Source organism: Azospirillum sp. BE72, assembly GCF_031455875.1.
Taxonomy (GTDB): Bacteria; Pseudomonadota; Alphaproteobacteria; order Azospirillales; family Azospirillaceae; genus Azospirillum.
Window position 1 is genome coordinate 57,672 of record NZ_JAVDTO010000008.1, and the last position, 56,319, is coordinate 113,990.

General features: G+C 66.1%; 54 protein-coding genes and 1 pseudogene (2 of these 55 running past the window's edge). 25 read left to right on the plus strand and 30 right to left on the minus strand.

Annotated features, from left to right (window positions below; genetic code table 11):
• The 7 genes from J2Y49_RS19635 to J2Y49_RS19665 form a co-directional block, all read right to left on the minus strand.
• Positions 1–1,242: the 5' end (the start) of a chemotaxis protein CheB gene (locus J2Y49_RS19635; RefSeq protein WP_310116577.1), read on the minus strand. It extends 3,333 nt beyond the left edge of the window; 1,242 of the gene's 4,575 nt are visible here — the first part of the coding sequence; it begins with the start codon at positions 1,240–1,242; the stop codon falls past the left edge of the window.
• A 453-nt stretch (positions 1,243–1,695) separates the two neighbouring features.
• A complete protein-coding gene (locus tag J2Y49_RS19640) occupies positions 1,696–2,040 on the minus strand; it encodes a hypothetical protein (RefSeq protein ID WP_310116578.1) in 345 nt (114 codons plus the stop codon).
• A gap of 4 nt (positions 2,041–2,044) precedes the next feature.
• Entirely contained in the window at positions 2,045–2,287 is a 243-nt protein-coding gene (locus tag J2Y49_RS19645; protein WP_310116580.1) for a hypothetical protein, read from the minus strand.
• Positions 2,284–2,649, minus strand: coding sequence for a hypothetical protein (locus J2Y49_RS19650; protein WP_310116581.1), 366 nt, complete (start codon positions 2,647–2,649; stop codon positions 2,284–2,286). Before J2Y49_RS19650 ends, J2Y49_RS19645 begins: the two co-directional genes overlap by 4 nt.
• A gap of 366 nt (positions 2,650–3,015) precedes the next feature.
• Complete coding sequence (locus J2Y49_RS19655; protein ID WP_310116582.1) at positions 3,016–3,747, minus strand: YsnF/AvaK domain-containing protein; 732 nt, start codon at positions 3,745–3,747, stop codon at positions 3,016–3,018.
• A 56-nt stretch (positions 3,748–3,803) separates the two neighbouring features.
• Positions 3,804–4,202, minus strand: a complete 399-nt coding sequence (locus J2Y49_RS19660) for a YsnF/AvaK domain-containing protein (protein WP_310116583.1) — start codon at positions 4,200–4,202, stop codon at positions 3,804–3,806.
• Between the two features lie 63 nt (positions 4,203–4,265).
• Positions 4,266–4,805: a hypothetical protein gene (locus J2Y49_RS19665; protein WP_310116584.1), complete on the minus strand. Its 540-nt coding sequence runs from the start codon at positions 4,803–4,805 to the stop codon at positions 4,266–4,268.
• 345 nt (positions 4,806–5,150) lie between these two features.
• Here J2Y49_RS19665 and J2Y49_RS19670 point away from each other — a divergent pair, with 345 nt between their 5' ends.
• From J2Y49_RS19670 to J2Y49_RS19705, 8 genes are all read left to right on the plus strand, one after another.
• A complete protein-coding gene (locus J2Y49_RS19670; protein WP_310116585.1) occupies positions 5,151–6,344 on the plus strand; it encodes a histidine kinase dimerization/phosphoacceptor domain -containing protein in 1,194 nt (397 codons plus the stop codon).
• Between the two features lie 44 nt (positions 6,345–6,388).
• The gene (locus J2Y49_RS19675) at positions 6,389–6,988 is read left to right on the plus strand and encodes an exopolysaccharide biosynthesis protein (RefSeq protein ID WP_310116586.1); all 600 of its coding nucleotides are present in this window, start codon (positions 6,389–6,391) and stop codon (positions 6,986–6,988) included.
• 202 nt (positions 6,989–7,190) lie between these two features.
• Positions 7,191–7,346 carry a hypothetical protein gene (locus J2Y49_RS19680; protein WP_310116587.1) on the plus strand — a complete coding sequence of 52 codons (156 nt, stop codon included), beginning with the start codon at positions 7,191–7,193 and terminating at the stop codon, positions 7,344–7,346.
• 70 nt (positions 7,347–7,416) lie between these two features.
• Complete coding sequence (locus J2Y49_RS19685; protein ID WP_310116588.1) at positions 7,417–7,695, plus strand: hypothetical protein; 279 nt, start codon at positions 7,417–7,419, stop codon at positions 7,693–7,695.
• Between the two features lie 107 nt (positions 7,696–7,802).
• A complete protein-coding gene (locus J2Y49_RS19690) occupies positions 7,803–8,000 on the plus strand; it encodes a hypothetical protein (protein WP_310116590.1) in 198 nt (65 codons plus the stop codon).
• Between the two features lie 185 nt (positions 8,001–8,185).
• Positions 8,186–11,341, plus strand: coding sequence for a chemotaxis protein CheB (locus J2Y49_RS19695; RefSeq protein WP_310116591.1), 3,156 nt, complete (start codon positions 8,186–8,188; stop codon positions 11,339–11,341).
• Entirely contained in the window at positions 11,338–11,748 is a 411-nt protein-coding gene (locus J2Y49_RS19700) for a response regulator (RefSeq protein ID WP_310116593.1), read from the plus strand. Before J2Y49_RS19695 ends, J2Y49_RS19700 begins: the two co-directional genes overlap by 4 nt.
• 128 nt (positions 11,749–11,876) lie before the next feature.
• A complete protein-coding gene (locus tag J2Y49_RS19705; protein ID WP_310116594.1) occupies positions 11,877–12,452 on the plus strand; it encodes a chemotaxis protein CheB in 576 nt (191 codons plus the stop codon).
• Between the two features lie 78 nt (positions 12,453–12,530).
• Here the strand turns inward: J2Y49_RS19705 and J2Y49_RS19710 are convergent, their stop codons facing one another.
• Positions 12,531–12,896, minus strand: coding sequence for a response regulator (locus tag J2Y49_RS19710; protein ID WP_310116595.1), 366 nt, complete (start codon positions 12,894–12,896; stop codon positions 12,531–12,533).
• A 287-nt stretch (positions 12,897–13,183) separates the two neighbouring features.
• Between J2Y49_RS19710 and J2Y49_RS19715 the strand changes: the two genes are divergently transcribed.
• Positions 13,184–14,485: a solute carrier family 23 protein gene (locus J2Y49_RS19715; protein WP_310116596.1), complete on the plus strand. Its 1,302-nt coding sequence runs from the start codon at positions 13,184–13,186 to the stop codon at positions 14,483–14,485.
• A 111-nt stretch (positions 14,486–14,596) separates the two neighbouring features.
• Here J2Y49_RS19715 and J2Y49_RS19720 read toward each other — a convergent pair whose 3' ends face one another.
• From J2Y49_RS19720 to J2Y49_RS19735, 4 genes are all read right to left on the minus strand, one after another.
• Positions 14,597–15,802, minus strand: coding sequence for an ABC transporter substrate-binding protein (locus J2Y49_RS19720; RefSeq protein WP_310116597.1), 1,206 nt, complete (start codon positions 15,800–15,802; stop codon positions 14,597–14,599).
• 83 nt (positions 15,803–15,885) lie between these two features.
• Entirely contained in the window at positions 15,886–16,665 is a 780-nt protein-coding gene (locus J2Y49_RS19725) for a 3-hydroxybutyrate dehydrogenase (RefSeq protein WP_310116598.1), read from the minus strand.
• 31 nt (positions 16,666–16,696) lie between these two features.
• Positions 16,697–17,635 (minus strand): 3-keto-5-aminohexanoate cleavage protein, encoded by a 939-nt coding sequence (locus J2Y49_RS19730; protein WP_310116599.1) that lies wholly within the window; start codon positions 17,633–17,635, stop codon positions 16,697–16,699.
• Between the two features lie 81 nt (positions 17,636–17,716).
• Entirely contained in the window at positions 17,717–18,628 is a 912-nt protein-coding gene (locus J2Y49_RS19735; RefSeq protein WP_310116600.1) for a 3-hydroxyacyl-CoA dehydrogenase NAD-binding domain-containing protein, read from the minus strand.
• Between the two features lie 318 nt (positions 18,629–18,946).
• Here J2Y49_RS19735 and J2Y49_RS19740 point away from each other — a divergent pair, with 318 nt between their 5' ends.
• The 4 genes from J2Y49_RS19740 to J2Y49_RS19755 all read left to right on the plus strand — a co-directional run bounded on the left by J2Y49_RS19740 (position 18,947) and on the right by J2Y49_RS19755 (position 24,327).
• Entirely contained in the window at positions 18,947–20,374 is a 1,428-nt protein-coding gene (locus J2Y49_RS19740) for a sigma 54-interacting transcriptional regulator (RefSeq protein ID WP_310116601.1), read from the plus strand.
• A gap of 103 nt (positions 20,375–20,477) precedes the next feature.
• Positions 20,478–20,999, plus strand: a complete 522-nt coding sequence (locus J2Y49_RS19745; RefSeq protein ID WP_310116602.1) for a 2Fe-2S iron-sulfur cluster-binding protein — start codon at positions 20,478–20,480, stop codon at positions 20,997–20,999.
• A complete protein-coding gene (locus J2Y49_RS19750; protein WP_310116603.1) occupies positions 20,996–22,003 on the plus strand; it encodes a xanthine dehydrogenase family protein subunit M in 1,008 nt (335 codons plus the stop codon). Before J2Y49_RS19745 ends, J2Y49_RS19750 begins: the two co-directional genes overlap by 4 nt.
• Positions 22,000–24,327: a xanthine dehydrogenase family protein molybdopterin-binding subunit gene (locus J2Y49_RS19755; RefSeq protein WP_310116604.1), complete on the plus strand. Its 2,328-nt coding sequence runs from the start codon at positions 22,000–22,002 to the stop codon at positions 24,325–24,327. The genes J2Y49_RS19750 and J2Y49_RS19755 overlap by 4 nt, the downstream gene beginning before the upstream one ends.
• On the opposite strand, the gene J2Y49_RS19760 is transcribed toward J2Y49_RS19755, so the two are convergent.
• The 4 genes from J2Y49_RS19760 to J2Y49_RS19770 are packed head-to-tail and all read right to left on the minus strand — an operon-like array spanning position 24,328 to position 25,700.
• Positions 24,328–24,606, minus strand: coding sequence for a (2Fe-2S)-binding protein (locus J2Y49_RS19760; protein WP_310116605.1), 279 nt, complete (start codon positions 24,604–24,606; stop codon positions 24,328–24,330). It lies immediately after the preceding gene.
• On the minus strand, positions 24,501–24,803 hold the full coding sequence (locus J2Y49_RS32435) for an NAD(P)-binding protein (protein WP_409017876.1): 303 nt from the start codon (positions 24,801–24,803) through the stop codon (positions 24,501–24,503). Before J2Y49_RS32435 ends, J2Y49_RS19760 begins: the two co-directional genes overlap by 106 nt.
• The gene (locus J2Y49_RS19765; RefSeq protein WP_310116606.1) at positions 24,800–25,066 is read right to left on the minus strand and encodes a (2Fe-2S)-binding protein; all 267 of its coding nucleotides are present in this window, start codon (positions 25,064–25,066) and stop codon (positions 24,800–24,802) included. Before J2Y49_RS19765 ends, J2Y49_RS32435 begins: the two co-directional genes overlap by 4 nt.
• A gap of 31 nt (positions 25,067–25,097) precedes the next feature.
• Positions 25,098–25,700 (minus strand): hydantoinase/oxoprolinase family protein, encoded by a 603-nt coding sequence (locus tag J2Y49_RS19770; protein ID WP_310116608.1) that lies wholly within the window; start codon positions 25,698–25,700, stop codon positions 25,098–25,100.
• Positions 25,701–25,768: 68 nt separating this feature from the next.
• Between J2Y49_RS19770 and J2Y49_RS19775 the strand changes: the two genes are divergently transcribed.
• On the plus strand, positions 25,769–25,987 hold the full coding sequence (locus J2Y49_RS19775; RefSeq protein ID WP_310116609.1) for a hypothetical protein: 219 nt from the start codon (positions 25,769–25,771) through the stop codon (positions 25,985–25,987).
• Positions 25,988–26,020: 33 nt separating this feature from the next.
• On the opposite strand, the pseudogene J2Y49_RS19780 reads toward J2Y49_RS19775, so the two are convergent.
• Positions 26,021–26,161: pseudogene (locus tag J2Y49_RS19780) on the minus strand (LysR family transcriptional regulator); the annotation flags it as partial.
• 278 nt (positions 26,162–26,439) lie between these two features.
• Here J2Y49_RS19780 and J2Y49_RS19785 point away from each other — a divergent pair.
• From J2Y49_RS19785 to J2Y49_RS19795, 3 genes are read left to right on the plus strand one after another with little or no spacing between them, the layout of a single operon-like run.
• Positions 26,440–26,796, plus strand: a complete 357-nt coding sequence (locus J2Y49_RS19785; RefSeq protein WP_310116611.1) for a HigA family addiction module antitoxin — start codon at positions 26,440–26,442, stop codon at positions 26,794–26,796.
• On the plus strand, positions 26,780–28,279 hold the full coding sequence (locus J2Y49_RS19790) for an ATPase domain-containing protein (protein WP_310116613.1): 1,500 nt from the start codon (positions 26,780–26,782) through the stop codon (positions 28,277–28,279). The genes J2Y49_RS19785 and J2Y49_RS19790 overlap by 17 nt, the downstream gene beginning before the upstream one ends.
• On the plus strand, positions 28,276–30,396 hold the full coding sequence (locus J2Y49_RS19795) for an ATP-binding protein (RefSeq protein WP_310116615.1): 2,121 nt from the start codon (positions 28,276–28,278) through the stop codon (positions 30,394–30,396). The genes J2Y49_RS19790 and J2Y49_RS19795 overlap by 4 nt, the downstream gene beginning before the upstream one ends.
• 65 nt (positions 30,397–30,461) lie before the next feature.
• On the opposite strand, the gene J2Y49_RS19800 is transcribed toward J2Y49_RS19795, so the two are convergent.
• A complete protein-coding gene (locus J2Y49_RS19800) occupies positions 30,462–31,352 on the minus strand; it encodes an IclR family transcriptional regulator C-terminal domain-containing protein (protein WP_310116616.1) in 891 nt (296 codons plus the stop codon).
• A gap of 203 nt (positions 31,353–31,555) precedes the next feature.
• Here J2Y49_RS19800 and J2Y49_RS19805 point away from each other — a divergent pair, with 203 nt between their 5' ends.
• From J2Y49_RS19805 to J2Y49_RS19825, 5 genes are all read left to right on the plus strand, one after another.
• Positions 31,556–32,332 (plus strand): enoyl-CoA hydratase/isomerase family protein, encoded by a 777-nt coding sequence (locus tag J2Y49_RS19805; protein ID WP_310116618.1) that lies wholly within the window; start codon positions 31,556–31,558, stop codon positions 32,330–32,332.
• 127 nt (positions 32,333–32,459) lie between these two features.
• Positions 32,460–33,560 (plus strand): ABC transporter substrate-binding protein, encoded by a 1,101-nt coding sequence (locus J2Y49_RS19810; protein ID WP_310116619.1) that lies wholly within the window; start codon positions 32,460–32,462, stop codon positions 33,558–33,560.
• 25 nt (positions 33,561–33,585) lie between these two features.
• The gene (locus tag J2Y49_RS19815) at positions 33,586–34,668 is read left to right on the plus strand and encodes an ABC transporter ATP-binding protein (RefSeq protein ID WP_310116620.1); all 1,083 of its coding nucleotides are present in this window, start codon (positions 33,586–33,588) and stop codon (positions 34,666–34,668) included.
• Positions 34,665–36,428, plus strand: coding sequence for an ABC transporter permease subunit (locus tag J2Y49_RS19820; RefSeq protein WP_310116621.1), 1,764 nt, complete (start codon positions 34,665–34,667; stop codon positions 36,426–36,428). Before J2Y49_RS19815 ends, J2Y49_RS19820 begins: the two co-directional genes overlap by 4 nt.
• A 66-nt stretch (positions 36,429–36,494) precedes the next feature.
• Complete coding sequence (locus J2Y49_RS19825; protein WP_310116623.1) at positions 36,495–38,048, plus strand: AMP-binding protein; 1,554 nt, start codon at positions 36,495–36,497, stop codon at positions 38,046–38,048.
• A 35-nt stretch (positions 38,049–38,083) separates the two neighbouring features.
• Here the strand turns inward: J2Y49_RS19825 and J2Y49_RS19830 are convergent, their stop codons facing one another.
• The 7 genes from J2Y49_RS19830 to J2Y49_RS19860 form a co-directional block, all read right to left on the minus strand.
• Complete coding sequence (locus J2Y49_RS19830; RefSeq protein WP_310116624.1) at positions 38,084–39,124, minus strand: DUF808 domain-containing protein; 1,041 nt, start codon at positions 39,122–39,124, stop codon at positions 38,084–38,086.
• A gap of 221 nt (positions 39,125–39,345) precedes the next feature.
• A complete protein-coding gene (locus J2Y49_RS19835) occupies positions 39,346–40,512 on the minus strand; it encodes a branched-chain amino acid ABC transporter substrate-binding protein (protein WP_310116625.1) in 1,167 nt (388 codons plus the stop codon).
• 110 nt (positions 40,513–40,622) lie between these two features.
• Complete coding sequence (locus J2Y49_RS19840; RefSeq protein ID WP_310116626.1) at positions 40,623–41,318, minus strand: HAD family hydrolase; 696 nt, start codon at positions 41,316–41,318, stop codon at positions 40,623–40,625.
• Positions 41,319–41,332: 14 nt separating this feature from the next.
• Complete coding sequence (locus J2Y49_RS19845; protein ID WP_310116628.1) at positions 41,333–42,097, minus strand: enoyl-CoA hydratase/isomerase family protein; 765 nt, start codon at positions 42,095–42,097, stop codon at positions 41,333–41,335.
• Complete coding sequence (locus J2Y49_RS19850) at positions 42,094–43,416, minus strand: AMP-binding protein (protein ID WP_310116630.1); 1,323 nt, start codon at positions 43,414–43,416, stop codon at positions 42,094–42,096. The genes J2Y49_RS19845 and J2Y49_RS19850 overlap by 4 nt, the downstream gene beginning before the upstream one ends.
• A gap of 32 nt (positions 43,417–43,448) precedes the next feature.
• Complete coding sequence (locus J2Y49_RS19855; RefSeq protein WP_310116632.1) at positions 43,449–43,871, minus strand: thioesterase, FlK family; 423 nt, start codon at positions 43,869–43,871, stop codon at positions 43,449–43,451.
• A gap of 203 nt (positions 43,872–44,074) precedes the next feature.
• Positions 44,075–45,958, minus strand: a complete 1,884-nt coding sequence (locus J2Y49_RS19860; protein ID WP_310116633.1) for a sigma 54-interacting transcriptional regulator — start codon at positions 45,956–45,958, stop codon at positions 44,075–44,077.
• Positions 45,959–46,288: 330 nt separating this feature from the next.
• Between J2Y49_RS19860 and J2Y49_RS19865 the strand changes: the two genes are divergently transcribed.
• The gene (locus tag J2Y49_RS19865; protein WP_310116634.1) at positions 46,289–46,978 is read left to right on the plus strand and encodes an alanine:cation symporter family protein; all 690 of its coding nucleotides are present in this window, start codon (positions 46,289–46,291) and stop codon (positions 46,976–46,978) included.
• Positions 46,979–47,123: 145 nt separating this feature from the next.
• Complete coding sequence (locus J2Y49_RS19870; protein WP_310116635.1) at positions 47,124–48,467, plus strand: GntP family permease; 1,344 nt, start codon at positions 47,124–47,126, stop codon at positions 48,465–48,467.
• A gap of 106 nt (positions 48,468–48,573) precedes the next feature.
• Here the strand turns inward: J2Y49_RS19870 and J2Y49_RS19875 are convergent, their stop codons facing one another.
• Together J2Y49_RS19875 and J2Y49_RS19880 are read right to left on the minus strand one after the other, a co-directional pair.
• Positions 48,574–50,613 carry an AsmA family protein gene (locus J2Y49_RS19875; RefSeq protein WP_310116636.1) on the minus strand — a complete coding sequence of 680 codons (2,040 nt, stop codon included), beginning with the start codon at positions 50,611–50,613 and terminating at the stop codon, positions 48,574–48,576.
• Positions 50,614–51,100: 487 nt separating this feature from the next.
• The gene (locus J2Y49_RS19880; protein WP_310116637.1) at positions 51,101–51,601 is read right to left on the minus strand and encodes an Lrp/AsnC family transcriptional regulator; all 501 of its coding nucleotides are present in this window, start codon (positions 51,599–51,601) and stop codon (positions 51,101–51,103) included.
• Positions 51,602–51,907: 306 nt separating this feature from the next.
• On the opposite strand from J2Y49_RS19880, the gene J2Y49_RS19885 reads away from it, so the two are divergent.
• A complete protein-coding gene (locus tag J2Y49_RS19885; RefSeq protein ID WP_310116638.1) occupies positions 51,908–52,720 on the plus strand; it encodes a helix-turn-helix transcriptional regulator in 813 nt (270 codons plus the stop codon).
• 171 nt (positions 52,721–52,891) lie between these two features.
• On the opposite strand, the gene J2Y49_RS19890 is transcribed toward J2Y49_RS19885, so the two are convergent.
• From J2Y49_RS19890 to ribB, 3 genes are all read right to left on the minus strand, one after another.
• Entirely contained in the window at positions 52,892–54,247 is a 1,356-nt protein-coding gene (locus J2Y49_RS19890) for an MFS transporter (RefSeq protein ID WP_310116639.1), read from the minus strand.
• A 425-nt stretch (positions 54,248–54,672) separates the two neighbouring features.
• Entirely contained in the window at positions 54,673–55,203 is a 531-nt protein-coding gene (locus J2Y49_RS19895; protein ID WP_310116641.1) for a flavin reductase family protein, read from the minus strand.
• Between the two features lie 92 nt (positions 55,204–55,295).
• Positions 55,296–56,319, minus strand: the 3' portion of a protein-coding gene (ribB, locus tag J2Y49_RS19900; RefSeq protein ID WP_310116642.1) for a 3,4-dihydroxy-2-butanone-4-phosphate synthase. It continues 107 nt past the right edge of the window; only the last 1,024 of its 1,131 coding nucleotides appear in the window; its start codon lies off the right edge, out of view; it ends in the stop codon at positions 55,296–55,298.

Consider the following 56,319-nt stretch of genomic DNA (forward strand, 5'->3'; position numbering starts at 1 on the left):
CTCGATGTAGATCAGCATGTTGCGGCAGCTGATCAGATCGATCTTCGAAAAGGGCGGGTCGCTGAGCAGGTCGTGCTGGGCGAAGGACACCGCGTCGCGCAACGGCTTGGCCACCTTGTAGCCGCCCTCGGCCCTGGTGAAATAGCGGTCGAGCCGTTCGACCGACACGTCGACGGCGATGGTTTCCGGATAGAGGCCGGTGCGGGCGATGGTCAGCGCCCGGCTGTCCACGTCTGTGGCGAACACCCGGAAGTCGGGGGATGACCCGCTCTGCGCGCAGGCTTCCATCAGCAGGATGGCGATGGAATATGCCTCTTCCCCGGTGGCGCAGGCCGGGACCCAGACGCGGATCGGCTTCCCCGCCGGCCGGTTCCGCACCAGCGGGGCGATGAAATCGCCGGCCAGGACCTCGAAGGCCGGATCGTCGCGGAAAAAGCGGGTCACGCTGATCAGAATGTCGCGGGACAGCAGCTCGATCTCTGCCGGGTGCGTGCCCAGAAAGGATCGATATTCCGGCATGTCGGCGATGTGGTGAATCCCCATGCGCCGTTCGATGCGGCGGGTCAGCGATCGCGGCTTGTATGCCCGGTGGTCACGCTTGGTCTGGGCGTTCAGCAGGTCGAGGATGGCGCTCAGTGCGCCGTTCGGTGCGTCCAACTGCTGTGCCGCCACCGGGCCGAGATAGGGCTGGTGAACGAAATCGACGATGGCGCCGGGCATACGGTCCGGCGCCAGGATGTAGTCGGCCATGCCGGTGGCGATGGCACTGCCCGGCATGCCGTCAAATTCGGCGGTTGTCGGGTCCTGCACGACCACCAGCCCGCCGTATTCCTTGATCGAGCGCAGACCGTTGGAGCCGTCCGCCCCGGTGCCGGACAGCACGACGCAGATCGCCTTCTCCTGCTGGTCGGTCGCCAGCGTGCGGAAGAAGATGTCGATGGGCAGGGTCGCGTCGGTCGACAGCTGCGGTTCGCGAATGCGCAGCTGGCCGGCCTCCATGGTCGGCACCCGGCCCGCCGGAGCGATGTAGATGTGATCGGCCTCCAGCAGAATGCCGTCATGGGCCGTCTGGACCGACAGCGGCGTCACCTTTGCCAGGAGGTCGGACAGCAGCCTTTCATTGTTCGGAATTCGATGCTGGATCACCACGAAGGCGAGGCGACTGGCCGCCGGCACGGCGCTGAGCAGGGCGGTGATGGCCTTGAGGCCTCCGGCCGAAGCGCCGATTCCGACGATCGCCAAGGGGCCGGACCGCGTGTCCTGCCGTTCCGTCCGAGCCCCCTCTGTCCGGGCCCCCTCTGCCCGAACCATGGGCGGAATGCACTGGCAATGCCGATCCCTGCCGTCATCCGCTGACATCTTGACCGCCTCCTGCCCCATACCACGAACCCCGCCCACGTTGGTCTTAGCCAACAGCCACTGTTCTGCCCCACCGAATATTCATGGTGGGAGGGCATCTGCGTGGGAGGTTGTTAGGCCGGTACGCGGATATTCATCAATTCAGATGCTTGAAAGCTTACGACAGATCGACGAGTGGATGGGAACATTAAAACAAACGCTGCGGAATTTCATATACACGCCCCTGCAATCTCATTGATATTTCCGAAGATATTTCCGAATTCCAGAGCGTAAATTCTACACGATCGAGGGACTGAGTCCGAGGCTAGGCTTGGCAGTCCACGGCGGCGTTCGGAGTCATGGGTTCGGAGCCGTGGCGTCCAGGCCCCTGAAGGGCGGCGGCGGGACCGGTGCGCGGGCGCGTTCCCGGCTTGGCAGCAGGGCAATCCGATGCAAATCCTCCACCCAGGGCGACGGGTAGCTGTCGGTGCCGAAGACCCAGACGGTGGCGGTGACGCCTTTCGCCGTACGCATCAGAACGCGGGCGTCATGGCCGTCCTTTCCGGCATGGTTGGCGGCCTGTACCGCGGCAATCAGGGCGCCGACCTGTCCGTTGGGGAAGGGGCCGTAACGCTCCCCCTCCAACCCGATGAACCAGCCGTCCGTCCGGCACGACACGATGTAATGGGCTGAGAGGCTCATGAGGTCACAGATCCTTGCGGGCGGTTGCGCCGGCCGCGGCGCAGGCCATGGTGAGACGGGTCAGCATGGCCCCTCGCATCAGGCTGGCTTGTCCCGGCGGCGAAAAAGCGGGGGGAAGAAGGTCAGATGGCGCGCCGTGGAACGCCGGATGCCAACGGCGCTCGGCATTCGTCCAACGCAGCTGTTCACGCAGCACGTCGGCGCCATGGGCACATCGCCCTTCGATGGAGTGGAACAGGGCGGTCATGGGCGTTCCTCCAGTGTGGATGTGGGCGGTGGAGATGTGGCCGACGCGGATGTGGACTTCAGGAGATCCGCCATGCCCGGAACCGCCGGATGCGGTGAGCCGGCAATCGCCTGTGACGCTCCGCCGGCCGCTCCGCCGATAGCCGCACAGCACCAGCGGACATGGCAGCGCTCCCCTGCCGCCGATTGCGCCAGCACGACGCTGGCGAACCCGAGCCGTTCCGCCGCCCGCGCTTCACGAATGGCTTTGGCGAGCGCATCGGCCTGACTGGCGCAGGGCGGATAGACGAACCCGTCCACACGGACGATCCAGCCGACGCGGGTTTGCAAAATGAAGAAGGCAAGCCTTGTGCGGGCATCCATGGGCGGTCTCCGATGTGGGCCGGTTGTGTCGGCATTGGCAGCGGCCATGCCGTCCGGATCGAGTCACACCAGGAAGGGCCCAGGATTTGCGGCCCACAGCAAAAATGAGCAAGCCTGGGGTGGCTTCAGCAGACTCCAATTGGTGATCCACAAGACAGTTTGCAATGGACACTATGCAAAAGCGATGGCACTCGATGGCTTTTCACCGATCGATTTCGTGTATCTATTCGTTGTGTATTTTAAAAAAAGGGCGCTGAAAACTTCGTGAAGTCTCCACCGCCTTAGCCATTCATTCCGCCACAGCTTAAGTCGGCTGCAGCGGGAGGCGGCCGGATCGCCGCCCCATCATGGTATGCGCGCTTAGGGTCAGCGCTTGTTGCCGGACTTGCCGCCGACGGGCTCCACCTTGACGTCGGTGCGGCGGGCGGTTGCCTCCACGGCCTGTTCCCGTTCGGAAGCGGTCTTGGACAGCACGACCTCCTCGACGACGCGGGCCTCCTTGGTGATCTCCGGCGTTTCGGTGGTCGCCGTCAGTTCGACGGTCTTTTCGCCGAAGGCGGCCTTCTCCTCGTCGGGGCTCAGGGCGCGGTCAACCTTGCGGTGCTCCACATCCACCGTCTCGTCACGCAGCGTGACGGTGTCCCGGACCGGCGTCTCGGTGACCTCCGAGGTTAGCTTCATCCCACCCTTGGCGACCCGGCGCTTGCCGATCTCGACCTCCTCCTTCACCGACTGGAGGGTCTCCTGCTCGACGGTGCCGCCATTGCCCGCCTTCTTGTTGCGGGCCTTCTGCCCTGCGGAAGCCTCGGGCAGGTCGATGGCGCCGTTCTCGTCGAGGATCGCCTCGGCAGCGTCGGCGTCATCGTCGGCGATGTCGGCCGCGACCAGGGTGTGGCCCTGGCGGACGGCAGCGCCATACTGTTCGGCCAGCTCCTTCTCGAAGCCGTGCCCCAGCAGTCCCTGGGCGGCCTTGTCGGCGCTGTCGGCGCCGCCGAAGGTTTCGATGTCCGTTTCCTGGCAGCCCGCCGCGATCAGGGCCTGAAAGGCCTTCTTGGCGGAACCGGTTTCCTTGTAAAGTCCAACGACGATCGTGCTCATGGTGTTCTCCAGTGGGATTTCGAGTAATTGGGATTTTTTAGTGCGGTCTGGACCGGTCAGGCCGCGGGGTCGTCCGGCGCCGGGTCCTGGTCGACCACGACTTCCTGACGGCGCAGCGTGACCTCGCCGGTCATCTTGCGGCTTTCGGTGCGGCGGGTGATCCGGACCTCTTCCACCAGTTTCAGGCGGACCTCCACGATCGCCACCTCTTCGATCACCGAGATGACGGTGGTGTCGCCGTCCTGGCGGTCGGGGATCGGCCCATCGACGAAGCGTCCGACGGGCACCCGTTCGACCTCCAGCGTCTCCACCGACAGGTCGGCCTCGACCGGCTGTTCCCGCTCGTGGCTGAGGGTGCGGGCGCGGACGGTCCCGGTGACCTGCCGGCGCTTGGCGACGCTCACCTGCTCTTCGACGGTGAGAAGCGTCTGCGGTTCGTTTTCCGAACTGGTCAACGGAGATCCTCCTGCGATTCCTGGGCTGCGGTTCCTGGGGGGCTGGGGTTCCCGGGGGCGGCGTCAGGCGTCAGGGCTGTGCTTGGCGTCCTGGGTCAGACGGGATGCGGCCTGGGCGACGCGGACATTGACCTCGAAGAAGGCAAGCCACCCGCCGAGCAGGTAGCGGTTCCCCGCCGTCACGATGTCCTGCGGACCACGAGCCTGGAGCATGCTGCCCATCATCTCGTTCTGACGCTCCACGGCCTTGTTCATGAAGGAGACGGCTTCCGAAATGGCCGTTCCATAACCCGCCATCAGGGCGCCGCCGAGCGCCATCGCCCGGCCGCCGCCGTCATCGAGGCCCTGGTTCAGTGCGCGTTCGAACCTCTGGCCGGCGGCCTGGACGGTTTCCGGGAAGCCCTGGTTGCCCGAGGTGCCGGGCAGCTTCGGCGGCCAGGGCCTCGGCTGCTGACCGAAGCCACGGCCGGCTTTCAGCGCGTGCTCTTCACTGGCGCTACGGATGGTGGCGCCCTTTGGCGCATGTTTGCCCGCCGGGGTTTCGTCGCTTGCGCTGCGAATGGTCGGGCGGGTGGTGGGGGCGGTGTGCGTGCCGTCGTCCATATCAATTCCATATCTGTTTGGGTTTGGTGTCCGGGAGCGCTGTGCTCGACCTGATTGACTAAGGCTTATATTATGCTGCAGCGCAGAAATTCAACGCCGCAGGAAATAAAATTTGAAAGTTCATGCGATAAATCGCAGAATAGAAAGAGGGTGTTCTTTTGATTATTTTTGAGATGAGATTGTATGTATGCAGGAAGCCCAGGAAAGACCGCAGGGGCATCCAGTAATATATTTGTCGCTCCGAGGGATTGGGCCATGGAATGGGCTCCGCACCTCTTCACCTGGGAAGGCTGCGCCGTGCAGCTATATCCCTTAAGCAGAAACGGTTGGACCAGGGAGCGTTGCATGCCCGGTAATTCCCGCGATCAGAAGGACGCAGAGAAGATGGTCAGGGAGGAGGAGGCGCGTGGCGGCCCCTTCGTGGTCGCTGCGGAATCGACTCTGATGCCGATGCTGATCGCCGATCCGACCCTGCCGGATGTGCCGATCGTCTTCGTCAATGCCGCGTTCATCAAACTCAGCGGCTACGCGCGGGAGGAGGTGCTGGGCAGGAGCTATCATCTCCTGTCCGGCTCAGACACCGACCCGGAGGTGGCGCGCGCCATCGATCTGGCCTTGCGCGCCGGGGAGGCCATCGTGCGCCAGGTGCAGCTCTACCGGAAAGATGGAAAGGAGCTTTGGGTGCTCCAGCATGTCGCTCCCGTCTTCGAGGAGGGCCGCATCCGCTACCACTTCGGGTCCTTTGTCGACATCACCGAACGCAAGGCGGCGGAAAACGAATTGCGGAAACTCAACGAGGAACTCGACCGCCGCGTCTCCTTGCGCACCGAACGGCTGGACGAGCTCAACCGCAAGCTCGCCGATGAAGTCGAGCGCCGCATCGAAGTGGAGCGGGTGCTGCGCAACACGCTTCACGACAAGGACTTGCTTATGCGCGACAAGGACGACCTGATGCGGGAGGTGAACCACCGCGTCAAGAACACCCTGCAGATGGCCTCGTCCTTCCTGCGCATCCAGCTGAGCGTTGCCCATAGCCAGGGGCCGACGGTGCAGGAGGCGCTGCACAGCGCCGTGGAGCGGCTGGACCGCATGGCCGAGATCCACGAGAAGCTCTACCGGGCGCAGGGGCTGCAGGAGATCGAATTCGGCGGCTATCTGGGAATGCTGTGCCGCGACCTGCTGGCGTCCTTCGGGACCGAACCCAGGTTGAACATCGCGCTGGACGTCGATGCCGACGAGGCCTTCCTGAAGCCGGACCAGGCCATCCCGCTCGCCCTGATCGCCAACGAAGCGATGATCAACTCGCTGAAATACGCCTTCCCGGATGGACGCTCCGGCCGCATCGCCGTCTCGTTCCGCCACACCTCGCGCACTCTGCTGTGCATGACCATCGTTGACGACGGCGTCGGCATGTCCGGCGAACGGAGGGTCGGTTCGCTCGGCCTGACCTTGATGGAGTTGCTGGCCGAGCAGATCGATGGCGGCGTGACCGTCAGGTCCGACAAAGGCACGACCGTCACGGTGTCGATCCCGGCATGACCGGACCGGTGCCGCCCGCCGGAAAGGTGAGGAGCGATGCCGCCATGGGCCCGGTCATGAACCGGCATATCCCGACATCCGAGGTTCTGCGTGGCTTGCTGGCCGAGGCGCCGGCCGACTGCGTGACGTTCGGCTGGCTGCTGGACAAACTCCACAAGCGCTCCTTCGGCATCGTTCTGCTGCTGCTGGCGCTGATCGGGCTGGCTCCGGGAACGTCGCCGGTCGTCGGCCTGCTGCTGACGATTCCCGCGATCCAGATGATCCTGGCGCGCGAGAGTCCGGCCTTTCCCCGGATCATCGCTTCCCGGCGCTTCCCGACACGGCGCCTTGTCCGTCTGGTCGATCGTGCCGTGCCGGTGTTGAGGCGCATGGAGACGGTCATACACCCGCGCTGGAAGACCCCGTTCGAAGCGACGACGCGCGTGGTCGGGCTGGTCGTTCTCGCATTGACAAGCGTCTTCTTCGTGCCGATTCCACTGAGCAACGTCGTTCCGGCCGTGACGATCATGCTGATCGCCCTGGCCTATCTCGAAGAGGATGGGGTGTTGCTGGCCTTGTCCTTGACGGCAGCTGCCGCCGTGATCCTGGTCGGGGCCTTCACCATCTGGCAGTCGGTCGAGGCGGTCCGTTCCATGACGTCCTGAGCCGTGCATCGCACGCCGCGCGGCTGCGGCCAGACAGCAGTCCGCGGTTAAATTCAGAAACAATCATAAAATCATGCTGCAGCGAGGGAAATTGGCCATCAGTGCGCACCTAGTTGACAGGATTATGATTATTTCAAGCTCTTCATTGCAATAAAATATCTCATCACCATATTCAATATTAAAGTTTTGGAGGAAGATGGCCATGGCGATCAGACACATGACGTTACCGGAATGGGCGGAGTCGGAGCGTACAGCCTGGGCTTTGTCCGCACCGAAATGGAAGAACACGGCTTATCTGACACTTGGCATGTCGATCGGCTTTCTTGCGGGATTGCTGTTCGCCGGCTTCGGCGTATAGCCACCGCTTCAAGCCGCAAGCCTTGCAGAGCCTAAAGCCATCCACCGGACACGCATGGGAGTACCCTTCGATGACCTCGGCATTCACCCGCACGACCAGCAGGACCGTGACGTTCACGCATCCCTTTGCCTTGAACGGCGTCGACGGAGTCCAACCGGCAGGAAGCTATGTCGTGGAGACCGACGAGGAGTTGGTCGACTCGCTCTCCTTCCCCGTGTATCGGCGCACTGCGACCTGGCTCCATCTGCCGAGGTCCGATGGCGGGACCAACAGGGGAATGGCGATGTCGCAGACTGCGCTCATCGACCCGGATGAACTGGATCGGGTCCTTCAGTCGACGGAAAAGTGAAGCCACTCACCAGGATGAGCCCGCGGCAAGCTATGCGTCGCTCAACGGCTTAGGGAGTTCCAGTAGATACGCTTTACACTCATGTATAGCGCAGAGGAGACATCGCCATGCAAGCCGTCCATCCAAGCAACCGCTCATCGTCCATCCATTTCCTTCACAGGAAAATGTTCATCCAGACCGGGTCTTTGTTTCCATCGACCGTGACGGTTGCCGGCGAACGTCAACGCCAGCGGGAGCGTGGCTCCCAACTTCGCAACTGGGACGACGATGGTGGTGCGCAACCGCAAGAGAATGCTAAAGAGTGAGTTGACCGTCGGCGTCAGAATTTGGCATCGACGGTAGAGGAGAACGCCAACCGGGACGCCGGGCTGCCGGACCGGGGGGTCGTCTCAGTGAACCATCGAGAAATGCGCTGTCGGCAAACACGCCATCAGCGGCACCCTCAGACGATATCGGTTCGGTCCTTCGGGAGCCGCGGAAGGGCAGTACCATGAGCGATAAGGCATCCTTCCCGATCGTCGGCATCGGCGCGTCCGCCGGCGGGGTGGAGGCCTTGGAGGGACTGTTCCGCGCCTTGCCCGCCGACAGCGGCATGGCCTTCGTGGTCGTCACCCATCTGGCGCCGCAGCACGAAAGCCTGTTGGCGGACATCATCGGCCGATGCACCCCCACACCGGCGCGCGAGGCGCGTGATGGGGATGAGGTCGAACCCGACCGCATCTACACCCTGCAGCCGGGAACCCTGCTGACCATCGAGAATGGCCGGCTGCGTGTCCGGCCGGACAATGCCGCCCATCGCAAGCGCAACCCGATCGACATCTTCCTCGGCTCCCTGGCCGACGACTGTGGGGAAAGGGCCGTCGGCATCATCCTGTCGGGCAGCGGCAGCGACGGTACCCTGGGCGTCAAGGCGATCAAGGAGCGGGGCGGCTTCACCATCGCCCAGGGCCATGACGGCATCCCCCGCCATGACGGAATGCCGAACAGCGCCATCGCCACCGGTCTCGTCGACCTTGTCGCGCCGGTGGAGACGATGGCGGCGACGCTGGTGGACTACACGCGAACCGCCACGCCGCTGGGCGACCTGACGAACGAGAAGGATGTGCGTGAGGACCCGCGGCTGGAAGCTGCGCGCCGAAGCATCACCACGATCCTGCGCAACCAGATCGGGCACGACTTCCGGGGCTATAAGCACAACACCTTCCTGCGTCGCGTCCAACGCCGGATGCAGGCCCTGCGGCTGACGGACATCGATAGCTATGTCGACTATCTGCGGGAGGATCGCACCGAAGCCGCGGCGCTGTTTCGCGACCTGTTGATCGGCGTCACCACCTTCTTCCGCGATGGCGAGACCTTCCAGGCGTTGGAGGAGCAGGTCATCCCGCATCTGTTCGCCGGGAAGAGCGTCGGCGATGCGGTGCGCGTCTGGGTTCCCGGCTGCGCCACCGGCGAGGAGGTCTACTCCATCGCCATGCTGCTGTCGGAGTATGCGGAAACTCTCCACTCCGTGCCCAAGATCCAGGTCTTCGCCACCGACATCGACGAGCATGCGCTGGAAGTGGCCCGCACCGGGCGCTATCCCGCCAGCCTGGTGCGGGATGTCCCGGCGGACCGGCTCAAACGTCATTTCATCGAGGACGGCACCAGCTATGTCGTCCGCAAGGAGGTGCGCGACCTGTGCATCTTCTCGGCGCACAGCATCGTCCGCGACCCGCCATTTTCGCGCATCGACCTGATTTCCTGCCGCAACCTGCTCATCTACCTGGGGGCGGAGCTTCAGGATCAGGTCATCCCGATGTTCCATTATGCGCTGCGCCCCAGTGCCTATCTGTTCCTCGGCGTGGCCGAGACGATCGGGCAGCACCAGGCCCTGTTCGTGCCCATCGACAAGAAGCACCGTCTGTTCCGCCGGGAGGACACCGTCTCGGTGACCATTCCGTTCGCTTTGGCGGAGCATGGCGGCCGCTCGGTTCGTGGAACGGCCGATACGCCCCGCTCCATCCAGTCCAATGCCGCCAACCTGCGCGGGCATGTGGAGGCGCGCGTTCTGGAGCGCTTCGCCCCGGCCCATGTCGTCGTCAACCAGAACGGCGAGGTCGTCTACTACTCCGCCAACACCGGCAAGTACCTTCAGGCGCCGCCGGGCGCCCCGAACCGCCAGCTACTGGCGCTGGCCCGCAAGGGGTTGCGGCTGGATCTGCGCGGCGCCCTGCACGAGGCGATGCAGACCCACAAGCCGGTGACCCGCAAGCACCTTGCGGTGGAGGTGGACGATCGCGTCCAGGTGCTGGATCTGACGATCGAACCGTTCGACCGCGACGAGGAAGCCTATTTCCTGGTCCTGTTTTCCGATGTCGGCCGCCCGAGTCCGCCGGAGGAAATTTACGGCAGGGAGAGCCAATGGAATCAGGATCCCGTTGCGGTGGAGCAGTTGGAGCGTGAGCTTCGCGATACCAAGGAACGTCTTCAGAGCACGATCGAAGAGTACGAGACCTCGCTGGAGGAGCTGAAGTCCGCCAACGAGGAACTCATCTCGGTCAATGAGGAGCTGCAATCGACCAACGAAGAACTGGAAACGGCCAAGGAGGAAACGCAGTCCGTCAACGAAGAGCTCCATGCCGTCAACATCGAACTCAACGGCAAGGTGGAGGAACTGGACCAGTCGAACAACGACCTCCAGAATCTGTTCAACAGCACCCAGATCGGTATCGTCTTCCTGGACCGGTCGCTGCAGATCAGGAGCTTCACGCCGGCGGTCACCCGAATCTTCAATCTGATCGCGAGCGACCGCGGCCGGCCGCTGACCGATATCGCCAGTCATCTCGATCGGGTCGATCTGGATCAGGATCTCGGTCATGCGCTTTCGGGGCCGGAGCCGGTGGAAAAGGCGGTCCGCTCCCGTGACGGCACCAGGCACTACATCATGCGCATCCTGCCCTACCGGAACGCCCGCAGCGATTTGGAAGGCCTGTTGTTGACCTTCGTGGATGTCACGTCGCTCAAGGAGGCCGAGGAGCAGCAGCGCCAGTTGATCGGCGAGCTCGACCATCGGGTCAAGAACATGCTCGCCGTCGTGATCGCCCTGGCCCAGCAGACGCTGAAGACGATCGCCAACGCACCGGAATGCACGGCGTTCCTCGGACGCCTGCAGGCGGTTGCCGGCACCTACGATCTGCTGACCCGTGACCGATGGGGGAATATTCCCCTGAACGACATCGTGCTCAACGAGGTGAAACCCTATGCCGGCAGCGAAGGACGGTTCGTCGTTGAAGGACCCGCGGTTCAACTCCGGCCCAAGGCCGCGCTGGCGCTCGGCATGGTGATCCACGAGTTGGTGACCAACGCCGTGAAATACGGCGCATTGTCCGTGGCGGAGGGCCGCGTCGTCGTGAGATGGGAGACCGGTCAGGGGGATGCCGATCCGGCACTGCTTGTCCATTGGCGCGAGACGGGTGGTCCGGCGCTGTCGCCGCCCTCCCATCATGGCTTCGGCTCCAAACTGATCACCCAGCAGATCCGCTACGAACTGCGTGGCGACGCCGTGGTCGATTACCGTCCGACCGGCCTTGAGGCGACCTTCACCATACCAATCGCCCAGTTGAGGAGCGACGACGAAGCACCCGACCTCCCCGAGAAAGCCCGATGACCGAAAGCACGACGATCGATAGCCCGAGGATCGACAGCCCGATGTCCGGCAAGCGCCTCGATGGATGCCGGATCGTGATCGTCGAGGACGAATTGCTGATCGCCATGGCGTTGGAGGAAATACTGCTGGATGCTGGGGCCACGATCGTCGGCATGGCCGGCTGCGTGGCGGACGCTCTGGCGCTGATCGAGCGGGAAGATTTCGACGCCGCCGTCCTGGATGGCCGCCTGGATGACGAGCGGGTCACCGCCATCGCCGACGCGCTGGAAGCCGGCGCGAAGCCCTTCATCTTCCACTCGGGATATGGACCGGAACATCTGCCGCCACAGCACCGGCACCGGCCCTTGCTCCGCAAACCGTCAGATCCCGCTGCCATTGTCCGCGTGCTGTACAATGTCATCGCCTGAACGGGGAGTGGCGAACCCGGCTTGGCTGATCGGGCATGACGAAAATTCGAAAAGGACGGTGCGGGACGGCCGCGTCCGCCGTTGATCCCACGATGATGATCGACGGAACCGAACGATAAGAGTCCGGCATGGATAGGCAGACTCGGGACATTGTCGTGGTTGCGGCCTCCGCCGGTGGCGTTCAGGCGCTCCAGCGGCTGGTCAGCCAACTTCCTGGTGACTTGGCCGCGACCATTTTCGTCGTCGTACACATCGGCGCCCACCGCCCAAGTCTTCTGCCCCATCTCCTGAGCCGAGCCGGCCCCATGCCGGCCTATCATCCCGTTCATGGCCAGCCCATCGAACGTGGCCGGATCTACGTTGCGCCCCCCGACCTCCACATGCGGCTGCAGATGGGGGTCATTCACCTCGATCGAGGGCCCAAGGTCCGCCACACCCGCCCGGCAGCGGACCCGCTTTTCGAATCGGCGGCAGCGGCATACGGGCCGAGAACGGTCGGAATCGTGCTGACCGGCGGGGATTCCGACGCAACGGCGGGAGCCAGAGCCATCAAGGCGCAAGGCGGCCTCATGATCGTTCAGCAACCGCACGAAGCCGAAGCGCCCTCGATGCCGCTCAGCGCACTGCGTGACGATCACCCCGACTACATCCTCCACATCGACGACATGCCCTCGGTTCTGGTGGAGTTGGCCAAAGGGATGTAGGCCGCCGCGTCGGGCAACGGTGAATGTTCGAGGAACTCATCACTGTTCAATGCGCTGGAGACGATCATCCGCCTTCGGTCATTTCATCACCTCATGCAGCGCCTGCACGACACTGGATGACAGCGATGGCTTGCGCAGCAGCGGGCGATGACGGTGGGCGCTTGGGAGATGCTCGGGGCCGTATCCCGAATGAAATACAAATGGGATGTTCCGCGCGTCCAGCGCCTCGGCAATGGCGGTGACCGGCTCATCATCCAATCGGGCGTCCAGAAGTGCGACATCGAAGCTCTCCGCTTCGATCAGCGCAAGTGCGTCCGCGGTGGAAGCGGCGAGCCGAACAACACTGGCACCTGCCTCCTGGACCGCCGCCTCCAAAACGACGGTGACGAGGAATTCGTCCTCAACGATGAGGACCCGTCGCTCACTCAGCAGCTTTCCAGACATCCATCACTCTCCTGGCTCAGGACTTCTGTAGACCATATGCCTGCGGCCTTCGATGTACAGTGGGACAAAAGCCATGACCGCACATGACCCAAGTGCGGCGGTTTGCATGCGGCGGTTTGCATAAAGATGTGGCGCAACGGCGCCGCGGGCGCCAAAAAGCGGGCGTCGTTCCCACGGAAGGCGTCCTGCTTGCCAGAATTAATCAGATCGTCAATTTCTTGGCCTGGTATGGCCTGAACATTTCCCCGGCAACGGCGCCTTTCCACACAGCTTCGGACAGAACCTCCATGGCAGATTTCTTCCCGCGTTGGCCGCTTGCGACCGGCCCCGTCGTCCAGCCGGACGAGCGCCTTCCCTGGGGCTCGACGATGACGCTCGGCATCCAGCATCTGGTCGCCATGTCCGGCTCGACCATCCTCGGGCCGTTGCTGATGGGGTTTGATCCAAACCTCGCGGTGCTGTTTTCCGGCATCGGCACGCTGATCTTCCTCGTGCTCACCGCCGGGCGCGTGCCGAGCTATCTCGGCTCCTCCTTCTCGTTCATCGCCGTGGTGATCGCGGTGACGGGGTACAGCGGCCAGGGCGCCAATCCGAACATCGGGCCGGCGCTGGGCGGCATCATCGCGGCCGGCGTGCTCTATGTCCTCATCGGCCTGCTCGTGACCTACACCAGCACCGGCTGGATCGAGCGGCTGATGCCGCCGGCGGTGACCGGCGCGGTGGGGGCCGCAATCGGCCTCAACCTGTCCCCCGTGGCCGTCAAGGGCATCGAGGGGACGGGCCCGCACACCCTCGTCGCCCTGTTCACGCTGGTCGCCACCGCCGTCATCGCGGTCTATGCCCCACTCGCCATCCGGCGGCTCTCGATCCTCGCCGGCATCGCGGCGGGCTATGTCTTCTATCTCGTGCTGGCCAACGGGTTCGGCCTGCTGCCGCCGGTCAGCTTCGCGGAACTGGCCGCCGCCCCGTGGTTCGGCATGCCGGAGTTCCGCACGCCCAGCTTCGATGCCGGCGCCATGGCCCTCGTCGCCCCCATCGCCTTCATCCTGGTCGCCGAGAATCTCGGCCACATCAAGGCCATCGGCGCCATGACCGGGCGCAACCTCGACCGCTACATCGGCCGCGGCTTCATCGGCGACGGCATCGCCACCATCGTCTCGGGCAGCGGCGGCGGTACCGGTGTCACGACCTATGTCGAGAACATGGGCGTGATGGCGGTCACCCGCGTCTTCTCCACGCTCATCTTCGTCGTCGCCGCGGTCGCCGCGATCTTCCTGGGCTTCTCGCCGAAGTTCGGCGCCCTGCTGCGAACCATTCCGGCCCCGGTGCTGGGCGGGCTGGCGACGGTCGTCTTCGGCCTGATCGCCGCGGCGATGGTGCGCCTGTGGGTCGACAACCGCGTCGACTTCTCCGATCCGCGCAACCTCATCACCGTCGGGGTGACGCTGGTTCTCGGCGCCGGCAACTTCACCATTTCTGCCGGAGGCTTCTCCATCGGCGGCATCGGCACCGCGACCATCGCGGCGCTCGGCCTCTATCAGCTGCTCGGGATCGGCCGTTCTAGCGAGACCTCCCGCACCGCCCCCTAGCCGGCAGCTACGACGCTCCACTGACGTCGAAACTCCCTGCGGGACGCTCCCGCACGCACGGTCCGACGAAGAGCAGAGCAAGAGGGGAGCGCGTCCGCTCCCCTTTTCCCCTCATTTGACGAGCGGACAGCCGCTGTCCTTCGGGTCGATGTAGGCTTGAGCGGCGGGCACGGTCTTGACGATCTTGAAGTAATCCCAGGCATATTTGGACTCGGCCGGCGTCTTCACCTGGGCCAGATACATGTCGTTGAAGATCCGGCCGTTGGCGGCGATCTTCGCGTCCTTCATCATCATGTCGGTGATCGGCATGGACCGCATCTTGGCCGCCACCTTGTCGGTATCGTCGGTGCCGGCCTCCTTGACCGCCTGCAGGTAATGCCGGACCGCCGAATAGACGCCGGCCTGGTTCATCGACGGCTTGCGCCCGGTGCGCTCCTCGAACTTCTTCGACCAGGCGCGGGTCTCGTCGGTCATGTCCCAGTAGAAGGAGTTGGCAAACATCAGGCTCTGCGCGGTCTCCAGCCCGAGCGCATGGATGTCGTTGACGTTCAGCAGCAGGCCGGCAAGCGTCTGGCCGCCCTGGGGAATGCCGAACTCGGCCGCCTGTTTGACGCCATTGATGGTGTCGCCGCCGGCATTGGCGAAGGCCACCACATCCGCACCCGACGCCTGTGCCTGCAGCAGGTAGGAGGAGAAGTCGGACGCCCCCAGCGGATGGCGCACGCTGCCCTTGACCGAGCCGCCGAGCTGCTTGACCGTGTTGACCGCTTCGGCTTCCAGCGAATGGCCGAAGGCATAGTCGGCGGTGATGAAGAACCAGCTCTTCCGCCCCTGCTCGACCAGCGCACGGGCGGTGGCCGACGCCACGGCATGATTGTCCCAAGTCCACTGGAAGCCGTAGGGGCTGCATTCCTTGCCCGTCAGGTCGGTGGAGCCGGGGCCGGACATCAGGAAGAGGCGCTTCTTGTCCCGTGTGATCCCTTGGACGGCCAAAGCGGCGGCGGAATTCGGCACGTCGGCGACGACATCGACCTTTTCGGTGTCGATCCATTGCCGCGCCAGATTGGCGGCGATGTCCGCCTTGTTCTGGTGGTCGCCGACGATGATCTCGATCTTGGTGCCGTTCACGGCGTTGCCGAACTCCTCGGCCGCCATCCTTGCGGCGATGGCCGATCCTTCACCGTTGATGTCGGCGTAGATGCCGGACCGGTCGGACAGCATGCCGATCTTGATGACGCTGTCGGACATCTGGGCATTCGCCGTGCCGGTGGTGGCCAGCGTGGCCAAAGCGGCGCCGGCGAGAAGGACTTTGCGCATGTTTCACTCCCAATTCTGACAGTTCTTGGTGCTTGGGGCAGTCGCCGGCGACGGCGGCGCCCGGAGACTCTCGGGACGAAGGCTCAATGGGTGGTATAGCCGCCGTCCACGGGGATGACCGCCCCGGTGATCGATGCCGCGGCGTCGGAGCAGAGGAAGGCGATGGCGGCGGCGACCTCTTCCGGGGCGATCAGCCGACCGGTCGGCATCTTTTCCAGGAACACCGCCTTCAGGACCTGATCCTCGGGCAGGCCGGTGACCTGCGCCTGCTGGGCGATCTGCTTCTCGATGATTGGGGTCAGCACGGTGCCGGGACACACCGCGTTGCAGGTGATGCCGTGGGGGGCGAGTTCGATCGACACGGACTTGGTCAGGCCGATGATGCCGTGCTTGGCGGCGACATAGGCGGGCTTGTGCGGGGCGCCTACCATGCCCAGCACGGAGGCGGTGTTGACGATGCGCCCCCAGCGCCGCTCGCGCATCGCCGGCACGGCCGCCTTGATGGTATGGAACGCCGCGCTCAGATTGACCGCCAGCAGCAGGTCCCACTTGTCGTCGGGGAACTCGTGCAAGGCGGCGACATGCTGGATGCCCGCATTGTTCACCAGGATGTCCACCGGTCCCAGCAGGTCCGCGGCCTCCGCCATCATGGCGCGGGCCTCCTCCGGCCGGCTGAGGTCGGCGCCCGAATAGACGATCCGGGTCCCGCTTTGCTCCGCGATCCCGGCACAGGTCCGGTCGATCTCCGCACGGTCGCCGAAGCCATTGACCATCACATGGCAGCCCCGGCCGGCCAGTTCCCGCACGGTCGCCAGCCCGATGCCGCTGGTGGAGCCGGTGACCACGGCGTTTCTGTTCTGCATTTATCGTCCCTCGGTCAGAAAATGGTGCGGCTCAGAACGCCACCTGGTCGGCGCCCTTGAGGTCGAGCATGGCGCGCGCCTCGGCGGGGGTGGCGACCTCCAGCGACAGCTCCTCCAGGATGCGGCGGATCTTCGCCACCTGCTCGGCGCTGTTCCGTGCGAGCCGGCCCTTGGCGAGATAGAGGCTGTCCTCCAACCCGACGCGGACATTGCCGCCCATCACCGCGGCCATGGTCGTGAAGGGGATCTGGTGGCGGCCGGCGGCCAGCACCGACCATTGGTAATCCTTGCCGAACAGGCGGTCGGCGGTCTCCCGCATGAAGACGAGGTTGCGCTCCTCCGCCCCGATGCCGCCGAGAATGCCGAAGATGGTCTGGATGAAGAGCGGCGTCTTCACCAGCCCGCGGTCGAGGAAATGCGCGAGGTTGTACAGGTGGCCGACGTCGTAGCACTCGAACTCGAAGCGGGTGCCGCAGCCCTCGCCCAGATGTTCAAGGATATAGGCGATATCGCGGAAGGTGTTGCGGAAGATGAAGTCGTCGGTGCTGCGCAGATAGGGTTCCTCCCAGTCGTGCTTCCAGTTCTTGTAGCGGTCGGCCAGGGGGAAGATGCCGAAATTCATCGACCCCATGTTGAGCGAGCACATCTCCGGCTTGGCCAGAAGCGGGGCGGCAAGCCGTTCCTGCACCGTCATGTTCAGCGAGCCGCCGGTGGTGATGTTCAGCACCGCATCGGTGGACTGCTTCAGCCGCGGCAGGAACCGCATGAACACCGCCGGGTCCGGCGTCGGCTGGCCGGTGCGGGGATCGCGGGCGTGCAGGTGCAGGATCGCCGCCCCGGCCTCTGCCGCGCCGACACCCTGCTCGACGATCTCGTCGGGCGTGACCGGCAAGGCGTCCGACATGGTGGGCGTGTGGATCGATCCGGTCAGCGCGCAGCTGATGATGACCTTGTTCCGTGTTGCGGCCATGCATGGCCCTCCTATGTGGGTCCGGCCGGTGAGGCTGCGGACGATTGAAACTCAAGCATCGCCAAGCGGTCGTGCCGGCGGTCAGTTGCGGTCGACGCCATCCAGGCGCCGGAGGTGGGCGGCGAGGCCGTCGGCGACCTCCTGCCGCTGCGCCTCGGTCCAGGTCCGGAATCCGGCGCCCGCCTTCATGCCGAGCCGCCCGGAGGCGACCAGATCGCGCAGGAGATTCTGCGGGCCGGCGCTGCGGTCGAGATCGGCAAGGAGATGCTCGTGCACCGCCAGCGTCAGGTCGGTGCCGACGAGATCGGCGTTCTCCAGCGGCCCCAATACGGCGAGGCGACGGCCGAAGCTTGCCTTGACCACGGTATCCACCGTTTCGGCATCGCAGACGCCGTTCTCAACCAGGGCGATCGCCTCGCGCCACATCGCGTGCTGCAGGCGGTTGCCGATGAAGCCGGGGACATCCTTGCGGACATGCACCGGCTTCTTGCCGATGGACGCCAGCAGGCCGATCATCGCGGCAATCGCCGCATCGCCGGTGTCCCCGGTCTGGATGACCTCGACCAGCGGGATCAGATGGGGCGGGTTCCACCAATGGGTGCCCATGGCACGGGTCTTGTCGCCGAGCGGCTCCATGATCCGGGTGATCGGGATGACCGACGTGTTGCTGGCCAGAAGCGCGTGGGCGGGAGCGGCAGCCTCGACAGCGGCAAGGACGCGTTGCTTGAGGGCAAGATCCTCCGGCACCGCTTCGATCACGATGTCGGCGTCGGCGACGGCGTCCACCAGCGCTTCCCGAGGGTCGATCAGGTCGGCGGCCGCGGTGTCCTCTCCCAGGATCTGCAGATTGCGACGGATATGGCCGAGGATCGCCGCCCGGCGGCCGGCATCGGGTTCCTGGATCGCGACGCGATGTCCGGCGGCGGCGAAGGCCTGCGCGATGCCGTGCCCCATCAATCCGCCGCCGATGATCGCGATGCGCTGCTTTGTCATGGCGCGTGCATATCCCCCTCTGCCTGACCTGACGCCCCTGTCCTGCCACCCTCCGCACATAAGACGTAAAGCGGATTGTTTGGGTGGGCCGCCTTGTGGAAAGTTGGAGAGCAACGCGCGTGCCAATCGGACAACCAGTTGAAAGAAAAGGGTTTTGATTGCGCGATGTGCGATGTGGGAATGCAGGAGACATGGATTTCGGACAGTCCGCCCGCTGACGCGGCCGGACACCCTTGCAAATGGGCGCTTTCGCCCTGTTCATTTTTCTGACAGATAATGTACAATATATTGACAATCTGCGATGCGGAGGACTGTCGCATGCGGTCGGAACCTGCCGGTCACTTCGCCGCGGCACGTGCGCTGATGGTGATGATCGACGAGATGATCGACGGCGCCATACTGGTCGACCGGGATGCGCGCATCGTCTGGTCCAACGACAAGCATGTCTGGTTCAACGACAAGCTGATGGCGCAACTCGGACTGCGATCGACCGCGGACCTGATCGGCCAGCCGGTGGAGCGCGTCATCCCGCACAGCCGGATGCGCGAGGTGGTGGAAACCGGCCGGTCGCTGCCGCTCGACATCATGCGCTATGGCGAGCACACGCTGCTGGTCAGCCGCCTGCCCCTGCGCGACGAGCGGGGGGAGGTCATCGGCGCCCTCGCCTTCGCCCTGAAGAACAGCCTGACTTATCTTCGGCCCATCGCCGACCGCTTCAACAAGCTGCAATCGCGCCTGACCCGCGTGGAGCAGGAATTGGCGGCAAGCCGGGCCTCCCAATACACGGTCGAAAACCTGATCGGCTTCAGCCCGGCCATGCTTCAGGTCAAGCGGCTGGTGCGCCGGGCGGGCCAAATACGGTCGGCGGTGCTGCTGCTGGGAGAGACCGGGACCGGCAAGGAACTGGTGGCCCAGTCGATCCATGCGTCCTCGGACCGGGTCCATCGCCCCTTCGTCGCGGTCAACACCGCCGCCATTCCCGAAAATCTTCTGGAGGCGGAGTTCTTCGGCGTCGCGCCGGGGGCCTATACGGGCGCAGGGCGCCAGCCGCGCCCCGGCAAGTTCCAACTGGCCCATGGCGGGACGCTGTTCCTCGACGAGATCGGCGACATGCCGCTGCCCTTGCAGGCCAAGCTGCTGCGCGCCCTGCAGGAGCGCGAGGTCGAACCGCTGGGGTCCAATCAGGTCGTCAAGGTCGACGTCCGCATCATCGCGGCGACCAGCCGGCCGCTGGCCGACATGGTGCGGAGCGGCGCCTTCCGGTCGGACCTCTACTATCGTCTCAACGTCTTTCCGATCCAGCTGCCGGCACTGCGTGACCGCAAGGACGACCTGGAGATCCTCGCCTCCCTCTTTTCCGAAAAGATCGCCATCAGCCTCGATCAGCCGATGCGCGAACTGACGGCTGCGGCGCTCGATGCGCTGCGGCAGCATGATTGGCCCGGCAATGTCCGTGAATTGGCCAACGTGATCGAACAGGTCTATGTGCGCACCGAAGGCGAACGCATCCTGGCCGAGGATTTCGCGGACATCCTTCCGGGCACGACGATCCAGCCCCCTCCCCCGCCCGATGGCAAACGCTCCCTGGCCGCGGCGATGGACGAGTTGGAGCGGGCGCTCATCCTCGAAGCGTTGGAGGACAGCCGGGGGAACAAGCTGGAGGCCGCCCGCAGGCTCGGCCTGTCGCGCACGAACCTCTATGCCAAGCTGCGCAAGCACGGCATCCCGTCGCAGCCGGACGACTGACGCCGCGCAACCGTGAACGGCACCAAATCGCTTCCCGCTTGTTATCCCGCTTCAGGCGGCGGCCGGTCCTCACCGGCCGGCCCTGGCTCGCCGGGAGGAACAGATGGGTATCACCGTGAACGGGACCGACGTGGAGTTGCCGGATGATCCACGCGTCTCCCTGCTCGACCTGCTTCGCGAAACGCTCCACCTGTCCGGCACCAAGAAGGGCTGCGACCAGGGAGCCTGCGGCGCCTGCACGGTGCTGGTCGACGGCCAGCGCATCCTCTCCTGCCTCGCGCTTGCGGTGCAGTATGAGGGGCGTTCGGTCACCACGATAGAAGGCATCGGCGCCGACGGTGCGCTGCACCCGTTGCAGCAGGCCTTCATCGAGCATGACGGCTTCCAGTGCGGCTACTGCACGCCCGGCCAGATCTGCTCGGCCATCGGCATGATCGAGGAATTGCGGCGCGGGGTGCCCAGCCACGTCACCGGCGACCTCCACGCCACATCGATCCCCTACAGCCGCGACGAACTGCGCGAGCGGATGAGCGGCAACCTGTGCCGCTGCGGCGCGCACAACGGCATCATCGACGCCATCGCCGAAACCTATCGGGCCAATGCACATCCGGAGGCCGCGGAATGACGCCCTTCACCTACACGCAGGCGGCCGATGCGGATGCCGCGGTCCGCCTTGCCGGCGGTCAGCAAGCGGACGCCCGGTATCTCGGCGGCGGCACCAACCTCGTCGACCTGATGCGCGAGACCATCGAACGTCCCACGGCGCTTGTGGACGTTACCGGCCTGTCGGACCGGATCACGGAGACCGATGGCGGCGGCCTGCTGATCGGCGCGGCGGTGCGCAACACCGCCCTTGCCGAACATCGGCTGGTCCGCAGCCGCTATCCGATTCTGGCGCGGGCGATCCTGGCCGGCGCCTCCCCGCAGATCCGCAACATGGCGACCGTGGCCGGGAACATTCTCCAGCGCACGCGCTGCGCCTATTTCTACGATCAGGCCGGATCGCGCTGCAACAAGCGGGAGCCCGGCCAGGGCTGCGACGCCATCGACGGCTTCAACCGCATGCATGCGATCCTCGGCGCCTCGCCATCCTGCGTCGCGACCCACCCGTCGGACATGTGCGTGGCACTGGCGGCCCTCGACGCCACCGTTCACCTGACCGGGATCCAGGGCGAACGCCGCCTGCCCTTCGGGGAGTTGCACCGGCTGCCCGGCGAAGAGCCCGACCACGACACGGTGCTGCGGCCGGGCGACCTCATCACGGCGGTGGAACTGCCGGCCCTTCCGCCGCTGGCGCGCTCCACCTACCGCAAGGTCCGCGACCGGTCGAGCTATGCCTTCGCCCTGGTTTCGGTCGCCGCCGCGCTGGCGGTGGAGAACGGGACCGTGACGGATGTGCGGCTCGCGCTCGGCGGCGTCGCGCACAAGCCCTGGCGCGCATCGAAGGCGGAGCAGGCTCTGCGCGGTCAGCCCGCGACCGAGGTCACCTTCCGGGCCGCCGCCGCCGCTGAACTGGCGGAGGCCACCCCGCTGCGGGACAACGCCTTCAAGATCGAACTGGCGCAACGGGTCATCGTCGCCGTGCTCGGCGAGTTGGCGGAAAACAGGCTGGCGGGAGACGGGGCATGAGCATCGTCGACAAGGGCAAGGAAGCGGCGCAGGGCATCGCGCAATCGGTGATGAAGAAGGCCGTCGAGCTGGCGCCCGGCGCCCTCCTGCCGGGCGGTCGTCCAGACCCGCTGATCCGGCGCCAGCACGGCCATATCGGCAAGCCGGTCAGCCGGGTCGACGGTCCGTTGAAAGTGCGGGGCGCCGCCCCCTTCGCGGCGGAAATCGCGCTGGACGGCATGGTCTACGCCGCACTCGCCTACAGCACCATCGCCAAAGGCCGCATCGTTACCCTCGACACCGGAGCGGCGGAGGCGGCGCCGGGCGTGGTGCTGGTGATGACCCACCACAACGCGCCGCGCCTCAACCCGCCGCCGCGCTTCCTCAGCGGGGACAAGGCGGCGGCGGGCGACGATTCGCCGGTCATGCAGGACGACCGGGTGCGCTGGAACGGCGAGCCGTTCGCCCTGGTGCTGGCCGAAACCCAGGAACAGGCCGACCATGCCCGCTCGCTGATCCGCGTGACCTATGCCGAGGAGCCGGCGGCGACCTCGCTGCCGACGGCCGACGGGTGCGAGGTCGGAACCTTCATGGGCGAGCCGTTGCGCGCGGTGGTCGGCGATGCCGATGCGGCCCTGGCTGCCGCTCCCCACAAGGTCGAGGCGGTCTTCGCCACGCCGGGACACAATCACAACGCCCTGGAACTGCACGGCGCGACGCTGGTCTGGCGGGGCGACGAGCTGTTCGTCCATGACGCCACGCAGGCGGTCGCGCACACCGCCTGGTCGATGGCGCAGATCTTCGGCCTGGAGGAGGCCCAGGTTCATGTCAGTTCGCCCTTCGTCGGCGGCGGCTTCGGCGCCAAGGGGCTGTGGCAGCACCAGATCCTCGCGGCGGCGGCGGCGCGGCTGGCCGGTCGCCCGGTCCGCATCGCCCTGTCGCGCGAGGGCGTGTACCGCATCGTCGGCGGCCGCAGCCCGACGGAGCAGCGGGTGGCGCTCGGTGCCGATGCCGATGGGCGCCTGACGGCGATCATCCACCGCGGCGTGACGCCGAAGACGCGCCACAGCCCGATGCCGGAGCCCTTCATCCTGCCGACCCAGAGCGCCTACGCCGCCCGGACCTTCGCGCTGGAAGTGCAGACCTGTTACCTCGACATGGTCGCCAACACCTTCATGCGCGCACCCGGCGAGGCGGTCGGCACCGTGGCATTGGAATGCGCGATGGACGAGCTGGCCGAACAGCTCGGCATGGATCCGATCGAGCTGCGCATTCTCAACGAACCGGAGAAGGATCCGCTGTCCGGCCGGCCCTTCTCCTCCCGCAACATCGTGGCGGCGTACCGGGCCGGCGCCCAGCGCTTCGGCTGGGACCGCCGGAACCCGGTGCCCCGGTCGCGGCGGGAGGGAGAGTGGCTCGTCGGCATGGGCTGCGCCACCGCGACCTATCCCTACCATCGCATGCCCGGCGGTGCGGCGCGCATCACGCTGGACGCCGCCGGGCATGCCCGCATCGACGTGGCGGCGCACGAGATGGGCATGGGCACCGCGACCACCCACACGCAGGTCGCCGCCGACCGGCTCGGCCTGCCGCTGGACGCGGTGACGGTCCGCTACGGCGACTCCTCGTTGCCCGGCGTCATCCTTGCCGGCGGCTCCCAGCAGACGGCATCGGTCGGCCTCTCCGTGATGATGGCCCACCAGGAACTGGTCGGCGAGTTGCTGAAGCTGGCCGGCAACGACTCACCGCTGGCCGGCCTCGGTGCCGACGAGGTCGAATGCGCCGATGCCGGCCTGCGCAAGCTGGATGAGCCCGGTCGGTTCGAGAGCTACGCCTCGATCCTGGCACGGTCGGGGCGCAGCGAACTGGTGGTGGAAGGCAGCGCGCCGATGCCGCTGGAGACGATGCACTGGTCGATGCATTCCCACGGCGCGATGTTCTGCGAGGTGCGGGTCAACGCCATCACCGGCGAGACGCGGGTCAGCCGCTTCCTGGGCTCCTTCGACTGCGGCCGCATCCTCAACCCGAAAACGGCGGCGAGCCAGTTCCGCGGCGGCATCATCATGGGGCTGGGGCTGGCCCTGATGGAGGAGACGCAGTTCGACGGGCGGAACGGCCGGATCATGAACCGCAACCTGTCCGACTATCACCTTCCCGTGCATCTGGACGTGCCGGAGATCGAGGTGATCTGGACCGACATCCCGGACCCCCATGCCCCGATGGGCGCCCGCGGCATCGGCGAGATCGGCATCACCGGCACCGGGGCCGCCGTCGCCAACGCCATCCACAACGCCACCGGCCGGCGGGTGCGGGAGTTTCCGATCACGCTCGACAAGCTCCTGTGATCACTCCTCCTCCGGCAACGCGCGGATCGGCGTCGGGCGGACCGGGGCTTGCGCGCGCAGGCGTCCCACGTCGCCGGCATGGGCAAGCCCGCCGGTGGCGGCAATCAGGTCGGCCGCCGCAAGCTGGCAATAGCGGCCCTGGCAGCGCCCCATTCCGGCACGGCCCAGGGATTTCACCCGGTTGACCTCCGCCCCGCCATAGGCCGCCGTTTGACGCACCGCACCCGCGGTGATCCCCTCGCAACGGCACAGGACGGCGGCGTCGGACAGGGCACGCACCTGTTCGGCCGGCCAGGGGAAGGCGCGGGCGGTCGGGTGAAGCCGTCGGGCGGGCGCCGGTGGATCTGCCCGCCGGCCCGCGCCCCCTCGTCGATCACCGTCGGACGCAGTCCGGCCGCCGCCAACGTTTCCGCCGCACGGATCCCGGCAGGGCCGGCGCCGACGATCACGACACCCGGTTCGGTGGGCGCGGTCATGGCCAATCCCCCCGCGTCCGGGTCAGCAGCCGCATGCCCTCGGCCACCGGGGTGGAACAGGCGCGGATGCGCGCGCCCTGTTCCTGCCAGATCCAGCAATCCTGGCAGGCCCCCATCAGGCAGAAGCCGGCGCGCCGCTCCGAGCCGAATTCCGCCTGACGCAGCGCCGGGGCGTTGGCCAGGATCGCCGTCAGCACCGTATCGCCCGCCAGAGCCGTCCGTTCCACGCCGTCCAGCAGGAAGCGGACCGGCTCCCGCCCCATCTCGGCCAGCCTGACCAGCCGGCCGCCCCGCTCATTCCGCCGCCTCCCGGACCATGGCCTTGGAGCGGGGCATCTCGGGGAACCGGGCATAGACCTCTTCCAGCGCGGCCTCCACCCCATCGGCACCGGAGCGGCCGGCCATGCGGCTGAAGATCTCCGTCTTGGCGAAGAAGCGCCAGTGGATCGGCAGGCCGTCCAGAGTCCGCGTCAGGAAATCATAGGCGTCCTGGGTCCATTGCCGCTCGTACCCCTCGCGTTCGGGTCCGAAATGGAAATGCCCGGTGGGTGCCGGCCGGTCCACGCGCAGCCGGTCGGTGGCCTCAGTGTCGAGCGCGCCGTCGCGGATGACCACGCCATACTCCCGCTCCGCCGCCTCGACGGAGACATAGCCGCGTGCCACGTCCCGGGCCACCCGCCATGCCTCGCGCGTGAACGGATCGCCCTGCCCGTCGACGCTGGCGACCGACCCGCCGCCGATGGAGCTGACCGACACCGAGGGGATGTGCAGCGGAAACTCGCCGATCATCTCGCCGGTGCCGAACTGGGCCTGACCGTCGATGATCAGGGCGAAATCGGCCGAGGTGCCGCCGATGTCGAGCGTCAGGATGCGCGGCTCCCCCGCCTGCCGGGCCACCCACGCCGCGCCGTTGAGACCGGAGGCGGCGCCGGACAGCAGAACTGTCGGGCGGCCAGAAGCAGCGGGTGAATTTCGCCCGCGCGCTGACCGCCGAACCGAAGCTGATCCTGTGCGACGAGATCATCGTGATGTACCGCGGACAAACGGTGGAGACCATCATTCCCTCCGCCCGGCACCAGCCGCAGCACCCCTATTCGAAGCTGCTCTTCTCGTCGGTGCCGAAGCTGGACCCGACCTGGCTCGACCCGCTGAACCTCGACGCCGACCGGATGCGGGTGGCGTAAACGGCCGCCCCTGCGCGCGGCCACCCGGTCGAACAGCTTGAACCCCAACTGATCTTCGGCATGCAGCAGGATCTGGCTCAAGGCCGGCTGCGAAATGTTCAGCATCGCCGCCGCCCCGGTCACCGTTCCACAGCGCATCAGCATGCAGAAGACTTCCAGTTGGCGGGCTTGCATTCACGATTCCAGACGCTGGCGAAGAGGAGGCGGCCCCGGCACGGCCGGACCACGACCATAGCGACCGGCGAGCCCAAGGGTCGAGAAGCAACAGCAAGGAAGCGGCCAAGCCCCAGCTGTAAACAAATTCCAGAGGTCTTAGAAAAAAAGCATGGTGAACACAGGTTGGCACCGTGTTTTCGCCACCTCTATGCCGAAGGGTCGATGAAGATAGCGCAGGCTGCGCTCTGTCGCGCGATGCGTTACATCTGGGCGACCGTATGTTCCGGTCAGGATCGATGTCTGCAGAACTGCCTCCGTCCACTGATCCTCCGCCCCATCCCGGTGCCGTTTTGCGCAACCGCGTGTTGCCCGAACTTCGGCTGACGGTGACCCAGGCCGCCCATGAACTGGCGATTGCGCGCCAGACGCTCCACCGCGTGCTTGCCGGCACCGCCGCCGTCACGCCCGAGATGGCTGCCCGGCTGGCCCGGCTCTGCGGCATATCCGCCCATTTCTGGCTCGACCTTCAACTGGCGCATGATCTTTGGCATGCGCAGCGCGCCCTTGCCGATACCTTGGACCGCATTCCGGTGCATGCGCTGCCCGACACCCTCAAGACGGATATCCTGGCCCGCCATGCCCGCACCCACTGAACTGCCGCGCAAGGCGCGAACCGGCGTTGCCGGCCTCGACGACATCCTCGCCGGCGGTCTCGCCCGCGACCGCGTCTTCCTGCTCGAGGGCAGCCCCGGTACCGGCAAGACCACCATTGCCCTGCAGTTCCTGCTGGACGGCGCCGCGGCCGGTGAAACCGGACTCTACATCACCCTGTCGGAAACCGAGGGGGAGCTTCGCGACGCCGCAGCCGAACATGGCTGGACGCTCGGCGAGGCGATCACGGTGTTCGAACTGGTCCCGCCGGAGAGCCTGCTCGACGAGGCGCACCAGCAGAGCCTGCTCTACTCCTCCGATCTCGAACTCGGCGAGACGACCAAGCTGATGTTCGACGCGATCGGGCGGTGCAAGCCGATGCGGATCGTCCTCGACAGCCTGTCGGAGATCCGGCTGCTGGCCCAGAGTTCGTTGCGGTACCGGCGCCAGATCCTCGCCCTCAAGCATTATTTCGCCCGGCATGGCGCCACCGTGCTGCTGCTGGACGACCTGACCACCGACACCATGGACAAGACGGTCCACAGCATCGCCCATGGCGTGATCCGTCTGGAGATGGTGACGCCGGCCTACGGCGCGGAGCGGCGGCGCTTGCGGGTGCTGAAATACCGTGGGCAGGCCTATCGCGGCGGCTACCACGATTGCACCATCTCCACCGGCGGTTTCAAGGTGTTCCCCCGGCTGATCGCCGCCGAGCATCGGACCGGCTTCGCCGGGGAGCGGCTGGCCAGCGGCATTGCCGAACTCGACACGCTGCTGGGCGGCGGCATGGAGCGCGGGTCGAGCGCCCTGATCATCGGCCCCGCCGGAACAGGAAAGTCGCTGCTGGCGCTTCAGTTCACGGTGGCCGCCGTCGCGCGGGGAGAGCGGGCGGCGCTGTTCGTCTTCGACGAGGAGCTTGGCCTGCTGTTCGCCCGGACCAGGGCGATGGGCTTCGACCTCGAAGCCATGCGCGACCGCGGCAGCCTGATCATCGAGCAGGTGGATGCGGCGGAACTGTCGCCCGGCGAGTTCACCCACCGGGTCCGTGCCTGCGTCGACGACCACCAGATCCGCACCGTGGTGATCGACAGCCTCAACGGCTATCAGGCGGCGATGCCGGAAGAGCAGCTTCTGGTCCTGCATCTTCACGAATTGCTTCTGTACCTGAACCGCCAGGGCGTGACGACCTTCCTCACCATCGCGCAGCATGGCCTGATCGGCGACATGCAGTCCCCGGTCGACGTCACCTATCTGGCCGATACCGTCGTTCTGCTGCGCTACTTCGAGGCGTTGGGCCGTGTCCGGCGGGCGATCTCGGTGATCAAGAAGCGCGCCGGTCCGCACGAGGACACGATCCGCGAGTACCGCATCAACGACAAGGGCATCGCCGTGGGACCGCCTCTGGACGAGTTCCAGGGGGTGCTGCGGGGCGTGCCGATCTATATCGGCCAAGGCGGACCTCTGATGCAGGACGATCCGGCTTGAGCGAATCCGCCATCATGGAGCGTGCGCTGATCCTGGCGCCGCATGGACGGGATGCCGCCGTCGCTTCCGCCTTGCTGGGCGAGGTCGGGATCGCCGCGCACGCCTGTCCCGACCTGCCGGCACTGTGCACGGCGCTGGAGGACGGGGCCGGACTGCTCATCCTTGCGGAGGAGGCGGTGCGGACCGCCGATCTCCAGGGTCTTGCCGGCTGGATCGGCGCCCAGCCGCCCTGGTCGGACCTTCCCGTCATACTGCTCACCTTGCGAGGCGTCGGTGTCGAACGCACGCCCGAGGCGGCACGGCTGACCGAGCTGCTGGGCAACGTCACCTTTGTGGAACGCCCCTTCCACCCGACCACCCTGGTCAGCGTCGTACGGACCTGCCTGCGCGGCCGACGCCGGCAATATGAGGCGAGGGCGAGGCTCGTAGAGCGCGAACGTCTGCTGGCGGACCTCGCCGACGAAAGGGCGCGCTTCGAAACGCTGGTGGAACACCTGCCGGTGGGGGTCAACCTGATGGGCCTGAACGGCCAGACCATCCTGTCCAATCCCGCATTCCGCCGCTTCCTCCCGGACTCCGTCATTCCGTCGCAGCGACCGGATGGCAAGGAGGCCTGGATCGGCTACGATGAGCAGGGCCGCCGTCTGTCCCGTGATCGCTATCCCGGAGCGTGTGCCCTGCGCGGCGAGACCGTCAGCGGCATCGAGTTCATCTATCATCCTGCCGGCGGTCAGCCGGTCTGGACCCGTGTCAGCGGCATGCCAGTTCAGGACTCCACCGGCAAGACAGCCGGTGCGCTCGCCGTCATCGTCGACATCAGCGACCAGAAGGCGGCGCAGGAGGCTCTGCAGCGCCTTACCGCGACGCTTGAGACCAAGGTGCAGGAACGCACCCGGGAACTGGCGGCGACGCTCGACCAGCTACGCGACGAGATCCGCGACCGCGAACGCGCCGAAGAGCAATTGCGCCAGACGCAGAAGCTGGAGACGCTCGGCCAGCTTACCGGCGGCGTCGCGCACGACTTCAACAACCTGTTGATGGCGGTGCTCGGCAATCTGGAATTGCTGCGCAAACGCCTTCCCGCCGATCCGACGACGGAGCGCCTTTTCGACGGCGCCATGCAGGGAGCCCAACGCGGAGCGACGCTGACCCAAAGGCTTCTGGCTTTCGCCCGTCGCCAGGATCTGCAGCCGCAGGCGGTGGACCTTGCCGGGCTGCTGGACGGCATGAAAACGCTGTTGGAGCGGTCTGTCGGCCCGCGCGTCGTCATTCGCATCGACGCTCCGCCGGCGTCGGTGCCGGCCCTGATCGATCCCAACCAGCTCGAACTCGCGATCCTGAATCTCGCCGTCAATGCCCGCGATGCGATGCCCGATGGCGGCACGCTCACCGTGACCGTGGACGAGGCGCCGGTTTCCGTGGCTTCGGGGTTGCCGCCCGGTTCCTACCCTCATATCAGCGTGCGGGACACCGGTACGGGAATGGATGGGGAAACGCTTGCGCGGGCGGTGGAGCCCTTCTTCTCGACCAAGGGGATCGGCAAGGGCACCGGGCTGGGGCTGTCGATGGTCCACGGTCTGGCGGTGCAGTCCGGCGGCGCGTTCCGGCTGTCGAGCGTTCCGGGCCAGGGGACGGTCGTGGATCTGTGGTTGCCGAAGGCCACCACTCCTGCCCAGGCGGCCGAGTTGCCGGCGCCGCCGGTGGTCGACGTGTCTCCCGCCGTGGTCCTCGTGGTCGACGATGACGCGCTGATCGCCATGAGCACCGTCGATATGCTGGCCGACCTTGGGCACACGGTCCTCGAAGCGAGTTCGGGCACCGAGGCGCTGGAGCTTCTGCGCAGCGGCCAGGCGGTCGACCTGATGCTGACGGACTATGCGATGCCGGGCATGACCGGCGTCGAGCTTGCCCGGGCGGCCCGCGCCATGGACCCGGACCTTCCGGTTCTGCTGGCGACGGGATACGCAGATCTGCCGGAAGGCGTCGTCGCCGACCTGCCGCGGCTCGCCAAGCCATACACGCAAAACCAACTCGCCGTTGCGACGGCCAAGCTGTTGGCCGAAATGGCGAGGACCTCGGCACATGCCAAGCGGAGTGACGGCCTCCACTCCGATTAGCGCGCCGAATTCCGGAACTTGTTTGCAGCAGGATCGCCCCGATGGATGGCCCGTCGGGCGGTCCGTCAGCGTTGCGAGACCGACCCCGCCGCCGCCACCACCAGCGGAGCGAACCGTTCCTCCATCTCCTCCGGAGTGAAGCGTGCGCGGGAGACGGCGATGTTCAGCGCTCCCACCGGCACTCCCCCCGGCCCGGTGATGGCCGCCGCGACCGAAAGGTCGCCGTGATAGAATTCCTCGAACGCGGTGGCATAGCCGCGGACCGCCGATTTCGCGATCTTCGCGAGCAGATCCTCCCTCTGCCAGGTGGTGTGCGGGGTGTAGGGCTTCAGATCCATCCGGTCGATCAGGGCAGCCGCATCCGCCGTCGGCAAGCGCGACAGGATGGCGATGCCCGGGGCGGTGCAGTAGGCCGGCATCCGCGTGCCGACGATGACGTCGGTGTTCAGGACGTGCCGGCTCATGAAGCGCGACACGAAGACGATCTCCGGCCCGTCCATGACGGTCAGGTTGATCGTCTCCTCGGTCGTCTTGCTGAGATGCATCAGGTACGGCATCGCGCGTTCCAGCATCGCGTTGCTGCGAAGATAGTGATGCGCGAGATCCAGCGTGCGGACGGTCAGCTCGAACCGCTTGGTGACCGGATCCTTCCGCAGATAGCCCAGCTTCTCCAACGTGTAGGTGAAGCGCTGCGCGGCGCTCTTGTCCATGCCGACGGTGGCGGCGACCTGGGTCAGGCTCATGGATGGGCGGCTGTAATCGAAGGCGTGCAGCACGCGAAACGCCTTGTCCACCGACATCACCATCAAGGGATCGGCGGCCCGGCCCTCCTGGCCGTCGTTTTCGACCTGCGCATCTCCGGCCGGGGAGCCGGTCGCGGAAGCGCTTTCGGCAGTCCCGCCATTCGCCTTGCCGGCGGCCTTGGGTGAAGAGGTGGTGGATCGGCGCGGTGCCATGTCGGTCGGTCCTGAAAGTGCGCGGTGAGAGATACCGTTGACAGCGTACCGAAAGCAAGCCAAGCTAATCAATACAAAGTATTGCTATTCAATACGACGCGCGGTGATCCCGCCTTCGACCCCCTCTCCCGCGGGGCATTCCGGCCGTGGGCGCAGAGTTGCGCCGGCTCCGGACTGCCCTGCCGTTCGACAGGAGCGCATCCGTGACCGACTTCATCCTCACCGAGACCCGCGGCCCGGTCGGCGTCATCACGCTGAACCGTCCCGAGGTGCTGAATGCCTGGAACAAGGCGATGCGCGACGCGCTGGTCGTCGCCTTCGACCGGCTGGAGGCCGACGGCGCCGTCCGCGCCATCATCCTGACCGGAGCCGGCGACCGCGCCTTCGGTGCGGGGCAGGATCTCAACGAAACCAAGAGCTTCGATGCCGAACGCGCCGAGGAATGGGTGGCAGAGTGGGAGCGGCTCTATCACCGCATGCGTACCCTGTCGAAGCCGCTGGTGGTGGCGCTGAACGGCGTGGCGGCCGGTTCCGCCTTCCAGGTCGCGCTTCTGGGCGACCTGCGCGTCGGCCATCCCGGCGTCCGCATGGGCCAGCCGGAGATCAATTCCGGCATCGCCAGCACCACCGGCCCCTGGATCATGAGGGAGATGATCGGGTTGGCCCGCACCATCGACCTGACCCTGACCGGCCGGCTGATGGACGCGCAGGAATGCCACGCCATCGGCCTGATCAACCGCATCGTCCCGCAGGAGCGCGTGATGGCCGAAGCGCTGGAGCTCGCCGGTGAACTGGCCGCGAAGCCGCCGGTCGCCATGCGCCTCGACAAGCAGCGCTTCCGCGAGATGACCGAAGCGGGATTCCGCGACTGTCTGGCCGCCGGCGTGCGCATCCAGCGCGAAGCCTACGCCTCGGGCGAACCGGCGCGGATGATGGAGGAGTTCCTGGCAAAGCGCGCCGCGCGCAAGACGGCGGCCTGACGGGGCATCCGCCCGAAACCGGACCGGGGCGGAGCGGGGCGGCCTGCGGCCGTCCCCGCCCCCCTTCGAAGCTTCCTCCATCAACCGGGCGACCACAAGACCCGGCCAGCGAACAGGGATTAGGACCATGGGCAAGACCGACGATTTCACCATCAACCGCCGCAGCCTGCTTGCCACCGCAGTGACGGGGGCGGCGGGCACCGCGCTGGGCGCCGCTCTGCCGGTCGCCCTATCGGCCGGCATGAGCCGCCCGGCGGCGGCACAGACCACCCAGATCACCGTGGCCGATCCGGGCGGACCCTACAGCCCGGCCTTCCGCAAGGCGTTCTACGATCCGTTCGAGAAGGCGACCGGCATCAAGGTCGTCAATGTCGCCCGCGAGGCCGAACCGACCGCCCAGTTCAAGGCGATCGTCGAAACGAAGTCCTACAGCTGGGACGTCTGCACCCTGACCCTGTCGGCCCGCGACATCCTGGCCCGCCAGAACCTGTTGGAACCCCTGGATTTCACGGCCGCCGAGGCTCCGGGGCTGATGCCGGAGGCGCTGACCGGCCAGTGGATGGGAACGGACGTCTATTCGACGATCCTCGCCTACCGCACCGACAAGTTCCCGTCCAACCCGCCGCAGAGCTGGGCGGATTTCTGGAATGTCGAGAAGTTTCCCGGCCGCCGTTCGCTGCGCAAGAACCCCATCGACACGCTGGAACAGGCCCTGCTGGCGGACGGCGTGCTGCTCGACCAGCTCTACCCGCTGGATGTCGAGCGCGCCTACAAGAGCCTGGAGCGCATCCGCCCGCACATCGCTGCATGGTGGACCGGCGGTGCCCAGTCCACCCAGCTGATCCAGAGCGGCGAGGTGGACATGATCGCCCTGTGGAACGCCCGCGCCCAGGCCGCCATCGACGGCGGCGCACCGGTGAAGATCTCGTGGAACCAAGGCCTATATTCAATCGAGGGCTGGGGCATCCCGCGCGGCAACCCGCGCGCGGACGCCGCCCGCAAATTCATCAAGTTCTGCGCCGATCCCCAACGCCAGGCGATCTTCACCGAAGCGCTGTCCTACGGCCCGACCAACCTGAAGGCCTACGACACCATCCCGAAGGAACGCGCGCAGGCGCTGCCCACCTTCCCCGAGAATCTGAAGCGGATGACCATCGCCCGCGAGGACTGGTGGGGTGCCAACCGGTCCAAGATGAGCGAGCGCTTCAACGCCTGGATCCTCGGCTGACGACCATCACAGGAGACCCGCCGCCATGTCCCCCTCCCACGGAACGGCCCCTCCCGCCTGCAAACTGCTGGTCGATGGCCTCACCAAGAGCTACGGCTCCGTCGTCGCCCTGCAACCCACCCGCCTGGAGGTCCCGGCGGGCGAGTTCCTGACCCTGCTGGGTCCCTCCGGCTCGGGCAAGACCACGCTTCTGCAGATGATCTGCGGGCTGGTGGAGCCGAACGGCGGGCGCATCCTGATCGACGGCCGCGACGAAACCCGCACCCCCGTCCACAAGCGCGACATCGGACTGGTGTTCCAGCATTACGCCCTGTTCCCGCATCTGACGGTGGCGGAGAACATCGGCTTCCCCCTGCGCATGAGGGGGGTCGCGGCATCCGACCTCGACCGCCGGGTGCGCGATGCGCTCGACATGGTCCATCTCGGCCATCTCGGCGACCGTTTCCCCAAGGAATTGTCGGGCGGGCAGCAGCAGCGCGTCGCGCTGGCACGCTGCTTCGTCTACCAGCCCTCCGTCATCCTGATGGACGAGCCGCTGGGAGCGCTGGACAAGAAACTGCGCGAGCAGATGCAGTACGAGATCAAGCGGCTGCACCGCGAGACCGGCGCCACCATCATCTACGTCACCCATGACCAGGAAGAAGCGCTGGCCATGTCGGACCGCATCTGCCTGATGAACCATGCGCGCATCGAGCAGATCGGCTCCCCCCACGACATCTACACCCGCCCGAAGACCGCCTTCGCCGCCGATTTCATCGGCGTGTCGAACATCTTCCGCGGCCGCATCCAGCAGGACGAGGGTGGTGCCCCCATCCTGGTGACCGGCGGAGGGCGCTTCCGCCTGTCGGCCGCCACCGCCGCCTCGGGCCGGGGCGAGGCGTCGCTGATCGTCCGCCCCGAGCAGCTCGACCTCGACGGCGAGGGCGACAACGAGGTGTCGGGCCAGGTGGTCGACACCGTCTATGCCGGGTCGGAAACCCGCGTCCTGGTGGCGCTGGGCGACCAGTCCACCATCACCGTGCGGCTGCGGCGCGGCATGTCTCCGCCACCGCTGGGCGACCGCGTCGCCGTGCGCTGGCGCAGCGACGCCGGGGTGCTGGTGTCATGAGCGCCGCCATCCTGCACGGCTCCGCCGAGGGCGGCTTGAGGCAGCGTCTGCGCTTCGGTCCGCTCTGGCTGGCGGCGCCCGGCATCGCCTTTCTTGCGGTCTTCTTCATCTATCCGGTCCTGCGGCTGCTCGGGCTCAGCGTCCAGGATGCCGACACCGGCGCCTGGACGGGGGACCATTACGCCCGCATCGTCGACACCGGCGTCTATTTCCGCGTCCTGATGGGCACTTTCCGCATCGCCGGGCTGACGGCGCTGTTCTCGCTTCTGCTGGGCTATCCGCTGGCCTACTGGCTGGCGCAATTGCCGGAGCGCAGGCGCGGCGCGATGGTGCTGGCGGTGATGATCCCGTTCTGGACCAGCTATCTGGTGAAGACCTTCGCCTGGATGGTGATCCTGGGGCGGAACGGGGTCATCAACGGCATCCTGTCGGCCGGCGGCCTGCCGGCGCCGGAGATGCTGCACAATGAATTCGGCGTGATGGTCGGCATGGTGCACGCGATGCTGCCGCTGGCGGTGCTGACCATGCTGCCGGTGATGACCGGCATCGACCGCAGGCTGGTGCAGGCGGCCGAAACGCTGGGGGCGGCGCCGGGCCATGCCTTCTGGCTGGTCTATTTCCAGCTGTCGCTGCCGGGCGTCGCGGCGGCGGGGCTGCTGACCTTCATCTCGTCGCTGGGCTTCTTCATCGTCCCGGCCCTGTTGGGCGGACCGCAGCAGACCATGCTGGCGCAGCTGATCATCACCCAGATCCAGGAGATGCTGAACTGGGCCTTCGCCGGTGCGCTGGCGACCTTCATGCTGGTGTCCGCACTCGTCACCTGCTGGGTCTACGACCGCGTCTTCGGGCTGTCCACACTGTCGGGCGAGGGATCCCGGCGCAAGTCGGGCGGCGGCGGCATGCGCAAGGCCGGCCAGCGCATCCTGTCGGCCCTGGCGGCGCTCACCGCCGCGGTGGCGCGGGTGACGGCGCCGGTGCTGGGCGAGCGGGGCCGCGACCGGCTGCCGGCGATCTATTCGACGCTGGTGCTGGTCTTCCTGGTAGCGCCGGCCGTCGTGGTGGTGCCGATCGCCTTCACCAGCTCGCCCTTCCTCGACTTCCCGCCGCCGGGCTACAGCCTGAAATGGTTCGAGGTCTATTTCGGATCGGACCTGTGGCTGGGCGCCACGCTGCGATCCTTCGGCGTCGCCTTCGCCACCGCCATATTGGCGACCCTGGTGGCGGGACTGGCCGCCCTGGCGCTCGCCCGCTCCACCTCGCGCTGGCGCGGGGCCATCTTCGCCCTGTTCCTGGCGCCGATGATCGTTCCGCGCATCGTCATCGCCGTCGGGCTGTTCTACCTGTTCGCCCAGATCGGGCTGGTCGCCACCGACCTCGGCCTGATCATCGGCCACACGGTGCTGGCACTGCCCTTCGCCTTCGTCGCCATCGCCGCCGTGGTGAAGGGCCACGACTGGCGCCTGGACCAGGCAGCGGCGACGCTCGGCGCCAACCGGGTGCAGACGCTGATGCGGGTCACGGTTCCGCTGACCCGCGGCGGTCTGGTGGCGGCCTTCCTGTTCGCCTTCATCACCTCCTTCGACGAGCTGACCGTGGCGATCTTCGTCAGCGGCGGGGTCAAGACCACCCTGCCCAAGCAGATGTGGGACGACATGATCCTGCAGTTGAACCCGACGCTGGCCTCGGTGTCGGTCGTCGTCTTCGTCATCGTCATGGCGCTTCTGCTGATCGCCGAACGGCTGCGCCGCTCCGGCCGCTGAGACGCCACTCTCAAGACGCCGCCATCAAGACGCCACCCCTGCCATCCTCTCAGAGATCCATCGATCATGTCCGATTTCGACACCGGGTTCGCCGGCCTGCTGATCCAGGCCGCGCGGACCGACGGCGAGCGCCTGTTCGCCCGCTACAACGGCAATCCGCTGTCCGTCCATGCGCTCGACCGCCAGTCGGACAGCGTCGCGGCGGAGCTTCGGCGGATCGGGCTGGTTCCCGGCGACCGGGTGGCTCTGATGCAGCGCAACAGCCCGGCGGTTCTGTCCACGCTGTTCGGCCTCGCCAAGGCCGGGCTGGTCTGGGTCCCGATCAACGCCCAGCAGCGCGGCGACGGGCTGCGCTACATCCTGGACCATTCGGACCCCGCCGCCGTGCTGGCCGACGCCGACCTCGTCCCGGTGATCGCGGAGTGCGGCGCCGACTTGTCCGGCAAGCCGCTGATCGTGGCGGGTAGCGGGGCTGGAGCCGATGCCCCTGCCGACGCCCTGCGGCTGGAGCCGATGCTGGACAGCGGCGCCCGGTTCGAGGGCGCGCTTCCCGGCCCCGACGAGCCCTTCGCCATCATGTATACCTCCGGCACCACCGGCCGGCCGAAGGGAGCGCTGGTCACCCACCGCATGATGCGGCTGGCGGGCGAGGCCGTGGCCCGCGTGTCCGCCGCCCGCGACGGCGACGTCCTGTTCGTCTGGGAACCGCTCTATCACATCGGCGGCGCCCAGATGATCGTGCTGCCGCTGATCCGCGCGGTGTCGCTGGCGATGGTCGACCGCTTCAGCGCCAGCCGCTTCTGGGATCAGGTCCGCGACTATGGTGCCACCCACATCCACCACCTGGGCGGCATCCTGCAAATCCTGCTGAAGCAGCCGCCGGGACCGCGGGACCGCGAACACCCCGTGCGCATCGCCTGGGGCGGCGGCTGCCCCAAGGAGACCTGGACGCCGTTCGAAGAGCGGTTCGGCGTCCAGATCCGCGAATGCTACGGAATGACCGAGGCGTCGAGCATCACCACCTGCAATGACGAGGGCATCGTCGGTGCGGTCGGGAGGCCGATGCCCTGGTTCACCGTCCAGTTGCTGGACGAGACCGGCAACCCGGTTCCCCAGGGCGAACGCGGCGAGATCGTGGTCCGCACCAGCGTGCCCGGCGCCCTGTTCACCGGCTATTTCCGCAACCCGGAGGCGACGGCGCGGGCCTTGCGGGGGGGTGCGCTGCACACCGGCGATCTCGGCTCCCTGCTGCCCGACGGCACCCTGCTGTTCCACGGACGGATGACCGACAGCATGCGCTGCAAGGGGGAGAACGTCTCCGCCTGGGAGATCGAGCATATCGCCGCCACCCACCCCGCCGTCGAGGATTGCGCCGTCATCGGCGTGGCGGCGGAGATCGGCGAACAGGACATCAAGCTGTTCGTGAAGCCCAAGGCGGGGGCCGCGCTGGACATTCCGTCGCTGTCCGACTGGTTGGGCCGGCAGCTGGCTCCCTATCAGAACCCCCGCTACATCGCGGTGGTGGAGGAGTTCGAGCGCACTCCCAGCCAGCGCATCATGAAGCACCGCCTGCCGGCGGCGGTGCATGACAGCTGGGACCGCCAATCGGCACGCCGATGACGGCCGGGCGACGCGGTTCCCGTCATGGAGCCGCGTCAGCGTTTCAGCATCGCAAAGGCCGGCATGGCGACGCGGTGGACCAGCGGGATCAGCAGCGCGCCGAGAAGAAGCCCGACAATGCCTGCGATTCCGGCGGCCACCAGCCATTCTATCACCGCCGCCCCCGCCGGAAGCGCATGGCCGACCGCCACGGCGGCGTCATGGATCGCGTGCCCGAGTTCCTCCAGGCCATAGCCTTCCAGCCCGTGGATGATGATGCCGCCACCGACCCACAGCATCGCAGCGGTGCCGACGAGGCTAAGCAGCTTGAGAAACAGCGGCATTCCATAGACGAGACCGCGGCCCAGCCCCTGCGTCAGTGGGCGCAGCAGCCGGTCCGCCCCCCCAGGCGCACCGGCGGCCAGCCGCCGCAGCCCGAAGAGGCTGGAAACGGGCCGGTCGTTCTGCGCCAAGGCAATGCCGGCGTCGTCGGCCTTCACGATCAGCGCCACAGCGCCGTACACCACGACCGTGATGCCGGTTCCGACGATGGCGAGGATCAGTGCCTGCATCCAGAAGGAGGACACCTCCGCAGCGACGGCGGACAGCGTGATCGCCATGATCTCGGCGGACAGGATCAGGTCTGTCTTGATCGCGCCGTTCACCTTGGAATCTTCGAACTGCCGGGCAGACTGCCCGCCGGCAACGCCCTCCGCACCATGGCCGTCATGAGCCTCGTGCGGCCAGATGGCTTCAAAGACCTTCTCCGCCCCTTCGTAGCAAAGGAAGGCGCCGCCCAGCATCAGCAGCGGCGTGATGGCCCAGGGCGCCACGAGGCTCAAGACCAGGGCGGCCGGCAGCAACAGGATCAGCTTGTTCTTCAAGGAACCGACGGCGATCCTGCCGATGATCGGCAATTCACGATCCGCCGTGAAGCCCACGACGTAGCGTGGCGTGACGGCAGCGTCGTCGACCACCACGCCGGCGGCTTTGGCTCCCGCCTTCGCAGCCTGCCCGGCGGCATCGTCCAGCGAAGCGGCGGCGATCTTCGTCAAGCCGACCACGTCGTCAAGCAGTGCGATCAGTCCTGTGCTCAAGGAAGCGGCTCCTCATGGTCCCGGAGCCATCCTAACAAACAACGTCCCGCAGCATTCCAATTTTCATGCCGATGCCGAGCCAACCCGCAGGACGCGGACTCCAGGGACCAGAGGCGATCACGGCCGGCATGGTCCGCAGCGCCGCCCTCCTTCCTTCGACGGCGTAAGGCCGGAACGGACGGTGGGATGCGCCACGGCTCGGTACGTCAGGGCAGGCGGGATCACTTCAGGGGAGCGTAGGTGCCGTTGTTCCAGGCATAGAGCACGAAGGGCTCGGAGTTCGGGTCGCCCTTCCGGTCGAACCGGATGTCGCCCAGCACAGTGCGATGGGTGCCGGCACGCAACGCATCGGCCAGCTTGTCGCCCTTCATCGTCTTCGCCGCCTTGGCCGCATCGGCCAGCACCTTTACGGCGGCGTAGGTGTAGAGGGTGAAGCCCTCCGGCTCGAACCCGGCGGAACGAAAGCGCTGGACCAGATCGGCGGTGCCGGCGTTGACGCGTGGATCCGGGTAGAAGGTGAACATCACCCCATCGCTGGCCGGTCCGGCGATGGAGGCGAACTCCGTGGTCGCCAAGCCGTCGCCGGCAACGAACCGGGTCTTGAGTCCCTGTTCGGACGCCTGCCTCACCAGCAGACCGGCCTCGGTGTGATACCCGCCGAAGAAGACCACATCGACGTTCAAGGCCCGCATCCGGGCGACCAGCGACGAGAAATCGCGCTCCCCCTGGGTGATGCCTTCGAACAGCACGACGTTGCGGCCCTGCTGCGCCAACTCCGCCCGCACCCCTTCGGCGATGCCCTGGCCATAGGTGGATTTGTCGTGGACGATGGCGATGGTCCGGCCGAGATCGCGGCCGACGATCTGCTTTGCCGCCACCCCGGCGGCCTGGTCGTCGCGCCCGCACACCCGGAACATGTTGGTCAGGCCGCGCTCGGTGATGGTCGGGTTGGTCGAGGCCGGCGTCACGATCACCAGCCCGGCTTCCGCATAGACGCTGGACGCCGGAATGGTGGAGCTGGAGCAGAAATGCCCGACCACCGCCTGCACGCCGTCGGCGACGAAACGGTTGGCGACGGCCACCGCCTGCTTGGGATCGCAGGCATCGTCGGCCACCTGCAGGACGACCTTCTCGCCGTTGATGCCGCCGGCCGCGTTGAGATCGGCGACGGCGAGGTCGGCGCCGCGCCGCATCTGCTCCATGAAGGAGGCGTATTGCCCAGTGACCGGGCCGGCAAGGCCCAGCTTGACGTCGGCCGCCGCCGCCGCCGGCACCAGCGCCGCAAGCGAGATGCCGATACGAAGCAGGTTGCCGCGGAACAGCTTGCGGATGAACGTGCCGGATCGAGACCCAGATCGAGACCCAGATCGAAACATTGATCGAGACATGGAACTTCCCCATTCGTTGACGCGGCATGTTGTCGTGTCGTTGCAGCCGCCCGCCGGGCCGCATGCGGCGGTCGTTTCTCGGCAAGGCCCGCCCTGCGGCGCGCCCGATGTCAGAAGGCCAGCACCTCGCGCAATCCGGTGAGATCGGCGAACTCGTGGTCCGGCCGGGGTTGCCATGGTCCCAGCCTGTCCTGCGTCCGGTTGATCCAGGCCACGCGCATGCCCAGCGGCTTCGCCCCGTCGATGTCCGCCCAGGAGGCCAGCGAAGCGTGCAGAACCTCGCCGGGGGCCAGCGCCAGCCGTTCCAGAGCCAGACGGAAGATGCGTTCCGACGGCTTGTAGGCCCGGGCCATCTCGGCGGTCGTGACGCTGGGGAAGAAGGAGGCCAGCCGGCTGCGCGCGAACAGGTCGCTGTCCATGTTGGTGATCGGCATCAGCGGGTATCTGGCCGCCAGCAGAGCCAGGATCTCCGGCACCTCCGGGTGCGGCGGCGCCTGTTCGACGAGGCCGGTCAGCAGCGTGTCGGTCAGGACCGCAAGCCGGTCCGCGTCCAGCCGCTCACTTCCGGCCCCGGCTCCAGCCAGTGTGGCGGCCAGCGCTTCGGCGGCGACCTCACGGTATCGGCGATAGGCGGACGAGCGGTAGAGCTGGACGGTGCGCATGTCCCAGTCTTGATAGAGTGCTGCGGCGTCCAGGTCGTCCCGCCCCAGCCTGGACAGAACCTCCGTCATTCCAGCGGTGCCGCCGGCATCGACGTCCACCAGCGTGCCGAAATAGTCGAAGGTGACGGCTTTGATCGCGTCCATTCCTGCTCCTTTTCTCAAGGCGACTTGCGGGCGGCGAAACGGGCGACGCGTTCGGCGGCTTCGGGATTGCCGAACGCTTCGATGGTGGCCGCCGCCTCCAGGTCCAGCGCGCGGCGCAGCGTGTCGGACAGGTCGACCGTCATCAGGCGTTTCAGCCGACCGGTGGAAGAACGCGACTTCCCGGCCACCGTAGCCGCCAGTGCCGCCGCGGTGTCGAGCAGCGCCTCGCGGGGGACCACCCGGTTGACCAGTCCGAGTTCGGCCAGACGCGCCGCCGATTGCCGTTCGCCCAGCAGCATCAGCTCCATCGCCCGCTGATAGCCGACCGCCAGCGGCAGCAGATGCGTCACCCCGCCGGTCACGAACTGGCCCCACTCCATTTCCGGGAAGAAGGCCTGGAGGTCGTCGGAGGCGACCACGAGGTCGCAGTTCAGCATCCATTCGAACCCGCCGCCCACGGCGAAGCCATGCACCGCCCCGACGACGATCTTCGACCCGAACATCAGGTCGTGGGTGATCTGCTGGATGCCGGCGATGTGGGCGCGGATCGCCGCATCGTCGCGGGTCTGCTGGTCGAACTCCTTGAGGTCGTCGCCCGCGCAGAAGGCCCGCCCGGCGCCGCACAGCAGGATGACCGACACGTCCGGGCGCTCCGCCGCTTCGGTCAGCGCGGCGTGAAGGTCATGCAGCAGGGCGGTGCCGATGGCGTTCATCCGGTCCGGCCGGTTCAGCGTCACGCGGCCGATGCCGTCCGCCACATCGAGATCGACCGTGCTCATGATGCGACCCTTTCAATCCAGTCGGTCTTGCCGGCGGTGCGCGGCAGCGCGTCGTGCGGGATCATGGTGACCGAGGCGGTCGCCCCGGCCTGTTCACGGACCGCCTTCTCCAGTTCCGCCGCTGCCGCGGGCCATGCCGTCTCGGGCAATCCCTCGGCCGCCTCGACGCGCAGCTGGATGCGGTCATACGGCCCCGGCCCGACCAGCCGGATGCGGAAATGGCCGGACGACAGCGCCGGCAGGCCGCTGACCGCTTTGCGGACCGCGCTGGGGAAGACGTTGATTCCGCGCACGTTGAACATGTCGTCGGTGCGCCCGCTGACCCGAAAGCGCCAGGACGTCCGGCCGCAGGCGCAGCGCCCGGTGCCGGTCACGGTGACGACGTCGCGGGTGCGATAGCGGATCAGCGGCTGGCATTCCTTTTCGATGTGGGTGCAGACCAACTCGCCGACCGTGCCTTCGCGGATCGGCAGGCGGTTGCCCTCCGCGTCGAGAATCTCGGCGAACAGATAGTCGCTGCCGTGGAAATGCAGGTCGGTGGTCGCCTCGCACTGGCTACCCAGCGTGCTCAGCACCTCGCTGAGGCCGTAATTGGCATTGCGCACGCCGAAGCCCCAGGTTTCCTCCATGGTGGCGCGGAAGGCCGCATTGTCCAGACCGGCCTCGCCGCCGAACAATCCGAGCCGGAGCCCGAGATCACGCGGCGCCGGACCGCCCTCGTCGCGCAGCAGCTTTTCCAGCAGGGCCGGATAGGACGGCGTGCAGGAGATGGCGGTGATCTTCAGGTCGAGGATGGTCTGGAGAAGCTGCTTGGTGTTGCCGACGCCGAAGGGCACCACCGTCGCGCCGGCCGCCTCCAGCGTCATGTGGTCGGTCACGCCGCCGGTCCACATGCAGTAGTTCAGGCAATGCACCACGCGGTCGGTCGCACGCAATCCGGAGGCATGCATCGCGCGGCCGCCGATAGTGGCGATGCGGTCGCAGTCCTGCCTGCTGTTGGCGAGGTTGAGCGCACGGCCGGTCGTGCCGGAGGTGCGGTGAAGGCGGACGATGCTCTCCTCCGCACAGGCCACATAGTCGCCGAAGGGATAGGCGGCTTCCTGGCCGGCGCGGAGATCCTCCTTGTCGGTCAGCGGCAGATCCTGGAGACCGTCGAGCGTCACCGGACGCCCGATGCCGGCGGGCAGCATGCGCCGGTACATCGCCGACCGGTCGGACACATAGGCCCATTGCGCCGCCCAAAGGCGATCCTGCAGGGCGCGGACCTCGCCGTCGGCCAAGGTTTCAAAATCGGGGTGGAGAAGATCGGAGGTCGGCATCGGGGCCTCGGTCTGGATGGTGGAAGCACCGGTCAGGAGACGGAGCGCGTGGCGGCACGGGATTCGGCACGGGATTCGATGGCGGATTGCGGCAGGATGGCGCGGGCGTGCCGGCCCTGGCCGATCTTGCCGCCTGCATCCTCCGACCAGACGTTGAACCAGTAGAGGGCGCCCTCGCGGCCGGTGAAGCGGGCGCTGGTCCTCACCTGTCCGCCGACCGGCGTCGGTGCCGTGTGCGACACGTCGAGTTTGGCCCCGACCGACAGTTCTCCGGACTGGAGCACGGGGCGCAGCAGGGCGGCGCAGGCGCGCTCCATCTCGGCGATCATCACCGGCGTGGCGAGGACCTGCGGATAGCGTTCGTTGGGCTCGCGGGCGAAGGCGTCGGCCGTCATCGACGCATCGACGACGAGCCGCACCGTTTCGACACGCTCCGGATCGAGAGGGCTTGTCATACGGGCGGTCTCCTGTTCAGGGGGCTCGCCCATCACTCCGCAACGCCTGTGCCAACCTTCGCCGGACTTCTGAAGGCAGAATTTTATATAGATATTTCAATGCTTTGTTATGAGGCTTGGAAAATCCGCCGATCCCGAAGGGCGTCACCCGCGAGAGTACCGTCAAGAAATGGAACGTTAGAAAATCTTACGATCGTTCAGAATCAAGACGCCTTATCCGCTCCGGCGCGTTGCAGGACGATGCCGTAATCGCGGATTTTGCTGTAAAGCGTCGGCCGGGCGATGCCGAGGATCTCCGCCGCCTTGGTCACGTTGTGATCGACATGGATCAGCGTCGCGGCGATGACGTCGCGCTCATGCTCGCGCAACGCCTTCATGGCAGGAACCACAGTCGAAGACGGAGGTGGCATCCGTGCATCGCCCGGCGGATCGAACTGCCGGATCTCCGTACCGTCGGACAGCACGACGAGGCGCTCCAGGGTGTTTTCCAGTTCACGCACGTTGCCCGGCCAATCATACGCGGTCATGGCCCGCAGGGCTGTGTCGGAGATGGTGAAGACCGGCTTGCCGGCGGTGGCGGCGTATTTGCGCAGGAAGTGGGTCGCCAGCATCGGGATGTCGCTTCTGCGGTCCTTCAGCGCCGGGATGGTGATCGAGACGACGTGCAAACGATAGTAGAGGTCGTCGCGGAACTCCCGCCGGGCAATGGCGTCCTTCAGGTTCCGATTGGACGCGGCGATGACCCGGACATCGATCGGAATGGGCCGGGTGGCGCCGATCCGGGTGACCTCGCGCTCCTGAAGAACCCGCAGCAGCTTGGCCTGGAGGTCGAGCGGCATCTCGGTGATCTCGTCGAGGAAGATGGTCCCGCCGGACGCCATTTCGAACTTGCCCGGCCGCCCGCCCTTCTGCGCCCCGGTGAAGCTGCCGGCGACGTAGCCGAACAGCTCGCTCTCGATCAACTCGCGCGGCAGGGCTGCGCAATTGACGGCAATGAAGGGGGCATCGCGGCGATCTCCATGGGCGTGGATGGCTTCGGAGTGGATGGCTTGGGCGAAAACCTCCTTGCCGGTGCCGCTCGGCCCGTTCAGCAGGACATTCGCGGTGCCGAGCGCCGCCTTGCGGGCATCGCCGATGGCCTTGCGCAGGCAGTCCGACGTGCCGATGATGTCGTCGAAGGTGTAGCGGGCCGGGCTGCCGGCGATCTGCTGGGCGATCCGCTTGGCGCGGTTGAACTCGCGGAAGGTGTTGACGACCGATTGAACCTTGCCCTGGGCGTCCTTGACGGGAATGGCGGTGTCGATCAGGTGCAGGTGACGCCGGCTGGAATCGACGATCAACTCACGGTCGTAATAACCGACGCCGGTGCGGAAGATCGGCGCGATGATCGGCTCGAAATCCAGAAGTTCGGCAAAGCGGCGGCCGACGCTCTGCTCCGGGTTCAGGGTCAGGATACGGCCGGCCGGCGCATTCATGTGGCGGACCCGGCCATCCTCGTCCACCACCAGCAACCCGTCCGAGATGCTGTCGATGATGGCCCGCTGCTCGACCAGCATGCGGTCGAGGTTGCCGCTGGTCTCCATCGCGCCCAACTGGGCACTGGTGCTCTCTGCGCACAGCAGGGCAAGGCCGTTCAGCGTGTCCGTTCCGACCGACGCGTCCGATACCAGCGCGATGGCACCGTGCAGGGCGTTGTTCAAGCCGAACAGGGGGGCGGCGGCGATCTTGACGTCCATCAGGCCGGCGCAGACATGCTGCCAGCCGGACGTGATCGTGGGGCGCCGTTCCCGCAGGCACAGATCGACGGCATTGGTGCCGACGGCATCCGCCGCCGCCGACCGTCCCTCCCCCAGACCGGCCGCATCCAGCTGCTCGACGAAGGCGCGGTCTCCGGCCACGCTGTGAATGATCAGATCGCCATCGACCAGGAGGATGGCGACGGGATGATCGCGGCCGAGGATCAGACGGATCGAACCGAGGATCAGCGCCCCGGTGGCGGCTATCCCGCCAAGCAGCCGATGCCCTGGCGGCGGCTCCTCGACCTTCAGGATGCGGTCGCGTGGCGTGTCCACAAAGGTGTCTCGCACCCTCACCGGCGGCTCCGTCACGCCGGTGGGGCAAGTGAGGGAGACGTCCGCGAAGCCGGCTGGGACGTGATATCGGCACCCGGATTGAGCAGCATCACCACCTCGCCAACGGCCGCTTCAGCGAATGATCCGGCCGAAAGAATGGGCTGGGTCGGGCAGGAAAGGCAAAGGAAATGCATAGGCCCGTGCCGGCCGGCTGCCGGCACATCGGGTACCCTGGCGCGTTATCGAGCACATCCGGCCGCTCTTGGCCATAAGTCGGGGGGGCAGTCGTCATGCTTGGTCTTCTGAACGACCTGCTGTGGAACTATGCCCTGACCATCGTGCTGGTTGCGATCGGCCTGGCCTTCACGGTGGTGTCGCGGTTCGTGCAGTTCCGTTACTTCGGGCGGATGTTCGGCACGCTGGTCGAGGCATCCCGGCGCACAAGGCGTGGTGCAGGCGCTCAGCGTCTTCATCGACACCCTCATCATCTGCTCGTGCACGGCCTGCATCATCCTGCTGTCGGGCGTCTACCAGCCGGGATCGGAGCTGAAGGGCATCGCGCTGACCCGGGCGGCGGTGGCCGGCGTGGTGGGCGAGTGGGGACGGTCTTTCGTCAGCGTCGCACTGATGCTCTTCGCCTTCACGTCGATCATCTACAACCACTATCTGGGCGAGAACAGCCTGAATTTCTTCAGCAACGAGAACCGGACCCTGTTCACCATATACCGTGTGCTGACGCTGGTTCTCGTCATGTGGGGATCGCAGCAGGATCTCAGCACCGTCTTCGCCTTCGCCTTCGCCGACCTCACCATGGATCTGCTGGCGCTGGTCAATCTCGCCGCGCTGGCAATGCTGTTCCGGGTCGGCATGCGCATCTTGCGGGACTATGACCGCCAGATCGCAGCCGGAGTCGAGGCGCCGGTCTTCGACGCCGCGCAATTCGCCGATCTGAACCTGGACCGCGAGGCCTGGATCATCGAGCAGGCCCCGCCGGCCACCGCGAAAGGCGGGCACGCATCCCCCGCAAGGCGGTGACACGGTCCTCTCCGACGGGGGATGTCCGACACGGGATCTCCGAGGGCGGCAAGCCTCATGAGGCCGCGACCACTCCACCGGAGCAAGTACACGCCACCGATGGGCATGGTACGCCTGGAGAACTTCGCTGTTTGGGAGGCGCGCCGTGCTGCTGGTCCTGCTGCTGTTGCTGTCCATCGCCTTCATCGTGTTCGCCACCGCGCGGCTGAACCTGCACCCCTTCCTGGCGCTCCTCATCACTGCGTTCGGCTTCGGCATCCTGTCCGGGATGCCGCTGGCCGACGTGGTGAAATCGGTGAACGAGGGGTTCGGCGGCACCATCGGTTCGATCGGCATCGTCATCATCGCCGGGACCATCATCGGCGTTTTCCTGGAGAAATCCGGGGGTGCCTTCCGGCTCGCCTCCAGCATCCTGCGCATCACCGGAGATCGGAACGCGCCGCTGGCCATGTCCGTCATGGGTTATCTGGTTTCCATCCCGGTGTTCTGCGATTCCGGCTTCGTCATCCTGTCGTCGCTGAACAAGGCTGTGGCGCGCAAGGCCGGGATCAGCCTCGCCGCCACCGCCATCGCGCTTTCTCTCGGGCTGTACGCCACCCACACCATGGTGCCGCCGACCCCGGGGCCGGTCGCCGCGGCCGGCATCCTCGGCGCCGACCTGGGGCTCGTCATTCTGTGGGGCATGGCGATCGGCGCCGTCGCCACCGCCGCCGGCTGGCTGTTCGCCATCCTGTTCGCCGCGCGCGTGCCGATCGAGCCGTACCGTCCCGACGAAGAGCCCGCCCGCGACGCGCCGCAGGCCGATGCCGATGCGCCATCGGCCGGCAAGGCGCTGGTCCCGATCGCGGTTCCCATCCTGCTGATCGTGCTCCGCTCCATCGGCGAACTGCCGGCCAAGCCGTTCGGCACGGGCGGCCTCGTGCCGGTCCTGTCCTTCCTGGGCCAGCCCGTCGTGGCGCTTCTGATCGGCGTGGGGCTGGCGCTGATGCTGCCCAAGCGGCTGACGCGGGAGATGCTGTCCACCTCCGGCTGGGTGGGGCAGGCCGTGATCGATGCGGCGATCATCATCACGATCACCGGGGCCGGCGGCGCGTTCGGAAAGGTGCTGCAGAACTCCGGCATCGCCAAGGTCATCGGCGAGAGCCTGGCAAGCGCCAACCTCGGGATCTGGCTGCCGTTCCTGGTGGCGGCCGGCATCAAGACGGCGCAGGGCAGCAGCACGGTCGCGATCATCACCACCGCCGGCCTCATGGCTCCGCTGCTGCCGGCACTGGGGCTCGACAGTGACACCGCCAAGGCGCTGGTGACCGTGGCCATCGGCGCCGGGGCGATGGTGGTCTCCCATGCCAATGACAGCTTCTTCTGGGTGGTCACCCAATTCTCGAACATGACCACGCGCGACGGCTATCGGCTGCAGACCCTGGGAACCCTGATCCAGGGGACGGTCGGCGCCCTTGCCGTCTGGGCCGCCGCCGCCCTGGTGCTGTAATACCGGCGGTTATTGATGATGACCGCCGGTATCCGTGCCGACTGGCGCGGCGGCGCCGACACGCTCCAGCTCTCCCGATCCCATCCATCCGGTCCTGCACTGGCTTTCACCGGCCGAACAATCCCTTCACGCCTTGCTCCAGCGGTCCCTTCAGAACATTGCCCAAAGGGCCGGCTTCAGGAGCGGCCGGCCGTGCGCCGGAAGACCCGCCGTCCTTACCGCCCGCCCCCGTCAGGCCGCCGAGGATATCCGCCGGAGATCCGCCCTCCTTCAGGCGCCGCACGGCCTCGGCCGCTTTTGCCGGATCCTTGATGGCGGAGAGCACGACTCCGCTGAAATCGGGCTGAATGGAGGGGGCGTCGAAGGTTCCCGAGACGAGGATCGGAATCGTCAGGCCGCTACGATCGAACTGCCCGCCTTGGCCCTGCAGAGTGGCCGTGGCCTTCGGATTGAGACGAAGGTCGAGCCGCCGGTCTGCCAGCGACACTGTCCCTTCGCCGTCCATTCGGAAGAGTGGCGCCAGCATGTGCAGATCTCCCGTGCGGGCGACACCGCCGTCGAGGCGGAAGGTTCCGCCAAACTCGGCGAAGTCGGTTTCCTGGGTGATGCCCTGCTGCCGTCCGGTGGCGGCCGCTACCGGATCCCGCAGGATCGCGGCAATGTTGACGCCCCGCAGCGCGCCATTCCGAAGTACGATGCGGGCCGTTCCGTTCAGGCCGGAGACGACAGCCTTCTGGCTGGTCCCGACGGCGGCAAGGTCGGCGTTGAGCGACACAGTGCCGCGAAGACGGTCTGTGCCGGCGAGAGCGGCCAGCACCAACTCCGCCTGGATGCCCTCGGAGGACGCCTTCAGCGCATAGCCGGCCGGTTGCCGCGTGGCATCGATCCGCAGCGCTGTGCTGGTTCGCCCGCCCAGGACGGGGACCTCCGACGCATCCGCGGCCAGGATGCCGTCCTGCAGGCGGAGCGTCGTCCGGCTCGGGCCGAACTTTATGTCCCGGACCAGGAGTCCCTGGCTCTCGATCACCGCGTCCAGGTTCATGCGCCGCAATGCGGAGACATCGATCGGCTCGTCGCTCCACCCGGCGGATGGCGAAGCAGACGGCGAAGCGGGCTGCGAGGCCGCCGGCGGGATGAAGCGATTGAGGTCGACAGGAGCGACGGAGGTGCGCACGGTTGCGGCCGGTATCCGGCCGGACCAGTCGGCCGCCGCGCTGCCGTTCGCCTTGATGTCGTCAAGCGCCAGTTGGAACTCGTCAAGCTGGGCGTTCCTGCTCCCGATAGTGGCCTTGCCGGTGAGATTTACGCTGCGCAAGGACAGGCTCTCGGCATTCGGCATGCCCAGCCAGGCCGCCATGGCGCGCAGATCCGGGACCGACACAGACAGTGGTCCGCCGGTACGTCCATCCGCTTCCGGCCGGGCCTCCAGACTGGCATTGAAGAGGTCGGATGAGACCTGCCCCTGTACGGTCGTCGGCCGCTGTTCGGCCAGCGCGCGTGGCGATTCCACCCTGGCCTTCAGCACAAGTGCCCGGTTGTTGACCTTAGCATCTCCATTGAGTTCGGCGGGCATGTCCAGGTTGGGCATACTCACCGCCAGCGCCCCATCGGCGACCTGCAAGGTTTGGCCGGTACCCTCGTCCTTGTAGGTGGCCTCCACGCCGCCGAGGCGGACATCGCCGAGTTGAATGTCGGGAAGGTCGAGCGGCTCCTGCGATGCCGGCTGTGGCGCGTCATTTGCCACTTGGTCACCCTCGCGGCCGAACTCCCAGTTGGGACGCCCGGCGACATCGACCAGGAGATTGGCCCGCAAGCCATCGACCGTCAGACGATCAACCTGCACAGTGCCGCGCAGCAGCGGCCACAAGGCTACCTCGAACTCGGTCGGCCCGAGTTCGAGCATTGCCGGACGTCCGCTGTCCGGCACATCGGAGAGCGTCGCCGACTCCACCCTGGCCTTGAGGTCAGGGAACAGGGACAGGGAGTTGATCCGAAGCGTGAGATCCCGCCCGGTGCGCTCCTTCACCGCAGCAGCCACCTTCTCGGCCACGTAGTTTCCCGTCAGGATGAAGGGCAGAGCGGCCACGGCGACGGCGACGGCAACGATGCCGACAATCACGATCAGCGCAATCAGGAGCTGTTTCATGCCGCCTCCCTTCGGATCCGCAGTGTCGGAGGATCCTCGGTGTCGCTGACCGGTGGAGGTGTCGGCGGGACCAGCCCCATGCCGTGGGCCGGAGCGGTGCTCAGTTCGGGCTACGTCACGACCCAGGACCAGCGTTCATAGGCACGAGGTGGACCATCCGTCTTTGGTGAACAACTGCCCATTGGGGATAGGAAGGCATGCCGACCCCAGACGCACGAACGCCCCGGCTCTTTCGAACCGGGGCGTCAAGTGTCGGTGGTTGCGGGGGCAGGATTTGGCCTTTGCCGAACTCACATTCTGCGCTGAGAGACCGCCCCCGCCTCTTCAATCAAGTCAGTCTCCGGCGAATCCGGCACCGCTGCTTGGAATGTGATGGTGAAGAGTGGTAATGGCCTTGAACGGCGTCGGTCGGATCGGAGGCCGAAGTGAGCTCCTGCGTTGCCGCCCTACTATCCGCAATCACCGCCTCATTTAATAAAGGCACATGTCAATATCGGATGACTATCGCCTGATATGTACTGATGGGCAATTCAGTTCTATAGGTTATCTGTTTTAGAACCAAGTTAGATCGGATGGTAGAAACAAAATCTATTTTTGACAGTTTTCTTACAATTAGCTGTTCAAGTTCCTCAACGTCTCGGACAACCACGCGCAGCAGGAAATCGCAGTCGCCTGTCATCCAGTTGCACTCCATTACTTCCGGGATCCTCTCGACAGCATCCCGGAAGCTCTCCAGCGCCGGTTGTGGCTGTTTATCGAGTTTGACTTGGATATAGGCATTGATTTCCAGTCCCATCGCTTTCGGATTCAGGAGGGTGACCCGTCGATCAATGATGCCGATCTGCTCCAGCTTCTTCACTCGCGTGAGGCAGGGTGAAGGAGACAGGTTGATTCTGCCGGCAAGCTCGACATTCGTCAGGTTTGCGTCCTTCTGCAACTCGTTGAGGATCTTAATGTCCGTTCGGTCGAGCGTCAGCGTGTTCATCATGATGACTCCCTGTTGTATTCTTGACGGCTTGGCTTGGAACGGAAGCGAAGAACGGCAGGAAATTCCGCGGAACAAACCCATTTGAGTGCAGCGCGCATTCCCTTCTGCCATTCGAACTGTACACACGGCAGAGTGTATCCGAGGCCAACCGGTGGCAGAATCTATGGGATTGCCATTTTATGTCGCGAAACTGTCAAATTCGGACCGAGGTCCGCATCGAGATGCACGGAGGCCGCAACATTGCCGAAGAGTGCGTGGATTGGTGCCAAGTGGCCGGAGGCCCCGGTGACCGGGGAAGCTCTACCGATGCCGTGGGATCCCATTGGACTGCGCATCAGCTTCGCCGCGGTGGATCCCGACGAGTTTGCCCGTCCGCTGGTCTCTTTCCTTGTCCGACGCAATGTGGATGACGACGAACTGCCGATCCACCGGCACCGCAAAGGCCAGTTGGTGGTGGCGGCGGAAGGCTCGGTCATGTGCCGGACGCTCGACGGACTTCGGATCGTCCCATCCAATGGAGCTGTTTGGATTCCGGGAGAGGTTCCCCACAGCGTTTCCATGTCTAACAGAGGCCGGTCATACTGCGTTTTCATCAATCCAGAGATTTCGCCCCTGCCGGATTCCTGTGCGACATTCTCGATCAGCCCGATGCTGCGCGAGATGATCTTTCACTTGGGCAACCTGCCGCCGCTTTACCCTCCGGAGGGTCCGACCAGCCGTCTGGTTCAGGTCATTCTGGACGAGCTTGCACAGATGAAAGCGGAGCCGCTCCACTTCCCGGTTTCCAACCATCCCAGGATACAGCGCATCGCCGCCCAGCTGTTGGAGGCGCCGGACGACCGCAGAACCATCCGGGATTGGGCGGCGGCAGTCGCGATGAGCGAGCGGACTTTGGCCCGGCTCATCCTGAAACAGACCGGGATGTCGTTCGGCCGGTGGCGCCAGCAACTCCATATCGTGATCGCGGTTCAACGGCTGTCGATGGGCGCCACCGTTCAGGCGATCTCCCAGGAACTGGGATATGATTCTCCGAGCGCCTTCACCGCCATGTTCAGGAAGCACATGGGGCAGCCTCCGCGCCGATACCTGCAGGATCGGTCCAATGGCGCTACGAACTGATGCTATATCGCGTCGGCCCGGATATTGCCCGGGTGCCGCTGCCGGCTGAACAGGCGCAGCACCCTTTTCATGCAGACGGCCCTCGATCCTGCCTGCCGGGATCGAGGGCCGTCTGCATGTTCGTGGACAGGCGTTGCGTTATCGCGTGGATGCCTGCCGCTGCTTACCATGTCAGCTGACGATATCCTGCCTGATGCTCTTCCGCGCCACCATGAAGGCCGCCGCCGCCAGGACATAGACGAGAGACGTGCTGATCAGCGCCCACCGAATGGCGTCACCGGACCCCATCGTCCGTGCGAGAAGATCGCTGATCAGGCCGACCGACAGCGGTCCGAGGCCAAGCCCGATCAGATTGGCGAAGAACAGGAAGATGGCGGTGGCCGTTGCCCTGGTGCGCGGGCGCACCAGACTTTGTACCGCTGCGAAGATGGGGCCGTAGTAAATGGACTGTAGCATCATCGGCAAACCCATCAGGCAAAGCGCCGCCACGGTGTTCGAGGTGGTGTAAGTCGTGAAAAGCGCGAAGGGCAAGCACAGGGCGGCCGCCGCCGGAATGGTCGCATAGGCGTTCAGGTTGCTGCGCACGCCGCGATCCGTCGCCCAGCCGCCCAGCCAGGTACCGGCGGCTCCGCAGATGCCGACGATCAGTCCCAGCACCGTGCCGAGAAAACCGGTGGTGCCCAGTCGGATTCCGGTTAGGTCGTTCAGCCCGACCGCCAGCGCACCCAGCCCTTCCGCGTGATTGCGCAGGAAGTGGGAGCTTTGAAAGGCAAGATTGCTGTAAATCCCGAAACTCATGGCCACCATCGCGACAGTGAGCCAGATATAGGTCCGCTTGCTGCCGAGTTCGTCCAGTGCCTCCCTCAGGCTGGGCGCGCTTTGCGCCTCGCTGGCCGCGAAGGAGGATTTTCGCGGCTCGGGCAGCGTGAAATAGGCCAGCAGCCCAAGGATGATGCCGGGCACCCCGACCAGCGCGAAAGATGCGCGCCAGCCGAGACTGTCCGCGATCAGGCCGCCGACCACCATCCCGACCAGGGAACCGGCTGGAATGCCCATGGAAAAGAAGGCCAGCGCGGACGCCCGCTTCTCTCTCGTCGTGTAATCGCTGATCAGGGATTGGGATGCCGGCGTGCAGCCGGCTTCGCCGACACCGACACCGACCCTGGCGAGGAACAGCTGGGCAAAGGTCTGGGCTACGCCGCAGACCGCTGTGAAAAAGCTCCAGGTGATCGCCGACAGCGCGACGATCCTAACCCGGTTCGCACGCTCCGCCCACCGCGCGATTGGCAAAGCCAGCGTCGCGTAGAAGATGGCGAAGGACAGTCCGGTCAACGACCCCAGCTGCCAGTCGGTAAGACCGAGTTCGCGCTTGATCGGTTCCGCCAGGATGTTGACGATCTGACGGTCGACGAAGTTCAGCATGTAAACGAGGAACAGCATGGTCAGGGCATAGCGTCGATGGTGGATCGATATGCCCATCGGTTTCGGCTGCGGCACCGACACCGTGGTCGTTGCGTCTTCGATCATACGGCAGTCTCCAAAAAGACCGGGCGCAGGGGGGCCGGGCCGGTTTCGGTCGGAACGCGGTGTCGGGTAAGTGCGGGGAATGCTTGCAGCCGGCCTGCGGCCCGGCATACGGTCAGCGTTTGACGCCCGTACTGATAAGAAACGCGTCATGGTCGGCGCGCCGTTCGCAGGGGCCGGCCAGGGTCGTCTAAGGTCAGGTTGAAGAGATAGCGGTCCTTGACCGTGCCATCGACCGCAAGCCGGAGGACTTGGCGCCCTTGATTGAACGCACCGTCACAAGACGTCCCTTTGACATCATGGGCGAACGCCGGCCGCGCGGAAACCGTTGTTGGAAGCCGGTTCCGAAGAGGTCAGACCGGCCATAGTGGCGGAAATTAGGGTCCGGCACCTGGATGATGTGATGACGAGAAGGCAGAGAATCAGCCCTACCGGCCGGATTCAAAATATTCCATTCGCCCGAACTTGCCCGAAGAGTAAATCAGTGGAACTTTGTCCTGATTGTGGTTCTGGTCGACAACGGCACCGATCATAATCGTATGGGTGGCGACTTCCACAGTGTCCTGTAGTCTGCAATCGAAGCTGCAAACGGATTGGAGAAGGACGGGAACCCCGGTAATCATTTCGTCCCATTCGGCAGAGGAAAAACGGGACGCGCCTTTGCTGCCATCCAACGCCGCGAAACGTTCAGCCAATTGGACCTGATCGGCGGAAAGGACATTCCAGGAAAAGGCGCCGGTCCCGAGAATGACGTCGTGAGCCTCGGCACTGCGGTTGATGCAGGCAAGAACCATCGGCGGATCGACGCACAGGGCAACCGCGGCGGTGACGGTCAGTCCACGCCTGTCGGCACCCTGACCCGACGCCACTATCGCGACCGATCCTACGACAGCCCGCAATGCACTTTTGAAAGCGGCCGTCTCCACGTGGTTTGGAACAGGGAAATCGTGTCCTGACATGGCGAACCTCACGCAAGGCAGTGGAATAGCTTGCCGCCGACCCAAGTTGGCACCGCAGGACTGGTCGTTCGGCATCGGTGTTGGACGCGGCGCTATGGGACGGCGAAGGCGACGGGCAGCGTCCGGTGCTCGACGATGTTCAGCCCATAGCCCCTGAGTGCGACCGGGACATGCTGCGAGTTGGACAGGAGGATCATGTCGTGAATACCGAGATCCGCAAGAACCTGGGCGCCGACGCCGTAGTTGCGCAGTTCGGCCTTGTCGACGAGCGGCTCTCCCGCCTTCACCCGAAGAAGCTGTGAGAGCGGGACATCACGGTTGAACAGCACGATCACGCCCCTCCCGTCGGCGGCGATTTCCTGCATGGACCGGGCGACGATGTCCCCGCGCTCGCCAGTCTGGCCGAGCACGTCCGACAGGATGTCCAGCGCGTGCATGCGCACCATGGTCGGCCTTTCATCGATCACGCCCTTCACCAGTGCAATCGCTTCCGTCTCGATTGCCTTGATGCGGAAGGTGATGGCGCTCCACTCGCCGCCCCATCGGCTGTCGAACTTCGTGGTGACGACACGCTCGACGTCATGATCGTGGCGGCGGCGGAAGGCGATCAGGTCGCGGATCGTGCCGATCTTGAGCGCGTGACGCTGGGCGAAGGCGACGAGATCGTCGAGGCGGGCCATCGTCCCATCCTCTTTCAGGATCTCGCAGATCACGCCCGACGGGTTGAGGCCGGCAAGGCGCGCGACATCCACCGCCGCCTCGGTATGGCCGGCACGGACCAGCACGCCCCCGGGCCGTGCCACCAGGGGAAATATGTGGCCCGGCGAGACGATATGGCCGGGACCCCTGGCCGCGTCGATTGCCACCGCCACGGTCCGCGCGCGGTCCGCCGCGGAGATGCCGGTGGACACCCCCTCGCGCGCTTCGATGGAAACGGTGAAGGCCGTCCCATGGCGGGTGCCGTTTTGCATGCTCATCAATTTCAGACCGAGCTGGTCGACCCGCTCCTTGCCGAGCGCCAGACAGATGAGGCCCCTGCCATGCGACGCCATGAAGTTGATCGCCTCGGGCGTCGCCATCTGCGCCGGGATCACGAGATCGCCTTCGTTCTCCCGA

Bases quoted from the DNA above. Each gene is read 5' to 3' on its own strand.
- J2Y49_RS19640 (WP_310116578.1), bottom strand. From the start codon at position 2,040: ATGAGCCTCTCAGCCCATTACATCGTGTCGTGCCGGACGGACGGCTGG.
- J2Y49_RS19645 (WP_310116580.1), bottom strand. From the start codon at position 2,287: ATGACCGCCCTGTTCCACTCCATCGAAGGGCGATGTGCCCATGGCGCC.
- J2Y49_RS19650 (WP_310116581.1), bottom strand. From the start codon at position 2,649: ATGGATGCCCGCACAAGGCTTGCCTTCTTCATTTTGCAAACCCGCGTC.
- J2Y49_RS19655 (WP_310116582.1), bottom strand. From the start codon at position 3,747: ATGAGCACGATCGTCGTTGGACTTTACAAGGAAACCGGTTCCGCCAAG.
- J2Y49_RS19665 (WP_310116584.1), bottom strand. From the start codon at position 4,805: ATGGACGACGGCACGCACACCGCCCCCACCACCCGCCCGACCATTCGC.
- J2Y49_RS19670 (WP_310116585.1), top strand. From the start codon at position 5,151: ATGCCCGGTAATTCCCGCGATCAGAAGGACGCAGAGAAGATGGTCAGG.
- J2Y49_RS19675 (WP_310116586.1), top strand. From the start codon at position 6,389: ATGGGCCCGGTCATGAACCGGCATATCCCGACATCCGAGGTTCTGCGT.
- J2Y49_RS19680 (WP_310116587.1), top strand. From the start codon at position 7,191: ATGGCGATCAGACACATGACGTTACCGGAATGGGCGGAGTCGGAGCGT.
- J2Y49_RS19685 (WP_310116588.1), top strand. From the start codon at position 7,417: ATGACCTCGGCATTCACCCGCACGACCAGCAGGACCGTGACGTTCACG.
- J2Y49_RS19690 (WP_310116590.1), top strand. From the start codon at position 7,803: ATGCAAGCCGTCCATCCAAGCAACCGCTCATCGTCCATCCATTTCCTT.
- J2Y49_RS19695 (WP_310116591.1), top strand. From the start codon at position 8,186: ATGAGCGATAAGGCATCCTTCCCGATCGTCGGCATCGGCGCGTCCGCC.
- J2Y49_RS19700 (WP_310116593.1), top strand. From the start codon at position 11,338: ATGACCGAAAGCACGACGATCGATAGCCCGAGGATCGACAGCCCGATG.
- J2Y49_RS19705 (WP_310116594.1), top strand. From the start codon at position 11,877: ATGGATAGGCAGACTCGGGACATTGTCGTGGTTGCGGCCTCCGCCGGT.
- J2Y49_RS19710 (WP_310116595.1), bottom strand. From the start codon at position 12,896: ATGTCTGGAAAGCTGCTGAGTGAGCGACGGGTCCTCATCGTTGAGGAC.
- J2Y49_RS19715 (WP_310116596.1), top strand. From the start codon at position 13,184: ATGGCAGATTTCTTCCCGCGTTGGCCGCTTGCGACCGGCCCCGTCGTC.
- J2Y49_RS19720 (WP_310116597.1), bottom strand. From the start codon at position 15,802: ATGCGCAAAGTCCTTCTCGCCGGCGCCGCTTTGGCCACGCTGGCCACC.
- J2Y49_RS19725 (WP_310116598.1), bottom strand. From the start codon at position 16,665: ATGCAGAACAGAAACGCCGTGGTCACCGGCTCCACCAGCGGCATCGGG.
- J2Y49_RS19730 (WP_310116599.1), bottom strand. From the start codon at position 17,635: ATGGCCGCAACACGGAACAAGGTCATCATCAGCTGCGCGCTGACCGGA.
- J2Y49_RS19735 (WP_310116600.1), bottom strand. From the start codon at position 18,628: ATGACAAAGCAGCGCATCGCGATCATCGGCGGCGGATTGATGGGGCAC.
- J2Y49_RS19740 (WP_310116601.1), top strand. From the start codon at position 18,947: ATGCGGTCGGAACCTGCCGGTCACTTCGCCGCGGCACGTGCGCTGATG.
- J2Y49_RS19745 (WP_310116602.1), top strand. From the start codon at position 20,478: ATGGGTATCACCGTGAACGGGACCGACGTGGAGTTGCCGGATGATCCA.
- J2Y49_RS19750 (WP_310116603.1), top strand. From the start codon at position 20,996: ATGACGCCCTTCACCTACACGCAGGCGGCCGATGCGGATGCCGCGGTC.
- J2Y49_RS19755 (WP_310116604.1), top strand. From the start codon at position 22,000: ATGAGCATCGTCGACAAGGGCAAGGAAGCGGCGCAGGGCATCGCGCAA.
- J2Y49_RS32435 (WP_409017876.1), bottom strand. From the start codon at position 24,803: ATGACCGCGCCCACCGAACCGGGTGTCGTGATCGTCGGCGCCGGCCCT.
- J2Y49_RS19765 (WP_310116606.1), bottom strand. From the start codon at position 25,066: ATGGGGCGGGAGCCGGTCCGCTTCCTGCTGGACGGCGTGGAACGGACG.
- J2Y49_RS19785 (WP_310116611.1), top strand. From the start codon at position 26,440: ATGTCTGCAGAACTGCCTCCGTCCACTGATCCTCCGCCCCATCCCGGT.
- J2Y49_RS19790 (WP_310116613.1), top strand. From the start codon at position 26,780: ATGCCCGCACCCACTGAACTGCCGCGCAAGGCGCGAACCGGCGTTGCC.
- J2Y49_RS19800 (WP_310116616.1), bottom strand. From the start codon at position 31,352: ATGGCACCGCGCCGATCCACCACCTCTTCACCCAAGGCCGCCGGCAAG.
- J2Y49_RS19810 (WP_310116619.1), top strand. From the start codon at position 32,460: ATGGGCAAGACCGACGATTTCACCATCAACCGCCGCAGCCTGCTTGCC.
- J2Y49_RS19815 (WP_310116620.1), top strand. From the start codon at position 33,586: ATGTCCCCCTCCCACGGAACGGCCCCTCCCGCCTGCAAACTGCTGGTC.
- J2Y49_RS19820 (WP_310116621.1), top strand. From the start codon at position 34,665: ATGAGCGCCGCCATCCTGCACGGCTCCGCCGAGGGCGGCTTGAGGCAG.
- J2Y49_RS19825 (WP_310116623.1), top strand. From the start codon at position 36,495: ATGTCCGATTTCGACACCGGGTTCGCCGGCCTGCTGATCCAGGCCGCG.
- J2Y49_RS19835 (WP_310116625.1), bottom strand. From the start codon at position 40,512: ATGTCTCGATCAATGTTTCGATCTGGGTCTCGATCTGGGTCTCGATCC.
- J2Y49_RS19840 (WP_310116626.1), bottom strand. From the start codon at position 41,318: ATGGACGCGATCAAAGCCGTCACCTTCGACTATTTCGGCACGCTGGTG.
- J2Y49_RS19845 (WP_310116628.1), bottom strand. From the start codon at position 42,097: ATGAGCACGGTCGATCTCGATGTGGCGGACGGCATCGGCCGCGTGACG.
- J2Y49_RS19850 (WP_310116630.1), bottom strand. From the start codon at position 43,416: ATGCCGACCTCCGATCTTCTCCACCCCGATTTTGAAACCTTGGCCGAC.
- J2Y49_RS19855 (WP_310116632.1), bottom strand. From the start codon at position 43,871: ATGACAAGCCCTCTCGATCCGGAGCGTGTCGAAACGGTGCGGCTCGTC.
- J2Y49_RS19875 (WP_310116636.1), bottom strand. From the start codon at position 50,613: ATGAAACAGCTCCTGATTGCGCTGATCGTGATTGTCGGCATCGTTGCC.
- J2Y49_RS19880 (WP_310116637.1), bottom strand. From the start codon at position 51,601: ATGATGAACACGCTGACGCTCGACCGAACGGACATTAAGATCCTCAAC.
- J2Y49_RS19885 (WP_310116638.1), top strand. From the start codon at position 51,908: ATGCCGTGGGATCCCATTGGACTGCGCATCAGCTTCGCCGCGGTGGAT.
- J2Y49_RS19890 (WP_310116639.1), bottom strand. From the start codon at position 54,247: ATGATCGAAGACGCAACGACCACGGTGTCGGTGCCGCAGCCGAAACCG.
- J2Y49_RS19895 (WP_310116641.1), bottom strand. From the start codon at position 55,203: ATGTCAGGACACGATTTCCCTGTTCCAAACCACGTGGAGACGGCCGCT.